The following is a 57358-nucleotide window of genomic DNA, read 5'->3' as shown; positions in this document are numbered from 1 at the left end:
CGGCGAAGGTGGTACAGGGCGTCCGAGGCTTGGTGACCTGGAGCAGGGCGGAGCCGACCTGCCACTTCTCGCCGATCACCGCGCCCGTCACGTCGACCGCGTACGTGGACAGGTTCTCACCGAAGCCACCCGGCCCGATGGCACGGCCCAGGTCGGCCGCCCACCACGCGGCGTCCTCCTCCGCGTAGGCGTAGACCGCCTGGTCGGGGCCACCGTGATGGGCCCGCTCGGCGATGAAGTCGCCGGCCACCCCGTCGACACTGATCAACACAGGCCCGTCGACCGGACGCTTGTCGATGCCGCTGCGACCGCTCGCGTCGCCGGCCCATGCCGCCTCGGTCACGATGCCGAGGTTCACCGCTGCCACCCTGCCCGTCATGGCCGCCAGCCTAGTGGCGGTCCGGCCACGGCCAGATCCGGCGGCACGGGGTCAGCCCTTGACGGCTCCGGCCACCAGACCGGAGACCATTCGCCGCTGCACCAGCAGGAAGAAGATGATGACCGGCAGGGTGAACAGGGTGGAGGCGGCCATGACCGGACCCCAGTTGGTGTCGTCGCGACCGAAGAAGAACGTCATCGCCACCGGCAGCGTGTAGCGGCTCTGGTCGTTGATGAACGTCAACGCGAAGATCAGCTCGTTCCACGCGGTGATGAACGAGAAGATGCTGGTGGCCACCAGGCCGGGCGCGACGAGCGGGAACAGCACGAGCCGGAACGTCTGTGCCCGGCTGGCCCCGTCGATGGCCGCCGCCTCCTCCAACTCCTTGGGGACCGCGGCGACGAAGCCGCGCAGCATCCAGACCGCGAACGGCAGCGAGAAGCCCAGGTACGTGAGGATCAGGCTGGGCAGCGTGTTGTAGAGCCCGAGCCGCTGGATCATCAGGAAGAGCGGGATGACGAGCGCTTCCAGCGGGATCATCTGCACCACCAGCAGCATGATCAGGAAGCTGGTCCGCAGCTTGAACCGGAAGCGGGCCACCGCGGTCGCGGCGAGCAGGGCGACCAGGCCACTGAGCAGCACCGTCGCGACCGCCACCAGCGCGCTGTTGAGGAAGAAGTCGAGGAAGCTCACGCCGGGGATGAGGTTGCCGGTCAGGATCTCCCGGTAGTGCGCGAGCGTCGGATGGGCCGGCACCGGCTGCGGGGTGGACGAGAAGATCTCGCTGCTCGGCTTGAGCGAGGTGGAGATCATCCAGTAGACCGGGAAGGCCGCGAAGAGCGCGACCAGCAGCCCGGCGCCGTTCAGGGCGATCTTTTTCACGACTCGTCCTCCTGCCTGAGCACCATCCGTACGTAGAAGCCGGTGACGACGAGCAGGATCAGCGTGAGGATCACCGCGATGGCCGCGCCGAGGCCGTACTTCGGAGGTGGTGAGAACGCCTCGGCGTACGAGTAGATGGAGAGCATGAACGTCGGCCGGTCCTGGGTGCCGCCGGCCAACACGAACTGCTGGGTGAAGACCTTGAAGTCCCAGATGGTGGAGAGCACGATCAGGATCCCGAAGACCGGGCGCAGCAGCGGGAACGTGATCTTCCAGAAGACCCGCCACGGGCTCGCGCCGTCCACCCGGGCCGCCTCGTGCAGCTCACTCGGCACGCTCTTCAGGCCGGCGAGCACGCTCACCGCGATGAACGGGAACGAGTGCCAGACCACCACAAGGGTGAGGATGGCGAAGAACAGCAGCGGCGAGTTGAACCAGCCGTAGCCGGTCCAGTCACTGCGGCCGAACAGGGCGTTGGAGAGCCCGTCCGGCAGCGCGTTGAACAGCCAGGTGACCAGGCCACTCGTATCGTCGAAGATCCACTTCCAGACGATGGTGCCGGTCAACGCCGGGGTGGCCCACGCCAGCATCACGCAACTGGCCACGAAGGTGGCCATCTTTCGGCCGAGCCGGTTGAGCAGCAGCCCGACAAGGGTGCCGAGCACCATCGTGAGCAGCACGTTTGCCGCCGCGAACAGGACGGTGTTGCGCAGCACCGTCAGGAAGAACGGATCGGTGAGGATCTCGATGTAGTTGCCGAGACCCACCCAGGGCCACTCCCGGTCGCCGCGCAACTGCCGCACGCTGTTGAGCCGGTAGAAGGACATCGTCACCACCTGGCCGAGCGGCCAGAGCAGCAACACCCCGATGATCACCAGGGCGGGCAGGAGCAGCAGGTAGGGCAGGCGGTCCACCCGGCGACGCCGCCGCGCGGGGGTCTCCCGCGCGGCGGACGTCTCCGAGGTCTTCGTCAGGAGGCTCACTTGCTGTTCAGAATGCCTTCCATCTCGGCGGCCGCGTCGGCGGTGGCCTTCTCGACCGTCTTCTGGCCCTTCATGACCGAGCTGTTCATCGCCTGGGTCACCGTCTTGGTCCGGCTGACCTCCACCCACTTCGGGGTGAGCGGCGTGAGCTTGGTGTTCTGCATTGTGGTGGCGAACGCGGCCATCACCTTGTCGTTGGCGTACGTGTCACCGGCGACCAGATCCTGGTAGACCGGGAAGAAGCCGAGGCTGCTCGCGAAGCTCTGCGCGTTCTTCTTGTTCAGCAGCACCGTCAGGTAGTCCCAGGCCAGGTCCTGACGCTCGCTGTCCTTCCAGATCGCCACGTCCGAGCCACCTGCGAAGGCGGGCGCGGCCTTGCCGTCCGGGCCGGGGATCGGGAACGTACCCCAGACCTTCTCGATCTCGGGGTTGTCCTTCTTGATGGCGGCCTGCTGCCAGCTGCCGGCGAAGGCCATCGCGGCTTTACCGGTGGCGAACTGGGTACGCGCGTCGATCTCGTTCCAACCGGCCGCGGCCGGTGGGGCCACCTTGTGGACCGTCACCAGGTCGGTCCAGAACTTCACGGCCCGCTGCGCCTCGGGAGTGGTGTAGCCGGACTTCCAGGCGCCGCCCTGGTTGCTGGCGATCTCGCCACCGGCACCCCAGAGGAACGAGTAGAAGGGCAGCTCGGAGTTGCCCGGCAGGGCGATGCCGTAGGTGCCCTTCTTCTTCGCCTGCACGGCCTTGGCCACGCTGACCAGGTCGTCCCAGGTCTTCGGCGGCTGCACGCCCGCTTCGGCGAACCAGTCGGTGCGGTAGTAGATCGCTCGCACGCCCGCGTACCAGGGCACGCCGTACTGCTTGCCGTCGAGCTGCGCGTTCTTCACGAGGTCGGGCAGCAGGTCCTTGCCCTCTGCCCAGCCGCCCATCCGGCCGCTGACGTCGGCGAGCGCTTCCTGGGCCGCCCAGCCCTGAGTCTCGGTGTTGCCCAACTCGGTGATGTCCGGTCCCTCACCGCCGGCGAGCGCCGCCTGGAACTTCTTGGGCGCTTCGAGCCAGGGGATGTACTGCACCACCACGTCGGTGTCGGGGTGCTTCTGCCGGAACTCCGCCTCGACCGAGTCGAGGAAGGCGTTCTGCGCGTCGCCGCCCTCGCCCATCATCCATACCGTGAGCTTGCTGTCGTCGGCCGCGTCCTCGCCGGAGCCTCCGCAGCCGGTCAGCACCATCGCGACCGAGGCCACCACGGCGGTGACCGGGGCCAGCCGTTTCCACCTGTTCACGCCACTTCTCCCCTCGCGCCGCCTGGAACTAACCTTCTCCGCCGCACCTTAGTACGAAGAATTCCTTTACGACAGTGGGCAGACCGGCGAAGCGTGGCGACGGTACCGCAGCACATCGACGGGGAGAGCCGTGGTGCCGGGGCGAACTCGGGCACTCCACCACGAAAGAACGCCCGGCCGGGGGCCGGGCGTTCTTTCGTAGTACGGCTGATGCGAGGTTGTTACCGGCTGGCGCGCTCGTAACCGGCTGGCACTCGCTGCCGGCTGGCGCCGCGTGGCTCGTTACCGGGTGACGCTGCGGCGGCGACCCACGCCGGCGACGAGCGCGACGGCGATGGCTGCGACGACCACCTGCACCAGCAGCTCGGCCCAGTCGATGCCGGCGGTCTCGGTCGCGATACCGATCGCCCGCGCCAGCACCGTGCCCAGCAGGGCCGCGCCGACACCGATCAGCAGGTGCAGCCAGATCGGCATGTTCTGCCGGCCCGGGACGACCAGGCGGCCGAGCGCTCCGACGATGAGACCAACAACGATGGCGGTGATGATGCCCCACACGGTGAGCTCCACGGTCGCTCTCCTTCTAAGAATGTCTGACACACAGATGTGTGTGCTTCCTGTCGTGACCGCTAAGTTCCCGACTGCCCGAAAACTCAAACCGACTTCGATGCGCGCGGGCGGCCGCCGAAGACGCTTTGATCAACACGGGATTCATGAGATCGGGGTGTCCCGGTGCCGGGGACACCCCGATTTCACGGATGCCGAGTCGATCACCGAGTGGAGTCGAGGGATTGGCCCCCGACGGGCAGCAACGCCGATGGGCGCCCGACCTGTCGGCCGGGCGCCCATCGAAGGTTGCTGTGGTACGCGGTGGTGCTTGTGTTACCGGGTGACTCGGCGGCGACCACCCACGCCGGCGACAAGCGCGACGGCAATGGCAGCCACGACGACCTGCACCAGCAGCTCAGTCCAGTCGATGCCGGCGGTCTCGGTCGCGATACCCATCGCCCGCGCCAACACCGTGCCCAGCAGGGCCGCGCCCACACCGATCAGCAGGTGCAGCCAGATCGGCATGTTCTGCCGGCCCGGGACGACCAGGCGGCCCAGGGCCCCGACGATGAGACCAACAACGATGGCGGTGATGATGCCCCACACGGTGAGCTCCACGGTCGCCCTCCTTCTAAGAATGTCCGACACACGATGTGTGTGTGCTTCCTGTCGTGACCGCTAAGTTCCCGACCGCCCGAAAAACCAAACCGACTCACCGGGAAACGAACGGCAGACGTCAATGCCGGAGGGCTGCGTCGGTTGGGCTGGGAGCGCGTCCACACAGGTCAACGGCCCTGCGACCGGGTTGCCGGCCGAGGACTGCAGGGCGAAAAATCTCCGCCGGCACGCCGCCCACACCCGGCAGCCCGCCACCGGGCGGCGTCATCGAGCGCCTGGAGGGGCCGACGACGAGGAGACGGCGGGCCCGCAGGTCCGGGTCGGCGATGCGGGCCAGGACCTCGGCGGCGTGACTACTTCTTGCCGGCGGCCTTGCCGTCGCCGGAGTCGGAGGACAGCGCGGCGATGAAGGCTTCCTGCGGCACCTCGACCCGGCCGACCATCTTCATCCGCTTCTTGCCTTCCTTCTGCTTCTCCAGCAGCTTGCGCTTGCGGCTGATGTCACCGCCGTAGCACTTGGCGAGCACGTCCTTGCGGATCGCGCGGATGGTCTCCCGGGCGATGACCCGGCTGCCGATGGCCGCCTGGATGGGCACCTCGAACTGCTGGCGCGGGATCAGAGTACGCAGCTTGGCGGCGATGGTGACGCCGTAGTTGTACGCCTTGTCCTTGTGCACGATGGCGCTGAAGGCGTCCACCGGCTCGCCGTGCAGGAGGATGTCGACCTTCACCAGGTCGGACGCCTGCTCGCCGGAGGGCTCGTAGTCGAGCGAGGCGTAGCCCTTGGTACGGCTCTTCAACTGGTCGAAGAAGTCGTAGATGATCTCGGCGAGGGGCAGCGTGTAGCGCAGTTCCACCCGGTCGGCGGAGAGGTAGTCCATGCCGAGCAGGCTGCCGCGCCGGCCCTGGCAGAGCTCCATCACCGCGCCCACGTAGTCGTTCGGGGTCAGCACTGTGGCCCGGACGACCGGCTCGTACACCTCGGCGATCTTGCCCGTGGGGTACTCGCTGGGGTTGGTGACGACGATCTCCTCGCCGTCGTCCTGGATGGCCCGGTAGACCACGTTGGGCGCGGTGGAGATCAGGTCGAGGTTGTACTCGCGCTCCAGCCGCTCCCGGATGATCTCCAGGTGGAGCAGGCCGAGGAAGCCGCAGCGGAAACCGAAGCCGAGCGCGCCGGAGGTCTCCGGCTCGTAGTCCAGCGCGGCGTCGTTGAGCTTGAGCTTGTCCAGCGCCTCACGCAGGTTGGGGTAGTCGGAGCCATCGATCGGATAGAGACCGGAGTAGACCATCGGCTTCGGGTCCTTGTAGCCACCCAGCGCCTCGGCGGCCGGGCGGCTGTTGATGGTGACCGTGTCACCGACCCGGGACTGCCGGACGTCCTTCACACCGGTGATCAGGTAGCCGACCTCGCCGACGCCGAGCGCCTCGGCCTTGACCATCTCGGGTGAGATGACGCCGATCTCCAGCAACTCGTGCACCGCGCCGGTGGACATCATCTTGATCCGGTCCCGAGCGCTGATCCGGCCGTCGATGACCCGGACGTAGGTGACCACGCCGCGGTAGACGTCGTACACCGAATCGAAGATCATCGCCCGGGCGGGCGCCTCGGCCTCGCCGACCGGCGGGATGAACTGCCGGACGATCTCGTCGAGCAGGTACGGCACGCCCTCGCCGGTCTTGCCGGAAACCCGGATGCAGTCGGCGGGGTCGCCGCCGATCAGGTGGGCAAGCTCCTCGGCGTACTTCTCCGGCTGGGCGGCCGGCAGGTCGATCTTGTTGAGCACCGGGATGATGCGCAGGTCGTTCTCGAGCGCCAGGTAGAGGTTGGCGAGGGTCTGTGCCTCGATGCCCTGCGCGGCGTCGACAAGCAGAACGGCCCCCTCGCAGGCGGCCAGCGACCGGGACACCTCGTAGGTGAAGTCGACGTGCCCCGGGGTGTCGATCATGTTGAGCACGGCCTGCTCGCCGGCGCGCTCGCCCTCACGGATGGTCCACGGCATCCGGACGGCCTGGCTCTTGATGGTGATGCCGCGCTCGCGCTCGATGTCCATCCGGTCCAGATACTGGGCGCGCATCTGCCGGGGGTCGACCACACCGGTGAGCTGCAACATCCGGTCGGCCAGGGTCGACTTCCCGTGGTCGATGTGGGCGATGATGCCGAAGTTCCGGATGCGACCAGGGTCGGTGGCACCAGGAGCGTTCGCGCCGGGATCGAGCTTCGGTGGCACAGCGGTCCGTTCTGGTCGGCTGACGTGAACAGGCCGGCGCGCCGCCGACCCCCTCTATGTTCCCACGCCGCCGGGGTACGCCCACTGTGCGGGCGATGGATCAGTCCGAGAACCCCTCACTCCAGGGGCGGCTCGACGAAGAGCGCGGCCAGCCTGGGCAGCCGTCGGCCGGCCTCCTCCTCGTCGTCGAAGTCCCAGAAGTCGTTGAGATCCGGGGTACGCACCGGGTCGCGGTCCGCCGGAAGTTCGGTGGCGGTGGCCTTGCGGTACGCGTCCCAGGGCACCGACAGCATCTGCTCGGCGGAGAACTCCTCGCCACTGAGCGAGGCGGCCCGCACCTGCGGCAGCTCCGCCAGCGAGTCCGGGTCGCTGACCGCACGGGCGAAGACCGTCCGACCCTGGGTCATCAGCCAGCCCCGGAAGTACTCGAAGCCCTCCGCCGAGGCGCCGCCGTTGATCAGGTACGCCGCACCCCACAGGTCCGCCTTGTGCGAGGCGGCAAGCACCCTCGTCTGGTGGCGCGCGTACCCGATGATGTCCTCCGGGTCGCGCTCGGCGAGCAGGGCGACGGCCCGCGCGGCGACCGGGCCGGGCTCTCCCCCGCCACCGGCGCGGGCCTCGTCGATCAGCTGCCAGAAGTCCTCGGTCCTCATGGTTTGGCAGTCTGGCAGTGTCGCCGCGCGTCGCGCACGTACCCGGGGCAGCATGGTGTGGTGTCCTCCCCGCCGACTCCGCCCCACGCGGGCGTGCCGCGCCCGCCGTGGTCGGCGCTGCCTGCGGCGCTGCGGTACGCGATAGCCGACCGTCTCGGCGCGGCGGTGGTCGCCGCCCGGGTCGCCGCCGCCGGTTTCACAGGGGGCTTCGCCGCCGTGCTCGACACCGCCGACGGGGGCAGGGTCTTCGTCAAGGCGGCGGCCAGCGCGGGGCAAGCGCACCTTGTCGACTCGTACGCCAGGGAGGCCGCGATCCTCGACCGGCTGCCGGTCGGCCTGCCCGCGCCCCGCCTCCGGTGGACGCTGTACGAGGCCGGATGGTTCGTGCTCTGCACCGACGCGGTCGACGGGCACAGCCCTCTCCGGCCCTGGACGCCTGCCGAGCTGGAGGCCACGCTCGCCGGGTACGCCGAGGTCGCCGCCGCGCTGGCCGACCCACCTGCCGCGCTCACGGCGCTCGGCCTGCCGCACCTCGCCGACCTGGCCCGCTCGGACATCCTGTGGTGGGAGGAGGTCGCCGCCGGCAGGGAGCCCGCCCCGGCGCTGCCCGTGCACGTGCGGGGTCGGCTGCCCGACCTGGTGGAGCTGGAGTCCCGACTCCCCCTGTACGCCGCCCGGTCGCCCGGGCTGATCCACGGCGACCTGCGGGGAGACAACGTGCTCGTCGACATGGACGGCCGGGCCTGGTTCTGCGACTGGACCTGGGCGTGTTCCGGGCCGGCCTGGTTCGACGTGGCCGGGCTGCTGCTCAGCGCGTACGCCGACGGGCTGGACGCCGACCGGCTCTTCGCCGCGCACCCGACCACCGCCGATGCGCCCCCGGACGCCCTCGACGCCACCCTGGCGGCGCTCGCCGGCTACTACCTCACCGGGGCGGACGCGGCACCGGCGACGGTGCCCCCGCACCTCACGGCGCACAGACGACGCAGCGGCGGGCAGGCGCTCGACTGGCTTGCCCGACGCCAGGGCTGGCGGTGACACAGCCGGCAGGACCGAGGGCGTATTGTGGTCCCCGGCGAGCCGGGGTCGGCCGCTCGGCGGTCGAGCCGTTTTGGCTCGTCCCGGGCAACCTGGTAACCTGGCTCTTCGCGCAGCGTTGACGCATGTTCGTCATCCCGCGCACTTAAGCTGACCAACCCGAGCTATCAAGACGAGGCTGTCGCGTGGCGAACATCAAGTCCCAGATCAAGCGCAACCGGCAGAACGAGAAGGCCCGGCTGCGCAACAAGTCGGTCAAGTCGTCGCTGAAGACCGCCGTCCGGAAGTTCAACGAGGCTGCTGAGGCCGGTGACGTCGAGAAGGCCACCGCGCTCATGCAGGAGGCCTCGCGCAAGCTGGACAAGGCCGTCAGCAAGGGCGTGATCCACTCCAACCAGGCCGCGAACCGCAAGTCCGCGATCGCAAAGCGCGTGGTTGCGCTCTCCGCCTGACGCTCCTGTCAGACTGAATTCGGAAAGCCCCGGACCCCGGTCCGGGGCTTCCGCATATCCAGCGTTCCACCGGGCTTCGAGATCTTGGTAAGAAAGCGCCCCTGGAGGGGCCGTTCCACTCCAAGATCTACTGAGGTTGGGACGGCGGGGGCGCTGGCGCGGCATCCACCACGACTGCTCCAGGCACGCTGTGCGGGATCCACTCGACCCGGGCCCGGCCGACGACAGGCTCCATCTGCCTGCGGAAGCGGTCCCGCTCCTGCTCAGGTACGAGTGCGGCGGACCGAACGACGGTCGCGGCCACCATGTCGTTGAGCTTGACCATCGCCGCCACCACAAGCGGCAGCACCAGCACCGCCCACCAGGTGACCAACTCCGCGAGGGCCAGCAGCACCGCCAGGGCGATGGTGCCCTCGAAGAAGAGGAAGCAGAGCACCCCGCCGGGGTTGACGAACCGCAGGCCGAGGAGCCGGGCATAGAGCGGCCGGTAACGCTCCTCGTCGGCCGGGATGGTGGCCCACGCCGTACGGTTCGGTCCCGTCACCGGCTGCTGCCCTGCCGGGCCGCCGCGACCGAGAAGACCGCGCGCTCCAGGGCGTACGCCCTGTCGTCCGAGCCACCCTTGACGGCCGCGTTGCACTCGGCGGCGACCTGCATGGCCCGGACCAGTCCCTCCGGGGTCCAGCCCCGCCCCTGCCGCTGCGCCCGCTCGATCTTCCAGGCTGGCATGCCCAGGCTGCTGGCCAACTGGTACGCGTTACCTCGCCCGGCTGACGCGACCCGGGCCACCGTACGCACACCGTCGGCGAGCGCATCCGCGATGGGCACCGGGTCGACGCCGACATGCAGGGCCCACCGCAGCGCCTCCAGAGCCCCGGGCACGTCGCCGACCATCGTGGCGTCCGCCACCGTGAAGCCGGTCACCTCGACCCGGCCCCGGTAGTAACGGGAGACCGTGTCGGCGCTGATCCGCCCATCGGTGTCGGCGATGAGCTGGGAGCAGGCGGCGGCCAGCTCGCGAAGGTCGTTGCCGACCGCAGCGATCAGCGCTTCGGCGGCGTCGTCGGTGCACTTGCCGCCGGCCCGGCGGATCTCGTCACGGACGAAGGCCACCCGCTCGCGGTGCCCCTTGAGTTTGGCCGCCGGGACCACTGTGGCACCGGCCGACCGCAGGCCGTCGGCGAACGCCTTGCCCTTGGCGCCGCCCAGGTGCAGCACCAGCAGTTGGACCTCCGGGTCGGGATTCTTCGCGTACGCCAGCAGCGCGGCGACCAGATCCTTCCGGGCGTCCTGGCCGGAACGCAGGATGAGCAGCCGCCGCCCACCGAACAGCGACGGGCTGAGCATCTCGGCGATCTCGCCGACGGTGAGCACGGCTGCCTGGTACTCGCGGACGTCCACCTGGGCGTCGACACTGCGGGCACGTTCGACGGCTTCGGTCACCGCGCGCGTGGCGAGCAGCTCCTCGTCGCCGAGGACGAGCAGAATGGGGGCGAGGCTGGCCGGGGTCACGTCGCCCATATTCGCACGCCCCACGGCGGGATCGTGCCTGCTCATTCGCCGCCCGGTCGGTGCAGCCCGCACTTAGCGCAAATCCAGACATCCATCTCCATTTACCGCCTAATGCGCAATTCACCCACCGTTTCCTCGTTGGTGCTGCAATTTCCACAGAGAGCACAGACCCGCTGGCTGTCACGGTGGCCGCCCTCACTTGTCGGCCCCGACGGCGATCACCCGCCGCCGTCCGCTCTGCGACCTACGCGACCTACGGTGGCCGCCCCGGTGGCACTCCTCGGCGGACCACCGCTACGCCCCCGCCGGCACGCACCACCGCCAGGTCGCCATCGGTGTCGGTCCGCAGCACCCGTGCGCCGCCCTTGCTCAACCGGGCCAACAGGCCAGGGTTCGGGTGCCCGTACGTGTTGCCGACCCCGACCGGCACCAGCGCGACGGCCGGCCGCACCGCGTCCAGGAAACCTTCGTCTTGGTAGGCCGACCCGTGGTGGGCAACTTTCAACACATCGGCCCACAACTGCTCCGGCGTCACCCGCGTCAGGACCGCGTGCTGCTCCTCGGTCTCGGCGTCGCCCGGCAGCAGGATGCGTACTCCGGCGACAGTGGCGCGCAATATCAACGAGTTGTTGTTCGGGTCGGATCTCGTGCCGGTCAGTGGATAGGGCGGGCCGAGCACCAGCAGGTCGACCCCGCCGATCGGATACCGCGCCCCGGCGGTGGTGCCCAGCAGCGCCGCCCGTCCGCCAGCCGCCGCCGCGTGCACCGCGTCCCGGCCGCCCGGTGGATCCGTCGACGGTGGAGTCAGGACGGCGGCCACCCGCCGGCCCCGGAACACCCCGGCCACCCCACCCACGTGATCGGCGTGAAAGTGGCTCACCACCAGCAGTGACACCTCCCGGACGCCGAGCCGCCGCAGACAGGCGTCCACCGGCCCGGGCTCCGGCCCGGCGTCGATCACCACCGCCCGGCCGGAAGCGACAGGCAGCACCAGGGCGTCGCCCTGACCGACCGCGCAGGCCACCACCACCCACCCGGGCGGCGGCCAGCCCGTGGCCAACAGCCGGACCGGGAGCGCACCGATCAGCGCGGCGACGGCGACGACCGCCACCAGCCGGCGCACCAGCGGTCGGCGTACGGCGATCAGTAGCGCAACGGTCAGCCCGGCCAGCAGCAGGGCACCGGCCGCCCCACCCGGCCAGGGGAGCGTGCCGGCAGGCAGGCGGGCACCGTGGCGGGCGATGACGACAAGCCACCAGGCCGGCCAGCTCGCCAGCCACGCGACGAACTCGGCACCGGACGGCCACACCGGCGACAGCACGGCCGCCGCCACGCCCAGCACTGTCGCCGGCGCGATGGCCGGTACCGCCAGCAGGTTGGCCGGCACCGCCACCAGGCTGACAGTGCTGGAGATCGCGGCGACGACCGGCCCGCAGGCGACCTGGGCAGCCGCCGGCACCGCCAACGCCTCGGCCAACCCGCTCGGGACGCCTCTGCGGCGCAGCCCGTCCCGCCAGCGCGGAGCGAGAAGCAGCAGGCCACCGGTGGCAAGCACGGACAGCGCGAACCCGGCGTCGCCTGCCAACTCGGGGTCGACAAACACCAGCACCGTGATCGCGGCGGCCAACGCGGGCAGCGCGGCGCGGGGTCGACCGGCGGCAAGCGCGGCGAGCCCGATCGCTCCCATCGTGGCGGCCCGTACGACGCTCGGCGACGGACGCACCAGGATGACGAAGCCCACGAGCGCCACCCCGCAGAGTCCTGCGGCGAGCCACGGGCCGGCGCGTGCCCAGCGGGCCAGCAGCAGCACCGCTCCTACGACGATCGCCACGTTGCTTCCGGAGACGGCATTGAGATGCGTCATGCCGGTGGCCTGGAAGTCCTCCTCGACGGCGGGCGGCAGGCGGCTGGTGTCGCCCACCACGAGGCCCGGCAGCAGTCCGCCGGGGTCGTCGGGCAGGGGCGCGCAGGCGCGTTGCAGGCCGGCCCGCAGCGTACCGGCGACACGTTGCGCCCAGGATGGCTCGCCCTGCCGCTCGGGCGGCCCGGTGGTGCTCAGCACCGTCGCGGTGAGGTCGCCACCGCGCGGTACGCCGAGCCGCCCTTCGGCGGCCACACGCTGGCCGGGCAGCAGCCCTCGCCACGCCGGATCCGTGGCCAGAACCAGCAGGCGCACCGATGCGTGGATCCGTTCGCCGTCCGGGCCGGTGAGCCGGACCAGCCGGGCCGGCACCAGCAGCATGCCGGGACGCCCGGCGGACCTGATCGAACGCGGGTCGTCCCGGACGACGAGGTCGGCGGTGACCGGCGCACGCGCCTCGGACAGGGCTCGGATCGGCGGCGAGTCACGGACTGCCAGTTGGGCGCTGGTCGCCGCCGCACCGCAGACCACGCCGAGGCCGACTGCGACGGCGATCCAGCCGTACCGGCGGGTCACTGCCCGAGGCTGCCCGAGGCGGCCGAGCAGGTGCACTGTGCTCAACGCCGTCAGCACCGCCACCACGCCGGCCACCAGCAGCAGCGGGCGGGCACCGACGTGCAGGCCGGCGAGCGCGGTGAGCCAGGCGGCGACGGCCAGGCCGGCCAACCGGAGGTCCGGCGGGGTCGGGTCGCCGAGGACCGGCTGGCCACTCACACCGTCACCAGGTCTTTGAGCTGCTCGTATCGCGCGTCGCCGATCCCGTCGACCTGACGCAGATCACCAACGCCCTTGAAGCCGCCATGCTGATCCCGGTAGGCGAGGATCCGCTGGGCGAGCACCGGCCCCACACCGGGCAGCGCGTCGAGCTGGGCCAGCGTGGCGGTGTTGAGGTTCAGCGGACCGCCGGCGGGCGGCGCGCCACCGGCTTCCGGGCCGACCGCGCCGGCCGGTACCGGCGGTGGCGTCACCCCGACCACTATCAGCTCGCCGTCGGTGACCTTGCGGGCGGGGTTGAGCAGCGCCACGTCGACACCGGGCAGCGGGCCACCGGCCGCCTGCACCGCGTCGGCCACCCGCGAACCGGCCGGCAGCCGCACCAGGCCGGGCTTACGGACCTTGCCCGCGACCGCCACCACCAGCTCGCCGGCGCTCGACGCGCTCGCGTCGCCCGCCGGGCTGACCGACGCGACGTCGCCGCCCGGCGGGGTGACCGCCTCCGCGTGCGGCCGGGAACGCCAGGCCCAGCCGGCGGCGGCAAGCACCACGAGCGCGGCGACGACCGCCAGCGCCCGCACACCACGCCGCCCCGGATCGAACGCTCCCGGACCGGGCAGCAACGACGCAGGCTGGGCCGCAGGGCCGTCCGCAGCCGGCTCCACGAGCGGCACCCCGGCCCGAGGCGGCACCACACCAACCGGTGGGTCGCCCCACGACATCCCAATCGGGGGTACGCCCGCCAGGGGCGACTCGCCGCGCGCCAACGGCGCACCAGGCGGGGAACCAGCGAGCGGCACCTCGCCCCACGGCGGCGGCGCACCGACCGACGGCAACGTGCCCGCCGGAGGCAGCCCGCCTGCCAAAGGCAGCGCACCCGCCAGCGGGAGAGCGCCCGCCGGCAGTCCGCCCGTCAGCGGCAGCGCGCTCGGTGGCGGGTCGGTCAGCCGGCGCAGACGCTGGCGTACCTCTGTCTCCTCGTCGTGCGACACGAGGTGACGCTAGGGCGGCGGACGGTACGACAGGTCGCGCCCGCATCGGCCTGTGGACAACGAACGCCACTGTGGACAACGCCCTGATCATGCCTCGATCTGCTATGGACGGGCCGTCGCACAAGGAGAGGCGGAACCGCGAAGTGAGCGCCTCAGCTGCGGCGATGCACGACGACGCAGGCCAGGCCCGGGCCGGCGTGCGCGGCGACGACGGCGCCCGCCTCGGAGACGTACGTGTCGTGCAGCCGGTCGCCGAACCGCTCGGTGAGCGCGGCGAGCAACGCCTCGGCTCGCTGTGGCGCGGCCAGGTGGTGCACACCGAGGTCCACGTCGTCGTCACCGGCCGCCTCGACGGCCAGGTCCACGAGCCGGGCCACTCCCCGACTGGCGGTGCGGACCTTCTCGCGCAGCACTATCGCCCCGTCCGGCATGTGCATGATCGGCTTGACCGACAGTGCGGTGCCGAACAGCGCTTCGGCCGCGTTGATCCGGCCGCCCCGGCGGAGGAACTCCAGCGTGTCGACGTAGAACCAGACGGTGGTGTGGGCGACGGCGGCGAGCGCGGCGTCGCGTACACCATTGAGGTCGGCTCCGGCCTCGGCGGCGGTGGCTGCCGCGATGGCCGGGAAGCCGAGACCCATGCCGGTGGAGCGACTGTCGACGACCTCGACCCGGCCGTCGAAGTCGGCGGCGGCCAGTTGGGCGGCCTCGACGGTGCCGGACAGGCCGGCGGAGATGTGCACGGAGACGACCCCGTCGGCCCCGGCGTCGAGCAGTTGGCGGTACGTCCGGGCGAACTGCTCGGGCGCCGGTCGGGAGGTGGTCGCGGAGACCCGCCGGCCGCTGAGCGCCCGCGTGGCATCGGCCGGCTGGGTGTCCACCCCCTCCAGCCCTTCCGCGCCGTTGAGCACGACGGTCAACGGGACGACGGTCAGGTGGTGGCGCTGCACCAGCTCGGGCGAGAGGTAGGCGGTGGAGTCGGTGACGACCGCGACGGGCATGCCCGGCACCGTAGCCGATCGGGACGGCGAACGACGAGGCGGAAGCGCCTAGATCGCGTCGACGACCACCGGGGCGGTGACCAGGCCGACGTTGTGCGCCCGCAACTGCCAGCCACTGACGTCATGGGCGCGCCCGACAGCCGGCGCGCGGTCGTCGTGCCGCAGCTCGCTCCAGTGGCAGTTGGCCAGGGAGCCGATCGTGCGCAGCACGACCCTGTCCCAACCGAGCAGGTGACCGATGCCCTGCCGGGAGGCGCCACCATGGGTGGCGACCACCACGGTGCCGCCGGTCGCGGCGTCGGCCGCCTCCCGCAGCGCGGCGCTGACCCGCTCGCCGAGGTCGTGAAGGGGCTCCAGATCCGCGCCCGGGGCGGGGTCACCGGCCCGCCAGCGGGCGTACTCCTCGGGGAACTGCTCGGCGACCTCGGTGAGGTGCAGGCCCTGCCACTTGCCGAAGTAGCGCTCGCGCAGCCGGGCGTCGGTGCGGACCGGCAGCCCCGTCAGCGCGGCCAGCGCCGCGGCGGTGTCCGCGGCGCGGCTCAGGTCGCTGGACACGATGGCGTCGGGCCGCAGCGCCGCGAGCAGCGGCGCGGCGGTGCGGGCCTGGTCGCGGCCCAGATCATTGAGGGGTACGTCGGTCTGCCCCTGGACGCGGTTGGCGGCGTTCCAGTCGGTGTTGCCGTGCCGCCAGACGATCAGTCGGGTCATTCGGCTGCGGCGGACCCGCTGGCGTCGGCCTCGACCAGATCGCGGTCGACGAACGGGATGGTGGGGCAGTCCTTCCAGAGGCGGTCGAGCCCGTAGAACTCGCGCTCCTCGGTGTGCTGGACGTGCACCACGATGTCGACGTAGTCGAGCAGCACCCACCGGCCGCCACGCTCACCCTCGCGCCGCACCGGCTTGGCCTTCTCCGGCAGCTCCAGCAGGCGCTCCTCGATGGCGTCGACGATGGCAAGCACCTGACGCTCGTTGGGGGCGGCGGCGAGCAGGAACGCGTCGGTGATGGCGAGCTGGTCGCCGACGTCGATGATCGCGATGTCCTGCGCCTTCTTGTCGGCGGCGGCCTGGGCGGCAGCGATAGCCAGCTCGTGAGCGCGTTCGGAAACTGTCACCGTTCTCCTTCGATCAACCGTGCGATCCTCCAAGCGTCTCACACCCGGGGACGCCCCGAGCCGTCAGTTCTGGTCGGTTAAGGGCATGAAAGCACCCATATCGGGCAGAATCAGCGCTGGTAGAGGCGGCGCTTCGCGATGTACTGCACCACACCGTCGGGTACGAGGTACCAGACCGGCTCACCCCGGGCGACCCGGGCGCGACAGTCGGTCGACGAGATGGACATAGCGGGCACCTGGATCAGGCTGACCGTGTCCGCCGGCAGGTGCTTGTCGGTCAGCGGGAAGCCCGGCCGGGTCACCCCCACGAAGTGGGCCAGCTCGAATATCTCGTCCAGGTCCTTCCAGGACAGGATGCGTTGCAGGGCGTCCGCGCCGGTGATGAAGAACAACTGCACCTTGGGGCCGTACTCGGCCTGAAGGTCGCGCAGGGTGTCAACCGTGTAGGTCGGCCCGTTGCGGTCGATGTCGACCCGACTGACCTGGAAGCGCGGGTTCGAGGCTGTGGCGATGACGGTCATGAGGTAGCGGTCCTCGGCCGGGCTGACCATCTCGTCGGCCTTCTGCCACGGCTGCCCGGTGGGGACGAATACCACCTCGTCCAGGCCGAACCGGTCCGCCACCTCGCTGGCCGCCACGAGGTGCCCGTGGTGGATCGGGTCGAAGGTGCCACCCATGATCCCGATCCGCCGGATGTCTTCCTCCACCCGATGATCGTAGGCGGAGTCCGATGGCTGGCCACCCTGGCCCGGAGGTGTGCTCGGCTGCGACGGGCCCCCACGCGGCTACTCGCGTGCATATACTCGTAAGCAAGTAATCGAGGGCGAGGGCGGGAGGCCTGTCATGCCGAAGCGGCGCAAGGTCGGCAACCTGCTCGCGCTGGCCGTGCTGTCCGCGCTGGCCCAGCGGCCCATGCACCCGTACGAGATCGCCACCACTCTGCGTGCCTGGGGCAAGGACCAGGACATGGAGTTCAAGTGGGGATCGTTCTACACAGTGGTTCGCAACCTGGACAAACATCAGCTGATCGCGGCCGTGGAGAGCGTCCGCGACAGCCGGCGTCCGGAACGCACCGTCTACCGCATAACCGACGCGGGGCGCGCGGAACTTGTCGACTGGGCCCGCGAACTGGTCTCCACCCCGGAGCCGGAGCACCCCCGGTTCCGCGCCGGCCTCTCCGTGCTCGCCGCCCTGCACCCCAACGAGGCCACGGACCTGCTGCGCCGGCGACTCGACCTGCTGGAAGGCGCGATCCATCGGGACCGCGACGCGCTCGACACCCACCTGCGGGAGATCCCGCGACTGTTCCTGATCGAGTCGGAATACGACCTCGCCATGCGCGCCGCGGAGGCGGCCTGGCTGCGCGGGCTGCTGGACGAGCTGACCTCGGGCACCTACCCGGGCCTGGACGTCTGGCGGACCTTCCACGAGACCGGCGAGATGCCGGCCGAGCTGACCCAGCTGGCGGAGAGGACCAGCTACGACCCCGACACCACCGACTGAAAAACGGCTCCGGCGAGGTGCGCCAACACCCCGCCGGAGCCCTACCTCGAACCGACACCCTGTGCAGGACACCCGGCCCGAATGCGGCAACCACGAGGATAACCGGGTTCCTCCCCAGGTCGGTTCGCACGCGCACGCACCGACGAACCCCAGGGAGAGAACATGACCACGGTACGAACCGCGATCGTCATCGGCGGCGGCATCGCCGGACCGGTGACGGCACTCGCGCTACGCCGCGCCGGCATCACCGCAACCGTCTACGAGGCGTACCCGGAGACCGCCAGCGAGGCCGGCGGCATCGGCGGCACCATCGCGCTCGCGCCCAACGGCGTGGCGGCGCTGCGCGCGGTCGGCGCGGACGAGGCGGTGACGGCGATCGCCACCCCGATCGAGCGCACCGCGATGGCCGTCGGCCGTCGACGCGTCGACCTGCCCACACTGGCCGGGGCGCCGCCGCTGCGCGTGGTGCACCGGGCAGCGCTGTACCGCGTCCTGCACGACCGGGCGGTCACCGAGGGCGTCCCGTTCGCGTACGGCAGGCGGCTGGTCCACGCCGACCAGACCGACAGCTGTGTGACAGCCCGCTTCGAGGACGGCAGCACCGCCACCGCCGACATCCTCGTCGGCGCCGACGGCATCCGGTCCACGGTCCGGAGCCTCATCGACCCGGCCGCTCCCGGCCCCCGCTTCACCGGCTTGCTCGGCTTCGAGGCCGTCGCGCGGCACGAGGTGGACGTCGAGCCCGGCACCATGACGTTCGCGTTCGGCAGGCGCGGCTACTACCTGTACTGGCCGGAGCCCGGCGGCGGCACCCGGTGGGGGGCCAACCTGCCGTACCAGCGGGCACTGAGCCTCGTCGAGGCCCGCGCCCTGCCGGCCGCGCAGTGGCTGGACACACTGCGCGCCAGCTACGGCGACGACGACCCAGGCCGGCAGCTGACGGCGACCAGCGACGCCGACGAACTCCAGGTGGTCGGGGCGTTGCAGATCATGCCGCCCGTGCCGCACTGGTATCGAGGGCGAATGGTGCTTGTCGGCGACGCGGCGCACGCGCCGTCGAACAGCTCCGGGCAGGGAGCGTCGCTGGCCATCGAGAGCGGTGTGCAACTCGCCCGCTGCCTGCGCGACCTACCGGACGTGGAGTCGGCCCTTGCCGCGTTCGTGCGGCTGCGCCGCGCCCGGGTCGAGAAGGTCGCCGCCCGCGCGGCCCGCATCAACCACGCCAAAGCGCCAGGGCCGGTAGCCCGCACGGTCATGCCGCTGCTGATGCCGCTGCTCGTTCGCACCGCAATGGACCCGGAGAAGACAGTCGCCCACGAGCAGCGCTACGTCATCGACTGGGACGCCCCGGTCACTGCGGACCCGGCGCTGCGCTGACGTCCCGCTGCGCGGGGGTGGCCCACCGGCCACCCCGCGCGGGCTCGCTGCCTGCGCCGACTCGGCTCAGGCCGCCGCTGCGGCCACCGCCGTGCGGGCGACAAGCGCGCGACGCAGGTCGTCGTCGGCGTCGGTGATCACCCGACGCAGACCCGGGGTCAGGTCGTCGCGGGCCAGCAGCGCCGCAGCGGCCTCCCGGGTCGGCTGCGCCACGGCGTAGCGCGGGAACGCCAGCTTCGCCACCCGGTCGGCCGTCCACGGGGTACGTCCACGGGCGGCGTCCGGCATCTCGGCGAAGTACCGCTCGACGTACGCCGCGGTCAGCTCGGCCTGCTCGGGCTGCCAGAACCCCTCGGCGGTCGCCTCCAGTAGCCGGTTGGACAGCTCGGTGCCCCGCACGATGATCTCCCAGGCCGCCTGCTTGGCGGCCGCGTCCGGCAGGGCGGCCCGGCAGAGGGCGGCCCGCTCGGCACCCGCGGAGCTGGGATCGGCGGCCACCTCGGCGGCGATCTCCGCTGCACCGGCAGCGCCCAGCACGACGAGCCGGCACAGGACCGACCAGCGCAGCTCGGCGTCGACCTTCAGCCCGGCCGGCACCTCGCGACCGGCCAGCCAGCCGGTGAGCAGATCGGCGTCGGTGGTTGCGGCGACCCATGCTCGCGCGGCGGCGAGTTGGAGGGACTCCCCCGCCGGTGCGCCGTCGAGCAGTTGCCTGCACGCCCCGGCGATCCGGGCCAGCGCCGCCGACCGGGCCAGCGGGTCGAGGTAGCGGTCGACAAGCGACCGGCTGAGCGTCAGCACGTCCTCCGCGATGATCACCTCGGTCTCGGCGGGCAGCGCGGCGACCATCAGGTCGACCAGGCCGGTGACCGGCCGTTCCCCGTCGGTCGCCGCGTCCAACGCCTCGCCCCAGAGCACCGCCCGGGTGAGAGGGTCGGCGAGACCGGGCAGCACCAGCCGCACGGCGGCGGCCGAAGCCGGGTCGAGACGCACCTTGGCGAAGGTGAGGTCGCCGTCGTTGAGCAGCAGCAGCCGGGCCGCTGGCGCCCCGGTCAGCGCGCCGAGCACGGTACGGCCACCGTCGGCGGCGGGGTCGAGATCGACCTCGTCACGCTCCACAGTGCCGTCCATCGAGTAGCGGCCCACCCCGATGCGGTGCGGGCGCAGCACCGCTGCCGACTCGGGCGCGGTCTGCACGACGGCCACCTCGCTGTAGCGGCCGTCGGCGTCGACGGCGACCTCGGCGCGCAGCGTGTTGACCTGCGGGCTGCGCAGCCACCGCTGCGCCCAGTCGACCAGGTCCCGGCCGCTGGCGGCGGTGCCGTCGTTGCTCGCGACTGCGGGGCTCGCAAGCTCAGTCCTCGCGCTCGCGGTGGAGAGGCTGGCCAGCAGGTCGGCGAGGGTGGCGTTGCCGAAGCGATGTGCGGCGAAGTGCGCGTTCAGGCCGGCGAGGAACGCCTCGTCACCGAGCCACGCGACCAACTGCCGCAGCACGCTGGCGCCCTTGGCGTACGAGATGCCGTCGAAGTTAAGCAGCCCTTCCTCGGCGTCGGCCACCTCCTCCGGGGCGACCGGGTGGGTGGAGGGGCGCTGGTCGGCGGCGTACCCCCAGGCCTTGCGGCGCATGGCGAACGTCGTCCACGCCTGGTCGAAGCGCGTCGCCTCGGCGGTGACCCGGGTGCCCAGGTATTCCGCGAAGGACTCGTTGAGCCACAGGTCGTCCCACCAGCGCATGGTGACCAGGTCACCGAACCACATGTGCGCCATCTCGTGGGCGATGGTGGTGGCCCGCAGCTCGCGCTGCGTGTCGGTGACCGCCGAGCGGAACACGTAGTCGTCGCGGAAGGTCACGATGCCCGGGTTCTCCATCGCGCCGGCGTTGAACTCGGGCACGAACGCCTGGTCGTACTTGCCGAACGGGTAGCGCTCGGTGAACAGCTCGTGGAACCGGTCCAGGCACTGCCGGGTGACTGTGAAGATCTCCTCGGCGTCGGCGTCCAGGTGCTCGGCCAGCGACCGGCGACAGTAGATGCCCAGCGGCACACCGTCGTGCTCGGCCCGCCGCACGTGGTACGGCCCGGCGATCAGCGAGAAGAAGTACGTGGCCAGCGGCGCCGTCGGGGCGAACTCCCAGCGCCCCGGAGCGGGGTTGGCGGCCAGCTCGGCGTTGCCGACGACAGTCCATTCCGGCGGGGCGGTCACCGTGAGCACGAACGACGCCTTCAGATCGGGCTGGTCGAACGCGGCGAAGATGCGTTGCACGTTGTCGAGGAACGTCACGGCGTAGAGATAGGTCTCGCCGTCGGCCGGGTCGACGAAGCGGTGCATCCCCTCCCCGGTGTTGGAGTAGGCCATCTCCGCCTCGACGACGAGCGTGTTGTCCGCCTCCAGGTCGCTGAGCGGCAGCCGGTTGTCGGCCAGCACGCCCGGGTCCAGGTCGCGGTCGTTGAGGCGTACACCCAGCAGGGTGTGGGGTTTGATCTCGGCGAAGGTCGCGGCGCCGGGGGTCGCCCGGAACCGGATCTCGACGCGGGAGCGGAACAGATCACCGCCGCCGGTCAGGTCGAGGTCCACCTGGTAGGACTCGACGGTAATCGTCGCGCCACGCGCGGTCGCCTCTACACGGGTCAGGCTCGGCATCCGCTTATCCTGCCCGATGGGGATCGGCAATCGGTCACCACACGGCCCTCGGCACTGGAGGAAAGAACCATGGCGGAGCACCCCAAGGGCGATTTCGACCTCTCCCGGGCGGTCTGGCAGCGGGCCGAGGGGGACACCTCCGACAGCGCCGTCGAGGTGGCCTTCGTCGACGACCTGATCGGGATGCGCAACTCCGCCGAACCGGAAGGGCCGGTGCTCGTCTTCACACAGGCCGAGTGGGACGCGTTCGTGGCCGGCGCGCAGGACGGCGAGTTCGACCTGGACTGACTGCGACCGGGTGCCGAAGGGCGGTGCCGCCGCCCGTCGTCAGCCATCGTGGTCCCCAGCGCCGTCGCCGTCGCCCCAGCCGAGGCCACCGGGCCCGGGGGCGTGGTGGAAACCGGGATGGCCGGCGACGTCGGCGCAGCGCTCCCCGTCCGGGCCGACCGCCCCGCAGAACAGTCGTTCGGCCCGGTGCCAGGCGTCGGCCGGCGACAGGGCCGCCGCGCCCAGAGCCAGCTCCGGGCGGAGCAGGCCCAGCGCCTCGGCGTACGCCACGGCAAGCTCGCGGGCGTCGGTCGTGCCCGGCGCGGTGAAGCCCAGGTGCACTGTGAAGAACCGGTGCGGTCGGGTGGGCCGCCTGGGCGGCCCGATCAGCGGCCGGTCGTCGCGGCCCCCGCCCGGTGTTCCGGCCGCCCGTCGCTGCCGCCAGTGTGGCGATCTGTTCTCCCGCATCGCGCCCTCCCCGTGGCCGTGGCCTTTGAGGCCCGCCGGCAGGCGGCGGCCTCACCAGCAAGCCAACCAGGTTCCGCCGTTCCTGGGAGGGGCCAGCGGGCACACCGGTCGGCGTGATTCAGCGGCGGTGACCGGGGTAGTCACGACGCGAAGGCGGCCGGTGGTCGACGGCCGTCACCTGCGCGTGAGGAGACACCGATGGCGGCCCTGCCGGTCGACCGCAGCCCGGACAGCACCCTCGCGTTCCTCCGCGCCGGGTACCGGTTCATCGGTGAGCGCTGCGACAGGTATGGCAGCGACGCCTTCCAGACCAGGATCCTGCTGGCACCGACCGTCTGCCTGCGCGGCAGGTCGGCGGCGGCGCTGTTCTACGACCCCGAGCGCTTCCAGCGGCGTAACGCGATGCCGTTACGGGTGCAGCGCACGCTCACCGGCCGGGGCGGGGTGCAGGGGTTGGACGGCCCGGAGCACTCCGACCGCAAGGCGATGTTCATGTCGATCATGACGCCGGACAACATCCGGCGGCTCGGGCAACTCTTCGACGACGAGTGGCGGACCAGGATCGCCGCCTGGGAGGCCGCCGGGCCGGTGCGGCTCTACGACGAGATGGGTCGCCTGCTGACCCAGGTGGTCTGTGCCTGGGCCGGGGTGCCGCTGGCCACCTCGCAGGTCGACCGCCGGACCGTCGAGCTGCACGCCATGATCGAAGGCCCGGCGGTGGTCGGCCCCCGGCACTGGCGAGGGCTGCTCGCCCGGCGCCGTGCCGAACGCTGGATCGGCGACCTCATCGAGCGGGCCCGGGTGGGCACCCATCAGGCGCAGCCCGGCAGCGCGCTACAGGTGATCGCCGAGCACCGCGACGCCCAGGGCTCGCTGCTCCCCCGCCGGATCGCCGCTGTCGAGCTGCTCAACGTGCTGCGACCAGTGGTCGCCGTGGACCGGTACGTCACCTTCGCGGCACTCGCCCTGCACGACCATCCCGCCTGGCGGCAGCGGGTCCGCGACAGCGACGAGGCCACCGGGCAGTTCGTCCAGGAGGTACGCCGCTACTACCCGTTCTTCCCCTCGGCTGCCGCGCGGGTCCGGCGCTCCTTCGACTGGGAGGGTCACCACTTCCCCCGGGGGCGGCGGGTGCTCCTCGACCTCTACGGCACCAACCACCACCCGACACTCTGGCCCGAGCCGGAGCTGTTCCGCCCGGAGCGGTTCGCCGGCCGTCGGGTGGACCCGTTCGAGCTGATCCCTCAGGGCGGCGGGGACTTCTTCACCGGGCACCGCTGCGCCGGCGAGTGGATCACCATCGACCTGATGAAGCGGGCGGTCACCAACCTGACGAGCGCCATGGCCTACGACGTGCCGCCGCAGGACCTGACCCTGGACCTGCGGCAGATGCCCTGCCTGCCACCGAGCGGCATGACCCTCACAGCCGTCCGTCGGACCAACTGACCTGCCCCGCCGGTCAGGAACCAGACCGGCGGGGCGAGGGTACGGGCAAAGGTCAGGGGTGCAGGACGCTCCGGAGGCAGCCGTCCTCTTTCTTCTCGAACATCTCGTAGCCCCGGGCACCCTGCTCCAGGGGGATCGGGTGGGTGGCGAGGTAGCCGGGGTCGATCTCGCCGGCGGCCAGCCGGTCGAGCAGCATGGGGATGTAGCGCTGCGCGTGCATCTGCCCCATCCGCAACACCAGCGCCTTGTTCATGGCCGCGCCAAGCGGGAACTTGTCGATCAGACCGGCGTAGACGCCGACGATGCTCACCGTGCCGCCCTTACGGCAGGCCATGATCGCCTGGCGTACGGAGGTCGGCCGGTCGGTCTGCAACCGGGCCGACTGCTTCACCCGGTCGTACGTGTAGGCCGGCCCGACGTCGTGCGACTCCATGCCGACGGCCTCGATGCAGGCGTCCGGCCCACGTCCACCTGTCAGCTCGCGCAGCGCCTCCAGTACGTCGGTCTCGGCGTAGTTGATGGTCTCCACACCGACCCGGTCGGCGGCCGTGGCCAGCCGATCCGGAAAGCGGTCGATCATGATGACCCGCTCGGCGCCGAGGAGTTGCGCCGACCGGGCCGCCATCTGACCGACGCCACCGGCACCCCAGACGGCGACCACCTCACCGCCGGTGAGCCCGCAGAAGTCCGCAGCCATCCACCCGGTGGGCATCGCGTCGGAGGCGAACACCACCGAGTCGTCCGGCAGCCCGTCGGGCACCGCGAACGCGCCGACGTCACCGAACGGCACCCGGATGTACTCGGCGTGCGAGCCGGCGTAACCACCCGCCGCGTGCGAGTAGCCCAGAATGCCAGCCGGCGAGTGCCCCCACAGCTTCTCCGTGAACACCGGCTGCGGATTGGAGTTGTCGCACAGCGAGTACTGCTCGGTCCGGCAGTACCAGCAGCCACCGCAGGCCACCACCGACCCGACCACCACCCGGTCGCCGACCTTGTGCTGCCGTACGCCCGGCCCGACCTCCACCACCTCGCCCATGAACTCGTGGCCGAGGATGTCGCCCTCCCGCATCGCCGGCAGGTACCCGTTGATCAGGTGCAGGTCGGAGCCGCAGACGCTGCTGGCCCGGACCCGGACGATGATGTCCCCCTCGGCGCGGATCTTCGGCTCCGGTACGTCCCGGACGGCAAGCTTGCCGACACCTTCCCAGCAGAGCGCCCTCACGCCCGTCCTCCCGTCATCAGCTTCTCCCGCATCCGGTCTGTCGCCCTTTCCTGGGCAGCACTCCGACCGGACGGGTCGCGTCGGGTGTCGATCACCTGGCCGCACTCGACGAGCGCCTTCACCCGGCGCAGGGTGTCGCGCAGCGCCAGGTCCGGTTCGTGGCCGCTGGCCAGGCCGAACATCCGCCGCAGCGGCCCGGAGCGGTAGCGCAGCTCGGCCCGGATCTCCGTGCCCCGGCCCTGCGGGGCCTCGGTCAGCTCGACCCGCCCGTGCTGCGGCACCGGCCCGTCCTCGACCTGCCAGCGCAGCGCGCCCGGCCCGTCGACGGTGATCTCCGCCCGCCACTCGGCGTCGCCGCCGTTCCTGTCGCGGGCCACGCACCGCCAGCGCCGCTCGTCGAGCTGTTCCAAGGTGGCCCACTCGGCCAGCGCGTGGTCCAGCCGTTCCCTGTCGGTCCAGAACCCGATCACCGCGTCCCGGGGCCGGTCCACTGTCACCGCGCGGCGCACGACGTACCAGCCGTCCTGCCGGTCGGGCTGGTGCCGACGCCGACGGCGGGCGACCGCCCGACCGACACCGACGGCGGTCACCGCGGTGACACCGAGCAGCGTCCACCTCGTTCCGTTGTTGGTCATGTCGTCTCCTCCACCCGGACGTCCGGGGAATGGACAGCCCTTCCCGGGCAGCGCTACCCCGAGCCGACCCGTCGAAACGACACGCCGGTTTGATCGCCCGCTGAGCGGGCAGATGCTGCGGGCGGCCGTCAACCACTACCTCGACCAGGAGACACCGTTGTCCGTCGACGCCAGCGAGCACCGCCGGCCCGACCTCCGACGCCAGGGCGCCGGCACGTCGCCGGTCCGACTACCGATGGCGTACGTCCTGCCGCTGCGCTGGCATTCCGACACCGGCCTGACCGAGCTGACGGGCTACCTGCGCTGGCTGGCCGCGCGGGTCGAGGTGCTCGTGGTCGACGGCTCCGCACCGGCCCTCTTCGCCCGCCACGCCGAGGCGTGGCGGGGACTGGTCCGGCACCTCCCGCCCGATCCCGCCCTGCGCGGGGCGAACGGCAAGGTGCTCGGGGTCCTCACCGGCGTCGCCGCGGCTCGCCGCGAGCACGTGGTGATCGCCGACGACGACATCCGGTACGACGAGGCCGGGCTGCTCGCGGCGCACCGACTGCTCGACCGGGTCGACCTGGTACGCCCGCAGAACTACTTCGCCCCGCTGCCCTGGCACGCCTGGTGGGACACCGGCCGGACGCTGCTCAACCGGGCGCTCGGCACGGACTACCCGGGCACCCTGGCGGTGCGCCGCAGCACCTTCCTCGGCATGGGCGGGTACGACCCCGACGTGCTCTTCGAGAACCTGGAGCTGATCCGCACCGTGCGCGCGTACGGCGGAACGGAGGCCGCGCCGGCCTGGCTGTACGTACGCCGGCTGCCGCCGGACGCCGCGCACTTCCGCGGCCAGCGGGTCCGCCAGGCGTACGACGACCTGGCCCAGCCGGCCCGCCTGCTGACCGCGCTCGCGGTCCTGCCGGCGCTGGCCGCGGCTGTCGCGGCTCGCAGGCCGGGGCCGCTGCTCGGCGCGGCGGCCGGCGTCGTCGCCCTGGCCGAGGTGGGTCGTCGGCGTGCCGGCGGCGGTGCGGTCTTCCCGGCCGCCACCGCGTTGGCGGCGCCGATCTGGCTGCTGGAGCGCGGGGTGTGCGGCTGGCTGGCGGTAGGCCAGCGACTCCTGTTCGGGGGCGTCCCCTACGCCGGCACCCGCATCCGGCACGCCGCCCACACCGTCCGAGCCCTACAAAAACACCTCCGCTAACCGCTCCCCACCGGCCCTCGCGCGCGCTCCCCCTCCCCCGCGATCTTGCACTTCCTGCCCGGATAAATCGGCCTCAAGCGCGCAAAAGCCAGACCGAAACTGCAAGATCGCGGGGGTACGCGGCGCGGTGCGCGCGAAAAGCTCGCGGTCACCGAGGTGCCGCGAGCTTTTCGGGGGTTGCGATGGTGTGGGTGAGGTCAAGGGCTTACCTGCTGGCGGCCTGCTGGGCGTGGTCCTTGACGTCGTGCGCGGCGGACCTGCCGTCGTCCTTGACCGTGTGCACGGCGTCCTGTGCGGTGGACCGCACCGAGTCCGCGGCGTGCTGGGCGGGCTCGCGCAGCTCGTTCTTGAGGTCGCTGGCCACCTCGCCCAGCTTCTCCTTCACCGCTCCGCTGTGCTCGCTGACCTTCTCCTTGACCTGCGTCGCGGCCTGCTGCTCGCGACGGGAGGCCGGGATCAGCGAGGAGGCCAGCCAGCCGACGCCGAACGCGATGAGGCCGGCGGCCAGCGGGTTGCCCTGGGACTTCTGCCGGATCACCCGGGGCGCGCTGTGCGCGGCGTCGCTGACCGAGGAGGCCGCCGAGTGCGCGGCGTCGCTGACGCTGGAGGCCGCCGACGAGGCGCGGTCGCCCACCGAGTGGGCGGCGTGGCCGGTGCCGTGGCCGAGGTCGGAAGCGGTTCCCATGACCTTGTCCCTCACATTCTGCAGAGCGGAGCGGGCCCGCTGCTTGCGGTCGTCGACGATGCGGCTGGGGCTGACCTTGTACGCGAGCGCGTCCACATCGGAGCTGAGGCTGTTGCGGGTGGCTCTGATCTCCCGGCGGATCTGGTCGGGGTCGGTGCTCATCGGGTGACTCCCTCCGGGTGGGGCTTGAGCGCGTCGGGAATCCGCTGCACGCTGTCGTTTGTCTGCTTGAGCCCGCGTACGTGCTGGGCGTTCTGCTTGGCCTTGGAGTACAGGACGGCGGCGACAACGGCCCAGATCACGGCCACGATCAGCGCGGCCAGTCCGGAGTCCATGACGTTGTCCAGGAACTGCCACACGGCGATGGACACGAAGAGCGCCACCATGTAGCCGCCGAAGCCCGCGCCACCGAAGAGCCCGGCGGCCTTGCCTGCCTTCTTGCCCTCCTGGCGGATCTCGGCCTTGGCCAGCTCGACCTCCTGGCGCATGAGGGTCGACAGGTCGGTGGTGACCTGACGCATCAGGTCACCGAGCGAGCTGCCCTTCACCTCCGCCGCTGTGTGCGGGGCACCCGCGTCGGGGCGGTAACCGGAGTCCAGTCCGGACCCCTGCGTCGGCATGGTCATGCCGTCGCCTCCCTTCGGAGATCTCGGTGGGTCACGGGCGAGGGCTGCCGCTCGACGGCACGCCCGGCAGCGGGTCGGTCTCGGTCACCGGCGGCAGCGGCTGCCCGGTGCTGGTCGGCTCCGAGTAGCTGCCGGCCCGGCCCGGGGCGGGGTCGGTGTAGCCGCCCGGCGTCGGGTCGCTGTAGCCGCCCGGCGTGGGGTCGCTGTAGCCGCCGGATGTCGGCTCGCTGTACGTGCCCGGGGTCGGGTCGAGGTAGCCACCCGCCGGGGCGGCGTTCGGGGCGGGGCGAGGTGCCGGCGGCGGCGTCGGGATCACAGCGGTCTGCTCCGGGTCGTACGCCCCGGCGCCCCGGTAGGAGGCGGAGCCGTTGCCGGTGTCGTCATTACCCGCCGAGATGCCACGGGTCAGACGGCCGGCCAGCACACCGAGGACGGCCGCGCCGACCAGGAAGGTGCCCGGGTTGCGCCGCGCGTAGTCGCGTACCTCGTTGATCAGGTCGCCGGGCTCGCGCTCCTCGAGCCACCCGGCCACGCCGTGCACCCGGTCGGCGGCCTGGCGGGTCAGCTCGCTGACCGGGCCGGCCTGGCCACCCTGCTCGGCCATCGACCGCATCTCGTCGGCGATCGAGCGCAGCCCACCGGCGGCGCGCCGCTGCTGCTCGGCGGTCTGGCCGGCGAGCTGGGTACGCGCCTCGCCGTACAGGTTGCGGGCCTGCCGGGCCGCCTCGCGGCCGACCTCGGTGCCCTGCTCCTTGGCGGTCTGGGCGACCGCGCCACCGGCGTGCGCCGCCTCGGACCCGACCTGGCGGGCCTGCTCGCGAACGCCTCCGCCGTTGCTGGACTCCTGCGGGTACGTCGAAGAAGTGGTAGGTGAAAGATCGTAAGTCATGATTTCCCTTCCGCTCGGAAAGTCGTCGCGGTGTGCTGGGGGATGCGGCCGTCTCGCCGTGGCCGCCGACAATTGACCTACCCTGCGATTCCGCTTCCATACCTCTTCGCGCATTTCTCTGCGGAGAGGCCCCTGTCGACTTCAAAATGGAGGATCGTCGGGCTGCGTAACGTCGCCGACACGGACAGCGACATTCGCGGGGCCGGCGGATCCACGGAGGGGGCAGGGATGGCACGAGACGCGCGAGGTGGTCGACCTGCCGCGCCACGGCCCCGGGTACAGCAGGCTGCGCTTGTCGCGGCCGTGCTCTTCCTGCTGATCGGCGTCCTCGGCTTCATCCCCGGCATCACCACCGACTACGGCCAGTTGCGGTTCGCCGGCCACCACTCGGGGGCCAAGCTGCTCGGGCTGTTCCAGGTGTCGATCCTGCACAACGCAGTGCACCTGCTGTTCGGGCTGGTCGGCCTCGTGCTGGCCCGCAGCATCGCCGGCGCCCGGCTCTTCCTGGCCGGCGGCGGCGCCATCTACCTCGCCCTCTGGCTGTACGGGCTGGTGGTCGAAGGGCTCGACGAGGCCGGCGGCGCGAACTTCCTGCCTGTCAACAACGCCGACAACTGGCTGCACCTCGCGCTCGGCTTCGGCATGATCGCGCTCGGGCTGCTGCTGTCCAACCAGGTCGGCACGGGCGGGCGGCTGGACACCCCCTTCGATCGACCCTGACCTGCCCATTCGGGGTTTCGCGGGCATACCGTCGCGGGTACCAGCGCGGTGATGATCCGTGAAGGAGGTCGATGGTGCCTCGCTGGATACGTGACAACGCGCTGGCCGTCGCCATGCTGGGGGCGTTCCTGGTCTTCCTGCTGTTGCAGAGCATCTTCGGGTGGCAGACCCACAACGAGGAGTTGACCGAGTTCGGCGCCGCGCCGCTGAGCTGGCCGGCATACCTGACCACCGGGCACTTCGTCGAGGCGGTCTTCGAGAACTGGGAGTCGGAGTTCCTCCAGATGGGCGGGTACGTGCTGCTCACCGCGTACCTCGTGCAGCGCGGCTCGGCCGAGTCGAAGCCTGTGGACCAGACCGACCGGCCCGAGGACGACGAGCGCCGGGCCACCCCGCAGTCGCCCTGGCCGGCGCGCACCGGCGGCCTTCCGCTGGTGATCTACCGCAACAGCCTCTCCATCGCCCTGCTGCTGATCTTCGCCGGTTCGTTCGTCGGCCACCTCCTCGGCGGCACCGCCGCCTACAACAAGGAGCAGGCGTTGCAGAGCGGGGCGCCACCCATCGGGGTGTGGGACTTCCTCGGCACCAGCGACTTCTGGTTCCAGTCGATGCAGAACTGGCAGAGCGAGTTCCTGGCGGTCGGCGCCCTCATCCTGCTGAGCATCGTCCTGCGCCAGCACGCCTCGCCCGAGTCGAAGCCGGTCACAGTGGCGCACGCCGAGACCGGGGCGTGAACCCCGTCCCTCGTCAGGCCGCGACCGGCAACCGCTTGGAGAAGCAGACGCTGTACGGGTTGCCCACGTACTCCCCGTACACGGGGATGCGGTCGTATCCGCACGAGGCGTACAACCCGAGCGCCGCAGGCAGGTAGGTGCCGGTCTCCAGGCAGATCACCGAGTGCCCCTGCCGGAACGCCAACTCCTCCAGCGCGGCGAGCAACTGGCGGGCGATCCCCCGCCCCCGGTGCGCCGGCCGGACGTACATCCTCTTGATCTCACCCGTGGTGGCGTCGAGCGACTGGAGGCCGCCGCAGGCGACGGCCCGGCCGTTCGCCACCACCGCAAGGTAACGGATGTCGTCGTGGGTGACGGTGACCTGCCCGTCCAGCCCGCCGTCGGCCGCCCGCAGCTCACGCTGCTGGGCGAGGACCAGGGTGGCGATCTCGGGATCGGTGCAGGGCCGGGACTCGATCAGCATCACCCAACGTTAGGCGGGGCGGATTTCGCGGAGGTTTCCGGAAGTCAACCCCGTCACGGAGGGCAACGGACTACTCGGCGTCGTCCTCGAAGTCCTCGTCGTCGGACGCGTCCGCGCCCACCTCGTCGGCCGAGCGCACCCGGCGGGCCTTGCGCGCGGCGAGCCGCTCCGCCGCCGAGGCCCGGTTCGACTTCTCCTCAAGCCGGACGTCGGTGCCCCGGTTGCCGGGCACGAAGTCCACGCCGGCGTAGAGCGTCGGCTGCCAGTCGAACTCGCGCTCGCCGATCCGCACCAGGTCACCGGGCTGGGCGCCGGCCTTGGCCAGCTTGTCCTCGACGCCGAGCCGGGCCAGCCGGTCCGCCAGGTATCCGACGGCCTCGTCGTTGTCGAAGTTCGTCTGCTTGACCCACCGCTCCGGCCGGACGCCACGGACGGTGAACGAACCGTCGGTTTCGGCCGTGATGGTGAAGCCGTCGTCGTCAACGGCCATCGGCCGGATCACGATCCGCGTCGGCTCGGCCGGCGGAGCGGCCTTACGCTCCGCGTCAACCAGGTCGGCCATCGCGTACGTCAGCTCCTTGAGCCCCTCACGGGTGGCCGCGGAGACCTCGAACACCCGGTAGCCGCGCTCCTCCAGATCGGGGCGCACGATCTCGGCGAGGTCCCGGCCGTCGGGCACGTCGACCTTGTTGACGGCCACCAGCCTCGGCCGGTCGGCCAGGCCGCCGTACTGGCTCAGCTCGGCCTCGATGGCGTCGATGTCGGCGACCGGGTCACGGCCCGGCTCCAGGGTCGCCGAGTCGATGACGTGCACAAGCACCGCGCAACGCTCGATGTGCCGGAGGAACTCCAGGCCCAGCCCCTTGCCGGTGGCCGCGCCCGGGATCAGACCCGGCACGTCGGCGACGGTGAAGGTGTGGTTGTCCACCCGGACCACGCCGAGGTTCGGCACCAGCGTGGTGAACGGGTAGTCGGCGATCTTCGGCTTCGCGGCGGAGATCACCGAGATCAGCGACGACTTACCGGCCGACGGGAAGCCCACGAGGCCCACGTCGGCCACGCTCTTGAGCTCCAGCACGATGTCCAGCTGGTCACCGGGCTCACCCAACTCGGCGAAGCCCGGCGCCTTGCGCTTGGCGTTGGCCAGCGAGGCGTTGCCCCGCCCGCCACGCCCGCCGCGGGCCACCTCGAAGGTCGTGCCCGCACCGACCATGTCGGCAAGCACGGTGCCGTCGGTGGTCTGCACCACAGTGCCGTTTGGCACCTTGAGCACCAGGTTGCGGCCGTTGGCCCCGTCCCGGTTCGACCCCGCGCCGCCCTTGCCGTTGTCGGCCTTGACGTGCGGGTGGAAGTGGAAGTCGAGAAGCGTTGTCACCTGCGGGTCGACCACCAGCGACACGCTGCCGCCGTGCCCACCGTTGCCGCCGTCCGGGCCTCCGAACGGCTTGAACTTCTCACGGTGGATCGAGACACAACCGTGCCCCCCGTCACCGGCCTGCAGATGCAGAACGACCCGGTCAACGAACGTCGCCACGGCGTCAATCCTTCCAGCGAGGTCGACCCCGCACTTCGGAAAAGCGAAGCGGGCCGGGACCCGGAGGTCCGCGGCCCGCAAAGCCTGAAAGCTACTGCTGAGGAACGATGCTGACGGTCTTACGACCGCGCTTGGTGCCGAACAGGACCGAACCGGCGGCGAGCGCGAACAGCGTGTCGTCGCCGCCACGGCCGACCAGGTCACCGGGGTGGAACTTGGTGCCACGCTGCCGGATGAGGATCTCACCGGCGCTGACAACCTGACCACCGAAGCGCTTCACGCCGAGTCGCTGGGCCGCGGAATCGCGACCGTTACGCGAGCTGGACGCACCCTTTTTGTGAGCCATTGGAGGACGACCTACTTCCCGCTGGAGATGCCGGTCACCTTGACCTGGGTCAACGGCTGGCGGTGACCCTGGCGCTTGTGGTAGCCGGTCTTGTTCTTGAACTTGTGGATCCGGATCTTCGGGCCCTTGGTGTGCGCGGCGATCTCGCCGGACACCGCGACCTCGGCAAGCTTCGCCGCGTCGGTCACCAGGTCGTCACCGTCGACGAGGAGCACCGCGGTGAGCTTCACCGCGTCACCGGGGGCACCGGTGAGCTTCTCGACCTCGATCACGTCGCCCTCGGCGACCTTGTACTGCTTGCCGCCGGTCTTGACGATCGCGTACATCGGAGGCGGACTCCCTGTCGTTGAGGCTGCTGGCGGTCGTCCCCGCGGCGGCTCGCCGGGTAGCAGTGCACGGCGGCGCGGGCACACGGGAACTCAGCACACCAAAGGTGCGCCGCAGGCAAGAGTACGCCATGGCAGCCCCGGACCCCAAACCGGCCCGCCCTGGTCAGCGTACGCAGAGCTGGTCGAGGCGCTGCTGAAGCCTGTCGAGTTCGGTCTCGTCGATCGACTCACCGTCGACGCCGAGCGCGGCGACCTCGGTGCCCATGTCGTTGAGCAGGGTCCTGAGCTGCGGATCGGCTGCCCGGGCGGACTGCTCCCGCAGCGTGGTACGCCACTGCGCCAGCGCCGCCTCGGCCCGTACGCGGGCAGCCTCGGCAGTGGCGCTGTCGCCGGCACCCACCGCCGCCACCATCCGACCCAACTCCTCCACGTACACACGTACGGCTGTCGTACCGGCCCGCTGCGACTCGGCACACACCTGCGCGTCGCCGGCCGAGGGCGTACCGGTCGACCCGGCGGACGTGGCTCCGGGCCCGGCCGCCGTCGGAACTGCCGTGCCCTCGCCGGCCGGCCGGTCGGCGGAACAGGCCGATACGGCGAGCGCGGTCACCAGCACGGCTACGGCGAGCAGGCGGCGCATCTTCTCCTCCTGACCGGGAGCGGCCCGGGTGGCCCACGACGACGAGGTCCCTCCCCCGTCAGATTGCCGGGGAAGGGACCTCCTCAAACACTTCGCGGGTCAGGCGTCAGGGGCGGGTCCGCCGACGCGCGCCGCCCCGGCGGGAGCGGCGACGCCCAGCGCCGCCCTCGGTGCTCTCCTCGTCGGTGTCGCCGTCGGTGAGCGCGTCCGGGTCGTCCGCCGCGGCCAACCGGGCCGACTCGCCCTGCTGGGCGTCGGCGACCGCCGGCCCGGCAGCGGTGTCCGACTCGTAGCGGGACAGGTCGTAGCCCATGGTGTCCTGGTAGTCGACGTCCGACTCGGTGCTGGCGTCGGTGTCGACGACCTCGACCACTGCCCGCTCGGCCGAGGCGCCCTTGCGCCCCCGTCGGCGGGAGGATGCCGTGCCCTGCTCGGTGGCCGGAGCCGCCGAGACCGCCGCGGCCGCCGGAGCCGCCGGGGCCGACGGGGCCGACGAGGCGACAGCCTTGACCTTCTCCCCCGCCCCAGCGGTACGGGGCTTCTCCGGCACCGGCTCGGTGTGGATGATGACGCCCCGACCCTTGCAGCACTCGCAGGTCTCGCTGAACGCCTCCAGCAGGCCCGCGCCGATCCGCTTACGGGTCATCTGCACCAGGCCGAGCGAGGTGATCTCGGTGACCTGGTGCTTGGTGCGGTCCCGGCCCAGGCACTCGGTGAGCCGGCGCAGCACCAGCTCACGGTTCGACTCCAACACCATGTCGATGAAGTCGATCACCACGATGCCGCCGATGTCCCGCAGCCGGAGCTGACGGACGATCTCCTCGGCCGCTTCCAGGTTGTTGCGGGTGACCGTCTCCTCAAGGTTGCCCCCGGAGCCGGTGTACTTGCCGGTGTTGACGTCGACGACCGTCATGGCCTCGGTCTTGTCGATCACCAGCGAGCCGCCGGAGGGCAGGAACACCTTGCGGTCCAGGCCCTTGATGATCTGCTCGTCGATCCGGTACTCGGCGAAGATGTCGGTGGTGCCGACGTGCCGGCGTACCCGGTCGACCAGGTCCGGGGAGACGTGCGACAGGTACGACTCGACCATGCCGTACGACTGCTCGCCCTCGATCACCAGCTCGCGGAAGTCCTCGTTGAACAGGTCCCGGACCACGCGGATGACCAGGTCGGGCTCCTCGTAGAGCAGCACCGGCGCACCGCCCTCGGCGGCCTTGGCCTGGATGTCCTCCCACTGCGCCTGGAGCCGCTTGACGTCACGGGCAAGCTCGTCCTCGCTGGCGCCCTCGGCGGCCGTACGGACGATCACGCCTGCGCCGTCCGGCACGAGCTTCTTGAGGACGTCGCGCAGCCGCTTGCGCTCGGTGTCCGGCAGCTTGCGGCTGATCCCGGAGGCGTTGCCGTTGGGCACGTACACCAGGTGCCGGCCGGAGAGCGCGATGTGGCTGGTGAGCCGGGCGCCCTTGTGCCCGATCGGGTCCTTGGTGACCTGCACGAGCACCGAGTCACCGGAGCGCAGCGCCTGCTCGATCGAGCGGGCGCGCCCCTCCAGCCCGGAGGTGTCCCAGTTGACCTCGCCGGCGTACAGCACCGCGTTGCGGCCCCGACCGACGTCGACGAACGCCGCCTCCATGCTGGGCAGCACGTTCTGCACCTTGCCCAGGTAGACGTTGCCGGCCATCGTGCCCGAGGAGTTGCGGGTGACGTAGTGCTCGACAAGCACCCCGTCCTCCAGGACGGCGATCTGGGTGCGGTCACCGCGCTGCCGGACCGCCATCACCCGGTCGACCGCCTCCCGGCGGGCCAGGAACTCCGACTCGCTGAGGATCGGCGGCCGAGTACGCCGCTGCTCCCGGCCGTCGCGGCGGCGCTGGCGCTTGGCCTCCAGCCGGGTCGAGCCGGACACGCCCTGGACCTCGTCGACGGTACGACGCGGCTCACGGATCTTGACCACGGTCGGTACGCCGTCGTCGGCGGCACCCTCGGTGTCACCAGCGCCCCGGCGACGGCGACGCCTGCGGCGACGGGTCAGCCCGTCCCCACCCTCGGACTCCTCGTCCTCGTCGCCCTCGGCTTCGGCGGTCTCTTCCTCGTCGGCCTGCGCGGCTTCCTCGGAGTCCTCGTCCTCGGCGTCGTCGGCCCCGCCCTTGCCACGGCCACGGCCACGGCGACCACGCCGGCGGCGGCGACGCGCGGCGGCGCTGTCCTCGTCGTCCTCGTCCGCCTCGGCGGCCCCGTCGGCCTCTTCGGTCGGCTCTTCCTCGGCCTCGAACGCCTCGACGGGCTCCACCGGCTCGACGTCGCGGCGACCGCGCCGCCGCCGACGGGACGGCTCGACCTCGGCGGCCGGCTCCTCGGCGATTGGGGCGGGTTCCGCCGGGCGGGTCACCGGCACGGCGTCGGGCTGCGGCGCCATGAACAGCACTGTGGGCGCGGAGAGCGCCGCCCGGCGACGACGGGTACGCGGCGGCTCCGGCTCGATGACGTCGACGGGCTCGATCGGCTCTTCCGCCACGTTGGCAACGGCCACTCCGGGCGGCACGTCCCCGGCGCTCTCTTCGGCGCCGCTGGACCGGGCCGGCTCGATCTCCGCCTCGTTCAGTTCGGCTTCCGCCTCGCGCAGGTCCGACTCCGCCGGCGGCTCGACGGGCTCCGCCTCGACGACGGGCTCCTCCACAGCCGGCGGCTCCTCGACGGCTGCGGGCTCCACGACGGCGGGCGGCGCGGCCTTCTTGCGGCGCGTACGCGTCACCTTGACCGGCGGCACCACCTCGGCGGACGCCTCCTCGGCGGAGGCAGCGACGAGCGGCTCCTCGGCGGGGGCCTCGACAGGGGTGGCCTTGCGGCGGCGACGGGTGGTCTTCGGGGCGACGTCCTGGTCACCGGAGATCGGGGCGAAGACCTCCGCCTGCGGCGACTCGGCGCTGCCCGGCCCGCCGGTGGACGCCTCGACCGGCGCGTCGGTCTGCTCCGGCTGGGTGAGTGGTGCGGCCCGACGGCGGGTCGTCCGGGTGCGCCGCACCGGAGCCGCAGGCTCGGCGCTCTGCGCGCTGGTCGGCTCGGCGCTCTGCGCACCATCTGGCTCCAGCGGAGCCGAGCCGGACCGCTCCAGCGGAGCCGAACCGGCGGGCGTGGCGGAAGCGCCGTCGGTGGTGCTCTGGTCAGCGGTGTCACCGGCCGGCTGTGAGCCGGTCCGTTCGCCGCCCTCGGGCTCGTTCTCGAGCATGGACGTTCTCCAGTTCTGGCTGCCCCGGGCGCGGGTGAGCGCTGCCACGCAGGGTTGCCGCAAAAGTGTTTCCGCCGGGCGCGCGTGGTGCGCGACCGCCGAAGTCTGCCTGCCAGAGCACTGACCGTCGGTCAGTGCCCAACGATGGCTGCCCCGCCGCGGTCCGCATCCAACGGATCCACGATCGCACCCTGCGCGGTCAACGTGCCCTGAGCCAGCCGGGTCACCCTCGGCGAAACCGGCGGCTCCAGGTCGGCCACCACGCGGAGGCCGGAAAGGACGTCATCGGGCCGTACGGACGGGGTGACCTGCCGCACGACCAGTTCGAGTATCGCACACGGTACGGCCGGCACCCCGGAAGGCGTCGGCGTCGGCGTCGGGACATCGATCGATATCACGGCGGCGCGGGCGTCGAACGTCCGTCGACCCTGCTTGGTCATCCGCTCGACCAGCACCTCGTCGGCGGCGCTGAAGGCGTCCACGGCGGCTCGGAGCACTGCGGGGTCGACCTCGGGCAGCTCGATGTGCCAGTGCGACGCCTCGATCCGGTCCGGCAGGCTGCCGCCGTCGGCGATCACCGCTTCCAGCACGTCCAGCCCTGGCGAGAGCGCGGCGTCCAGCGCGGCGCGCAGTGCCTCCGGGTCGACAGGCGCCTGAAGGCCGATCTCCAGGTACTCCGCCTCACTGGCCACCCCGGTGGGTGCCGCGCTGGCGTAGGAGATCTTCGGGTGCGGGGTGAAGCCCTGCGAGAAGGCGATCGGTACGGCGGCTCGACGCAGGGCGCGTTCGAAGGCCCGGGCGAAGTCCCGATGTGAGGTGAACCGGAGCGGCCCGCGCTTGGCGTACCGGATACGGACACGCTGAACGATCGGCGCCTGCCCGCCTTCCGGCTGTGGTTTCTTACTGATCGTCTCGCTCCTCGGAACTCAGTAACCATTGATCATGAAGTCATTGTCGGCGACACGCGGTGCCACAGGCAACAACTTCATGATCAACGCTGGCTGGGGCGGCGCCGGTCGGAGGTTCAGGCGGTGGGGGCCTGCAAGGCCTTCACCGGGGTCAGGGGCAGGAGCTTCTTGCCGGTGGGGCCGATCTGGATCTCGGTGTCCATCGACGGGCAGACCCCGCAGTCGAAGCACGGCGTCCAGCGGCAGTCGTCCTGCTCGAAGCCGCTCACCGAGTCCTGCCAGTCCTGCCAGAGCCAGTCCTTGTCCAGCCCGGAGTCGAGGTGGTCCCACGGAAGGACCTCCAACTCCTCACGCTCACGGGTGGTGTACCAGTCGAGATCCACCCCGAACGTCGGCAGCGTCTCGGCCGCGGCGTCCACCCAGCGCTGGTACGAGAAGTGCTCGCTCCACCCGTCGAACCGGCCGCCGTTCTCCCACACCTTGCGGATCACCGAGCCGACCCGGCGGTCACCTCGGGACAGCAGGCCCTCGATCAGCGAAGGCTCGCCATCGTGGTAGCGGTAGCCGATGGCCCGGCCCAACGAGCGGTCCGAGTTGATCGCCTGCTTGAGGATCTTGAGCCGGTGGTCGATGACCTCCGGACGCACCATTGACGCCCACTGGAAGGGGGTGTGCGGCTTCGGCACGAAACCGCCGATGGAAACGGTGCAGCGGATGTCCTTGGAACCGGTGGCGGCCCGACCCGCCCTGATCACCTCGTGGGCCATGTCCGCGATCTCGAGGACGTCCTCGTCGGTCTCGGTGGGCAGGCCGCACATGAAGTAGAGCTTCACCTGCCGCCAGCCGTTGGTGTACGCGGTGACGACGGTGCGGATGAGGTCTTCCTTCGACACCATCTTGTTGATGACCTTGCGGATGCGCTCGGACCCGCCCTCCGGCGCGAAGGTCAGACCCGTACGCCGACCGTTGCGGGACAACTCCTGGGCAAGGTCGATGTTGAAGGCGTCCACGCGGGTCGACGGCAGCGACAGCGAGACGTTGGTGCCCGAGTACTGCTCGGCCAGGCCGGAGCACATGTCGCCGATCTCGGAGTGGTCGGCCGACGACAGCGACAGCAGGCCCACCTCGGAGAAGCCGGAGAACTCCAGCCCCTGCTGGACCATCTGCCCCACCGTGGTGATCGAGCGTTCCCGCACCGGGCGGGTGATCATGCCGGCCTGGCAGAACCGGCAACCCCGTGTGCAACCCCGGAAGATCTCCACCGCGTACCGCTCGTGGACCGTCTCGGCCAACGGCACGAGGGGCTTCTTCGGGTACGGCCACGCGTCCAGGTCCATCGTCGTGCGCTTGTGCACCCGGAACGGCACATCTGCCCGGTTCGGCACGACACGCTGGATCCGCCCGTCCGGGAGGTAGTCCACGTCGTAGAAGCGCGGCACGTACACGCTCTCGGTGCGTGCCAGCCGCAGCAGCAGCTCGTCGCGGCCACCCGGGGAGCCCTCGGCCTTCCACTCCCGGACGATCGCGGTGATCTCCAGGACCGCCTCCTCGCCGTCACCGAGCACTGCGGCGTCGATGAAGTCGGCGATCGGCTCCGGGTTGAACGCCGCGTGCCCGCCGGCCACGATCACCGGGTCGGCGTCGGTACGGTCGGCCGCCAGCATCGGGATGCCGGCCAGGTCGATCGCGGTGAGCAGGTTCGTGTAGCCCAGCTCTGTGGAGAACGAGATGCCGAACACGTCGAAGTCGCGCACCGGCCGGTGCGCGTCGACAGTGAACTGCGGCACGCCGTGGACGCGCATCAGGTTCTCCAGGTCCGGCCAGACCGCGTACGTCCGCTCGGCGAGGGTGTCGGGCAGCTCGTTGAGCACCTCGTAGAGGATCTGCACGCCCTGGTTGGGCAGGCCCACCTCGTACGCGTCGGGATACATCAGCGCCCAGCGCACAGTCGCCGCGTCCCAGTCCTTGACCACCGCGCCCAGCTCACCGCCGACGTACTGGATGGGCTTGGAAACCTGAGGAAGCAGCGGCTCCAGCCGGGGCCAGACGGAATTGGTCGCGGCCGCACGCGGCGTCGTGGACGGGGCACTCATGATGCCCAAGGGTACGCGCCCGCCCGGCGGCGACCGCACGGACGCCGCCACGACGCACCACACACCGCGCCTTCACCTTTCTGCCTGGCGTATCGACCCGTGCCGCCGCTCTCGCCCAGCCGCCCGCTGAGCGGCGGTGGCGACGCGGTACTAACCTCGGACCGGCGCGAGAGGAGATAGCCGCGATGCCGGAGCCCCAGCCGGGAGCACGGCCGGCCGACGGGAGCACCCCGGGCGCGGAGCCGGACCAGGACCCGGCGGTCGCCGACGAGCCGACCTCCCCACCCGTACCGTCGAAGCAGCCGGAACCCTCGGACCAGCCCACACCCACGGACGAGCCCCAAGCCACTGACCAGCCGGGTCCCACCGACCAACCTCGATCCACCGATCAGCCGGGAACCCCGGAATCCGCCGCCGAGACCGAGGACGTTCCCGCGCCCCGGTGGAGCGGGTCCGCGCCGGTGCCTCCTCCGCTGCCGCGTCGGGCTGCCTGGGGCGCGTCGGTCGAGCCGACCCCGCCGCCGCCCGTGCCCCACGAGGCGCCCGAGCACCGGACGCCAGTCGACCCGTGGGCCGGCGTGGACACCGGCGGCTGGCACCTGCCGTCCGCCGAACTGCCCCCGCTCACTCCGACATTGGACTACCCGGTGCCGCCGGCGACCCGGCAGTGGCCCGAGCCGCCCGCACACCCGGTGTCGCCGCCGCCGGCTGCTCCCCTGCCGCGTCCCGCGCACCCCGCCGGCCCGGCCCGGCCCTCTGCCGCCCGGCCCACCACGCCGGTCCGGCCCGCGCCGCCGGTCCAGCCTCCGCCTCCGCCGCCGGTCCAGCCGGCCCCAGCGGTACCCAAGCAGCGCCGGGGCCGACGGACGGCACCACCGGCGCCACCGCCGGGCTGGGAGCCACCCAAGGGGTACGCGCGTCGGCGTCGCCGCCGACGTTGGCCCTGGTTGCTGCTGCTCACGCTTGCCTGCTGCTGCGGCTGCCCGGCCTACTACGGGTTTCCGATCTCGGCCCAGTACCCGGCTCGCGCGGCGTTGCCCGACCGGGTGGCCGACCTCAACCTGCGTCAGGACAACGGCAGCACCCAGACCGCCCGGCAGTTGGAGAACGAGGTACGCCAGGAACACTGGATGGCCGAGGACACCTTCGCTGGCGTCTACGCCACATCAGACGGCAAGCGGGTCACGGTCTTCGGGGGCACCGGCTTCCGGCTGACCCCGGAGGCGGACGCGGACGCGGAGATCACCCGGCTCACGAAGCGCTACGCGCTTGACGCCCCCGAGACGGTGAAGAGCGGCGTACGGGGACGGCACGAGCGCTGCGCGGTCGGCCGGTCCGCCGACACCGACGTGGTGGTCTGTACGTCGGTGGACCACGGCAGCATCGCCACCGGGGTGTTCACCCGGCTGTCCGTCTCCGACAGCGCCGACCTGCTGCACACCCTGCGCCGCGAGATCGTCCGACCCGAGCAGGGCTGAGCCGCAGCCGGCCTGAGCCCTCGCCGACGCGGGCCAGCAGGCGCGGCAAGCCGGAAGGCGCGGATCGTCAGGCGCGGCAGGCCGTCAGGCACCGCAGGCGTCGGGCGTGGGCCGTCGGGCGTGGGCCGGTGGGCGCGGCAAGCCGCCGGGCGCTGTGGGCCGTCAGGCGTCGCGGGTCGGGTCCGGGTGGGCGCGCGGCGGGGCGTAGCGCGGCACGTACTCCTGGCCCGTGAGCTTCTGGATCTCGCTCATCAGCTCGTCGGTCATCTGCCGCAGCGAGGCGCGGTCGTCCGGGCGGCCAGTGAAGTCCAGCGGCTTGCCAAACCGGACAGTGATCTTGGCGGTGCCGGGGCGGGGCACCCGGGCGCCGATCGGTTGCGCCTTGTCCGTACCGATCATGCCGACCGGGATGATCGGCACTCCGGCGGAGAGCGCCAGGCGGGCCGCGCCGGTCCGCCCCCGGTAGAGCCTGCCGTCCGGCGATCGGGTGCCCTCCGGGTAGACCACCACCAGGTCACCGCCCCTGAGCGCCGGGATGGCGGCGTCGAACGCGGACAGTGCCGCCCGGCCGCCGGCCCGCTCGACCGGGATGGCACCCAGGCCGGTGAGGACGAACTTGGAGATCGCGCCCTTCACGCCGGCGCCCTTGAAATACTCCGACTTCGCCCAGAACGCCAGGTGGCGGGGCACCACAGTGCCGAGGAACAGCTCGTCGGCCACCGAGAGATGGTTGCCGGCGAAGACCGCGCCGCCGGTCTCCGGCACGTGCTCCAGCCCCTCCACGGTCGGGCGGAACGCCAACCGCAGCGTGGGCGCCACGGTGAGCTTGCCGATGGTGTAGAGCAGGGGCACTGGTCCTCCGGCAGATGAGGTGCGGACAGGCGGTGTCACGGTAGCGGACGCCTCCACACCTCCCGGACGGAGGTGGTGAGGCGCCCGCACCCTGACGATATTCCGTTAGGAAGGGTCCCTTCCTATACACCAGGCGTTAGAAAGGGGCCCTTCCTTACACCCGGCGGACGACCACCGTCACCCGATCGCCCTCGCCGACCTCGCCCGCGAAGCCGTCGAGGCCCTCGGCGAAGTCGACCGAGTCGGCCAGCACCTCGCGGGCCACGAAGTCGCCGTACGCGGCCACCGCCGCGCGCACCTCCTCCGACGCCGACACCGACACCGCGATCCGGTCCGAGACGTTCAGGTCGGCGTCGCGGCGGGCCTGCTGCACCACCCGCACCACGTCGCGGGCCAGCCCTTCGGCGGCCAGCTCCGGGGTGACCTCGGTGTCCAGCACCACCACTCCCTCACCGGCGGGCAGCGGCGCGGAGTGCTCGGCGTCGGCTGCGACGAGACGCAGCTCGTACTCGCCCTCGGCCAGGGTGATGCCGGCGGCCACCGGGGCGCCGTCGACAAGCTCCCAGTCGCCGGCCTTGACCGCCTTGATCACCTGCTGGACCTGCTTGCCGACGCGCGGGCCGAGCGCCCGGGGCACCACTGTCAGCACCTGCTGGCAGTACTCGGCCAGGTCCGCGCTGAACTCCACGACCTTGACGTTGACCTCGTCGGTGACCAGGTCGGCGAAGGGACGCAGCTGCTCTGCCGCGGGCGTGGCCACTGTCAGCTTCGCCAGCGGCAGGCGCACCCGCAGACCCTTTGCCTTGCGCAGCGACAGCGCCGCCGAGGCGACAGCCCGGGTGGAGTCCATCGCGGCGACCAGTTCGTGGTCGGCCGGGAAGTCCTCCGCCGAGGGCCAGTCGGTCAGGTGCACCGACCGTTCCCCGGTCAGGCCACGCCAGATCTCCTCCGCGGTCAACGGCGCCAGCGGCGCCACCACCCGGCAGAGCGTCTCGAGCACGGTCCACAGCGTGTCGAACGCCTCCGCGTCGCCGGACCAGAAACGGTCCCGGGAGCGGCGCACGTACCAGTTGGTGAGCGCGTCCAGGTAGGACCGGACGGTCGCGCACGCACCGGAGATGTCGTACGCGTCCATCTGCGCGCCGACCGTCGACACCAGCTCGTTGGTCTTGGCCAGCACGTACCTGTCGAGCAGGTGCGTCGAGTCGGTGCGACGGCGGGCGGTGTGCCCGTCGGCGTTGGCGTAGAGCGAGAAGAAGTACCAGACGTTCCACAACGGCAGCAGCACCTGCCGCACGGCGTCGCGGATGCCCGCCTCGGTGACCGCCATGTCCCCGCCGCGCAGCACCGGCGACGACATCAGCATCCAGCGCATCGCGTCCGAGCCGTACGCGTCGAAGATGTGGTAGACGTCCGGGTAGTTGCGCAGGCTCTTGGACATCTTGCGCCCGTCCGAGCCGAGCAGGATGCCGTGGCTCAGGCAGTTGCGGAACGCCGGCCTGTCGAACAGCGCGGTGGCAAGCACGTGCATCGTGTAGAACCAGCCCCGGGTCTGCCCGATGTACTCGACGATGAAGTCACCCGGGTAGTGGTGCTCGAACCAGTCCGCGTTCTCGAACGGGTAGTGCACCTGCGCGAACGGCATCGACCCGGACTCGAACCAGCAGTCCAGCACCTCCGGCACCCGGCGCATCATCGACTTGCCCGTCGGGTCGTCCGGGTTGGGGCGGACCAGGTCGTCCACCGCCGGCCGGTGCAGGTCGGTCAGGCGTACGCCGAAGTCCCGCTCGATGTCGGCGAGCGAGCCGTAGACGTCCAGGCGCGGGTAGTTCGGGTCGTCGGACTTCCACACCGGGATGGGTGAGCCCCAGAACCGGTTGCGGCTGATCGACCAGTCCCGGGCGTTGGCCAGCCACTTGCCGAACGAGCCGTCCTTGATGTGGCCGGGCGTCCAGTTGATCTCCTGGTTCAGCTCGACCATCCGGTCCCGGAACTGGGTCACCGCGACGAACCACGACGACACCGCCTTGTAGACGAGCGGGGTGTCGCAGCGCCAGCAGTGCGGGTACGAGTGGGTGTAGGTGTCCTGCTTGAGCACCACCCCCCGCTCCTTCAGCTCCCGGATCACCGGCTTGTTGACGTCGAAGACCTGCTCACCCTGGTACGGCGGGACCAGCGCGGTGAACCGCGTGTGGTCGTCGACCGTGACGATTGTGGGGATGCCCGCGGCGTTGCAGACGTTCTGGTCGTCCTCACCGAACGCCGGCGCGAGGTGCACGATCCCGGTGCCGTCCTCGGTGGTGACGAACTCCGCGCCGAGCACCTGGTAGGCGTTCTCGCCGGCCTGCTCGACGAGGAAGTCGAACAGCGGCGTGTAGCGGCGTCCGGCCAGGTCCCGGCCGTACACAGTGCCGACCTGCTCGTAGCCCTCCAATTCCTTGGCGTACGCGGCCACCCGCGCCGCGCCCACGACGTAGCGCTCGCCGTCGCGCTCCAGCACCGCGTACTCGATGTCGGGGCCCACGGCGAGCGCCAGGTTCGACGGCAGGGTCCACGGCGTGGTGGTCCAGACGCCCAGCTTGACCGGCCCGCGCACCAGCTCCGGCGCGGACTCGTCGGCGGTCAGCCCGAACCACACGGTAAGCGTCGGGTCGTGCCGGTCCCGGTAGACGTCGTCCATCCGCGTCTCGGTGTTGGACAGCGGCGTCTCGCAGCGCCAGCAGTACGCGAGCACCCGGAAACCCTCGTAGATCAGACCCTTCTCGTGCAGGGTCTTGAAGGCCCACATGACGCTTTCCATGTAGTCCAGGTCGAGGGTCTTGTAGTCGTTGGCGAAGTCGACCCAGCGGGCCTGCCGGTTGATGTACCGCTCCCAGTCCTGGGTGAACTCCAGCACCGACGTGCGGCACGCCTCGTTGAACCGGGCCACCCCCAGGTCGAGGATCTCCGCCTTGCTGGTGATGCCGAGCTGCTTCTCGGCCACCACCTCGGCGGGCAGGCCGTGACAGTCCCAGCCGAAGCGCCGCTCGACGTGCCGCCCGCGCATGGTCTGGTAGCGCGGCACCACGTCCTTGACGTACCCGGTGAACAGGTGGCCGTAGTGCGGCAGGCCGTTGGCGAACGGCGGGCCGTCGTAGAAGACGTACTCGTTCTTGCCGTCGTCGCCGGCCGGGCGGGCTTCGACGGACGCCTCGAAGGTCTTGTCGGCCGTCCAGTGCTCCAGCACCCGGCGCTCGACCGCGGGCAGGTCCGGGCTCGCCGGGACACCGGCGGCGGTCGGGTCGTGCAACGGATACGCCATCGGGGGTCGCTCTCCTCGTGCAGCTCACTCAACGTGGTCTGCGAGGACGAACCTTCCGGGGTACGCCTGAGGCGGCGCTCCCGGGTGGTCCGCGGTACCACCCCGCTTGGCGGTCAGAATCGACCGCCCGCTCATTGTCGGCTGTGACGGGCCGCACCCGTCCGGTTCTACTGGGCCGGTCACCCGGCTGTTCTTCCGGAGGCTCACCGGTGATGGCCGGGTCATCGCCTTACGGTGCACAACGATACTCGACCCTCCCCCCGGTCCGCCTCCGAGTAATCCCCCACGCGCCTCACCCACCCCGTCGATCATGAGGTTGACGGGCGAGTGGATCACGGGATCGCCCGCCAACCTCATGATCATCGGGTTCAGGGGGTCAGCGGCTGCAGGAGGTCAGGGGCGGCGGGTGGGGGCTGGGAGGGTTTTGGTCCAGAGGGTCGCTCCGTCTCGGTCCTTTAGGTGGACTGTCAGGGCCTCGGACTCGCCGTTGATGGTTACCTCGCCGAAGTGCTGGAAGTCCTCCGCCGGGGACGTGTTGGCTCGCGGCGGGGCGTGCACGAAGACCGCCTGCGGGCCGAACGTGCCGTCCAGGGCGTTCGGGCCGAACGCGCCGGCGTGCGCCGGGCCGGAGACGAACTCCCAGAACGGGGTGAAGTCGCCGACCGCCGCGCGGGACGGGTCGTAGTGGTGCGCGGCCGTGTAGTGCACGTCGGCCGTGAGGAACACCATCCCGGTCACGCCGGCCCGGTGGGTGGCCCGCAGCACCTCGGCGAACTCCAGTTCACGCCCGGCCGGCGCGCCCGGGTCACCCTGCGCGACGCCCTCCTGCGCGTTCGGCCCGTCCGGCACCACCACGCCGATCGGCAGGTCGTTGGCGATCACCTTCCAGGTCGCCTTCGACCGCTTCAGCTCCCGGATCAGCCACTCCCGCTGCTCGCGGCCGAGCAGACCGCGCTTCGGGTCGGCGTACGTGTTGCCGTCGTTCGGGTCCTTGTGGGTCCGCATGTCGAGCACGAACACGTCAAGCGTCGGCCCGTACGGGATCCGCCGGTAGAGCGGCCCGTCGTCGGGCACGGGCAGCCACTCGTGGAACGCCTGCCGAGCGCGGACGGCGAGCACGTCCACCCGCTGCTCGGTGTAGCGCGGGTCGTCCAGGATCTCGCCCGGGTACCAGTTGTTGGTGACCTCGTGGTCGTCCCACTGGTTGATCTGCGGCACGTCCGCGGCGAACTCGCGCAGGTGCCTGTCGAGCAGGTTGTAGGCGAACTGTCCCCGGTACTCGGCAAGCGTCTCGGCGACCTTGCTCTTCTCGGCGGTCACCAGGTTGCGCCAGATCCGCCCGTCGGGAAGCGTCACCGACTCGACGAGCGGCCCGTCGGCGTAGACGGTGTCGCCGCTGCACAGGAAGAAGTCCGGCCGGGTCTCCCGCATCGCCCGGAAGATCGACATGCCGCCGAAGTCCGGCGCGATGCCCCAGCCCTGCCCGACGATGTCCCCGGTCCACACGAACTTCACGTCGCGCCGCCGGTGCCGGCCCGGCGCGGTGGTCAGCGTCCCGGTCAACGGCTCGCTGGCCAGTCCGTGCCGCTCCAGGCTCTCCACCCGGACCCGGTAGTGCAGCCGTTCGCCGTCCGGCAGGCCCCGCAGCCGGACCTTGCCGGTGAAGTCACCGTCGGCGCCGAGCACCGGGCCGCGCAGGTGCCGCGCGCCCCGGAAGTCGGGCCGCCGGCTCACCTCGACAAGCATCCGTCCCGGCCGGTCGGCGCGCGTCCAGACCAGCGCCGAGTCCGCGGTCACGTCACCGCTCTGCACGCCGTGGGTGAGCGTCGGGCGGCCCGCGGGGCGCCACGCTGGTGCGGCGTTCGCGCCGGCACCGCCCAGCAGCGCGCCGCCGGCGACTCCGGCTCCGGCCACCAGGCCGGCCCGCAGCAGGGTACGTCGATCAAGCTCGGTCATTCTTCCTCCCGGTCATGGGTTGACCCCGTCGGTCTACCGGGCGGAGGTGACCACGAGCGGCGGCTCGGGTGACGCAGGCCGGAACGTCGGTTGTCCGCTCGGCATGACCGGAGTCACAGCCCGGACTGTCACGCGGCACCCTCGCTCCTCCGTCATGTCGGTGTCGGAACCGATCAGGGAGGTAGTCATGCAACGGATGAACGCACCCGAGGTGGTGCCGCAGGGATACCGGGCCGTGCTGGGCCTGGAGCAGTACGTCAAGTCGAACGTCGACCACACGGTCCTGGAGCTGGTCAAGCTGCGGGCGTCGATGTTGAACGGCTGCGCCTTCTGCGTGGACATGCACAGCCGCGACGCGCTCGGCGCCGGCGAGTCGAGCCGGCGGCTGTTCGCGGTGGCCACCTGGCGCGAGGCGCCGTTCTTCGACGAGCGGGAACGCACGGCGCTGGCCCTCACCGACGCGGTGACCCGGCTCGGCGACCACGGGGTGCCGGACGACGTCTGGGACGCGGCCGCGAAGGTGTGGTCGGAGAAGGAGCTCGCGGACCTGGTCCTCGCGATTGCCACAATCAACGTGTGGAACCGACTGGCGGTCACCATGCGCACGGAGCCTCCGGCGCAGGTGTGACGACCGAGGCTGCGCAGGCGGCCGGTGCGCTGCAGGCGCACCGGCCGATGCTGCTCGGCCTGGCCTACCGATTGCTCGGCAGCCGGCACGACGCCGAGGACGTGCTCCAGGAGGCGTACCTGCGCTGGCTCGGCGTGGACCGCTCGACGGTGGCCGAGCCTCGCCGCTACCTGTCCCGGGTCGTGACCCGGCTCGCCCTGGACCGGCTGCGGACTCGGCAGGCGAGCCGCGAGACGTACGTGGGGCCGTGGCTGCCCGAGCCGGTGCCGACCGAGCCCTCCCCGTTCGGTCCGTTGGACACCGCCGAGCTGCGCGACTCGCTGTCCGCCGCCCTGCTGCACGTGCTGGAACGGCTCACCCCGCCGGAGCGCGCGGTGTACGTCCTGCACACCGCCTTCGAGCTGCCGTACGCGGAGATCGCCGAGATCCTGGGCCGTACTCCCGAGGACTGCCGGCAGCTGCACCACCGCGCTACCGCACGCGTACGCCAGGAACGGCGTCGTTTCACCGCCAGCCGGGCGGAGCGCGAGCGGCTGCTGGAGGCTTTCCTGGCTGCAGCCCGGGACGGGGACCTGCCCACGCTAACCGGCCTGGTCGCTGCGGACGCCACGGCGTGGAACGACGGCGGCGGCCGGGTGCAGGCCGCCCGCAACCCCATCGCGGGCGCCGACCGGATCGCCCGGTTCTTCGCCGGGATCTACGGGCCGGGCCGGATCTGGGCGGTGCGGCGGCTGGAGTTGAACGGCGAACCGGCAGCCCTGCTGACCGGCGCGAACGGCAACCGTTACTCGATGACGGTCGCCGCGGCGGACGGCCGTATCACCGGGATCTACGTGGTGGGCAACCCGGCGAAGCTACCGCCGCTCTGATCCCGCGCCGCGAGCCTTCGTCGGCCGCTCGGGATCAGCCCCGTTCGCGGCCGACGGCCGGATTCGGCTTTGTCCGGCCAGGCCCGTTCGCGGCCGACGGCCGGCCGACGGCCGGATTCGGCTTTGTCCGGCCAGGCCCGTTCGCGGCCGACGGCCGGATTCGGCTTTGTCCGGCCAGGCCCGTTCGCGGCCGACGGCCGGGTTCGGCGGGCTCTGGTCAGCCCAGCTCGGGGAACCAGAGCGCGATCTCGCGCTTGGCGCTGTCCGGCGAGTCGGAGGCGTGCACCAGGTTCTCCCGGTTGGACAGCGACAGGTCACCCCGGATCGTGCCGGCGGCGGCCTTACGACCGTCGGTCGCGCCGACCAGCCCACGGACCACGTCGATGACCTGGTCGCCGGAGAGCACCAGCGCCACGAGCGGGCCGCCGGTCATGAAGTCCTTCAGCGGCGGGTAGAACGGCTTGTCGACGTGCTCGGCGTAGTGCTCGTCGGCGAGCGCCGCGTCCATCGTCCGGTGTGTCATCGCGTCGATCCGCAGCCCCTTGCGCTCGAAGCGGGAGAGGACCTCGCCGACCAGGCCCCGGCGGACCGCGTCGGGCTTGATCAGAACGAGGCTGCGCTCATCCGGGCTGTTGCTGGACACGCTGGGTTCCTCCTGTACGCGCAGAACGCTCGGGCTCGGTACGGTCAGCCTAGCGACCCGGTCCCGGCGCCGGCGCGGCGGCCGGTCTTTCCCCCGGCGGCCGATCCGGCCTAGCCTGGCCCTGACCCCCGGGAGGTCCACTGTGGCGAATGGCGGGAACCGGCCCATCGCGCCGGTACGCAAGTTGATCGGCGCGGTGCTCGGCACCGTGGCCACGTTCGTCGTCCTCTTCGGGCTGGGCATGACCAGTTGGGCCATCGTGGCGCTCGGGGTCGCCCTGCTGGTGCTGGCGATCGCGCTGGCCACCGTACGTGGCGGCGGGCGTACCTGGGTGGTCGGCGTCGGTCACGTGCACAGCGCCTCCGAACCACCCACCCAGTACGCGTTCGGCCGCTGCGAGCTGCAACTGGTCCTCGACGCGCCGGGCCTGCCGCCGCGATCCAAGAAGATCATCGAGCCGCGGGTGCCGGTCTCCAAGTGGCCGTCGCTGGGTCAGACCCTGCCGGTCCGGGTCGCGCTGGACGACCAGCGGCACGTCAAGGTCCTGTGGGACGAGGTGCCGACCCACGCCGAGATGGCGACAGCCGTAGCCGACCTCCCGCCGGAGTTCGCCAACGTCGACGCCGTGGACGAGATGCTGATCCAGCAGGACTCCCCGCCGTGGGCCGACCGCGCGGCGGACGACGACTTCCGGGACGACTTCCGCGACCCGCGCGGTGACGACCCCTTCCGCGACCCGCGCGGTGACGACCCCTTCCGCGACCCGCGCGGTGACGATCCATTCCGCGACCCGCGTAGCGACGACCCGTTCCGCGCCCCGCGTGACCCCGACCCGCTGCTCGACGACGCCATCGTCCCAGCGGGTGAGCACGAGCCGGTGGTCATGAGCCACAGCCCGAGCGGCCGGGTGGTGCTGGAGGGCGTCGTGGTCGAGCAGCAGGCCGGCGGCCTGCCCCGGCGGGCCACCACGCCCGCGCCGCGCCCGCCGGAGGACGACCGGCCCGCGGCGGAGGAGGAACGCCTCGACCCCGCGCAGCGCCTCGACTCGCCCACAGTGCAACGCTTTGATCCGCCGCCCGGACAGCGCACCGGCCCGGGCATCGCGGATCCGCTGGACCCCTTGGACCTGCCGCTTGACGACCCGGGCCCGGCCGCAGCGGCGCCCGAGACCGTCACCGCCGAGGAACTTGACGAAGCGATCTTCGGGTACGACGACGCGGCCGTCGCCGATCCGGCCGGCCCGATCAGCGGGGTCGGCCTCACGCTGCTGGTCACCGACCTGTCCCGGTCGCTCACCTTCTACCGCGACCGGCTCGGCTTCACCGAGGTCGACAGGGGCACGGGCAACGCGGTGCTCGCCTCCGGCACGACCCGGCTGGTGCTGCGTGAGCTGACCGAGGCCGCGCCGATCAGCCGCCGGCTGGTGCACGTCAACCTCGAGGTGGACGACATCGAGGGCGCGTACGAGCGGATGCGCGACTCCGGCGTCCGTTTCACCTACGCGCCCCGGGTGGTCAGCCGGGGCAGCAAGCTGGAAGTGTGGGCAGCGGCCTTCCGGGACCCGGACGGCCACGGCATCGCCCTCACCCAGTGGCGCGAACGCGCCGACGCCTGACCCCGGCCTGCTCCCCCGCCGTGTGGACCATCCCAGGGCCGTCCCCCACCGCGGTCACCGCGCCGTCGCCCTGCGCCGGGCGCTGCGGGGAGGCGCTCGTCGGGGCAGCCGGCCCGAAGCCGCTGGCCCTGCGGTAGGCCCGAAGGGCGGCGCGTATCAGCCGAGAATGACCCGGCGGACGTGCAGCGCGTACGCCCAGACCAGGGCGAAGATGATGCCCAGCGCGAGCAGCGACCAGTGCAGCAGACCGGCAAGCATCAGCAGACCCTGGAAGACGGTGCCGGCGTGCCAGGCCCAGGGACGGCGCATGCTGCCTGCGAGCAGCACGGCGACCACAGCGAGGGCCACCACCACGCCGATCGCGGTGCCGCTGAGATCACCACCGACGACCCGGATCGGCTGGATCGCCAGCAACAGGACCAGCGCCTCCAGGCCGAGGGTCCCAGCGCCCAGGCCACGTACCGCCCCTTCCGGATTGCGCAACCCGGAACGGCGCGGCTGCCCGGCGGCCGGCTGGTCCGCCGTTGGCTGGTTCGCTGATGACTGGTCCGTCCGTGGACGCTCCCCCAGCGGCTGGTCTGCCTGTGGTCGCTCCGCCGTCGGCTGCTCTGCGGTCCGGGGGTCCCGCTCCGGGCCGGTCATCGCTTCAGCAGCCGACGGGCGTCCGCCACCGTGACCACGGAACCAGTGATCAGGACCCCGACCCCGCTCAGCTCACCGGGGACGTCCTCTTCGGTGAGCGCCACCGCCAGCTCGATCGCGTCCGGCATCTCCTCGGCCACCTCGACCCGGTCCTCGCCGAACACCTCGGCGGCCAGCGCGGCGAGTTCATTGGTCGGCATCGCACGGGGAGAGCTGTTCCGAGTCACGACGACAACGTCGGCCACCGGTTCCAGCAGCTCCAGCAGACTGGCGGCGTCCTTGTCGGCGAGCACCCCGACCACCGCCACCAGCTTGCTGAACGCGAACTCCTCCTGCAGTGCGGTGACTGTCGCGGCCATGCCGTGCGGGTTGTGCGCGCCGTCCAGCAGCACCGTGGGCGCGCTGCGGACCCGCTCCAGCCGACCGGGCGAGCTGGCCGTGGCGAAGCCCTCCCGTACGGCCTCGACGTCCAGCTGACGCCGCGCCCCGGCACCCAGGAACGCCTCGACGGCGGCGAGCGCCACCGCCGCGTTCTGCGCCTGGTGTGCCCCGTGGAGCGGAATGAACACGTCGTCGTAGACGCCGCCCAGACCCTGGAGGGTGAGCACCTGCCCGCCGACCGCGACCGCGCGGCTCAGCACACCGAACTCGGCACCCTCCCGGGCGATGGTGGCGCCCACCTCGGAGCAGCGTTCGAGGAGGGGACGCGCGGCCTCCTCCTCCTGCGCAGCCGCGATAACTGTGGCGCCTGGGTGGATGATGCCGGCCTTGGCCAGCGCGATGTCCTGGAGCGTGTCGCCGAGCCACTCGGTGTGGTCCAGGCCGATCGGGGTGATCACGCAGACGCCGGCCTGGATGACGTTTGTGGCGTCCTCGGCACCGCCGAGCCCGACCTCGACCACAGCGATGTCGACAGGCGCGTCGGCGAACGTCGCGAACGCCAGCGCGGTGGTCATGTCGAAGTACGTGAGCGGTTCGTCCGAGCGGGCGTCGACAAGCTCGGCCAGCGGCTTGACCTCCCCGTACACCGCCGCGAACCGTTCCTCGCTCACCGGCTCGCCGTCCAGGCTGATCCGCTCCCGGACGGTCTCCAGGTGCGGGCTGGTGTACCTGCCGGTGTGCAGCCCGAACGCCCGGAGCAGCGCGTCGATCATGCGCGCGGTGGAGGTCTTGCCGTTGGTGCCGGTCAGGTGGATCGCCGGGTACGCCCGCTGCGGGCTGCCGAGCAGGTCGAGCAGGGACTCGATCCGGTCCAGCTCGAAGACCATGCGGGTGAAACCGCGGGCGGCCAGCTCGGCTTCGGCAGTGGCGAATTCGGTACGGTCGGTCACGAGGGAAGCGTCTCCAGGGCAGCGTCGATCCGGATCAGGTCGGCCTCGGCGGTGGCCAGCCGGTCGCGGATCTTCGCGACGACCGGTTCGGGGGCCTTGCCGATGAAGGCCGGGTTGTCGAGCTTCGCCCGCGCCTGCGCGACCTCCTTCTGGGCGGCCGCGCGGTCCTTTGTCAGCCGGGCGCGCTCGGCGGCCACGTCGATAGTCCCCCGGGTGTCCAACGCGACTCCGACCGCGCCGGGCATGGCCAGCGTGGCGCTGGCCTGGAAGTCGTCGCCGGCCGGGTCCAGCCGGACCAGCGAGCGGATCAGCGGCTCGTGGGCAGCGATGCCGGCCCCGGTCAGCCCGTCGAGGCGGGCAGCCACCCGCTGCGTCGGGCGCAGCCCCTGGTCGGAGCGGAACCGGCGGATCTCGGTGACCACCCGCTGCACGCTCGCCAGCTCGGCCTCGGCGGCGTCGTCGATGCGCGCCCGGTCGGCCACCGGCCAGGCCGCGTACTGCACCGTGTCGCCGCCGGTCAGCGCGAGCCACAGCTCCTCGGTGACGAACGGGATGATCGGGTGCAGCAGCCGCAGCAGCTGGTCCAGCACGTGCCCGAGCACCCGGCGGCTGGCGTCGGCCCGCTCGCCACCCTCGGCGAGCACCGGCTTGCTCAACTCGACGTACCAGTCGCAGACGTCGTCCCAGGCGAAGTGGTACAGCAGGTCGCACACCTTCGCGAACTCGTACGCCTCGAACTGCTCGTCGACCTCGGCGGTGACGTGCGCCAGCCGGGACAGGACCCACCTGTCGACGGTGGAGAGCTGCTCAGCGGGCGGCAGGTCACCGACGGTGTGCGCCCCGTTCATCAGCGCGAACCGGGTGGCGTTCCACAGCTTGTTGCAGAAGTTGCGCGAGCCCTGGCACCACTCCTCGCTGACCGGCACGTCCTGACCGGGGTTGCCGCCCCGGGCGAGCGTGAAGCGGGTGGCGTCGGCGCCGTACCGGTCGATCCAGTCCAGCGGATCGACCACGTTGCCGAACGACTTCGACATCTTCTTGCCGAACTGGTCGCGCACCATGCCGTGCAGGGCGACGACATCGAACGGCGGCCGGCCGTCCATCGCGTACAGGCCGAACATCATCATCCGGGCGACCCAGAAGAAGAGGATGTCGTAGCCGGTGACCAGGACGCTCGTCGGGTAGAACTTCGCAAGCTCCGGGGTCTGCTCGGGCCAGCCGAGCGTGGAGAACGGCCACAGGCCGCTGGAGAACCAGGTGTCGAGAACGTCCTCGTCCTGGTGCCAGCCCTCGCCGGTCGGCGGCTGCTCGTCCGGGCCCACGCACACGATCTCGCCCTGGGGGCCGTACCAGACCGGGATCCGATGCCCCCACCACAGCTGGCGCGAGATGCACCAGTCGTGCATGTTGTCGACCCAGGCGAAGTAGCGCTTGGACAGTTCGGCGGGCTCGATGCGGACCCGGCCGTCGCGGACCGCGTCCCCGGCGGCCTCGGCCAGCGGGGCGGTGTTGACGAACCACTGCAGCGACAGCCGCGGCTCGACAGTCGTCTTGCACCGCGAGCAGTGCCCGACCGCGTGGACGTACGGCCGCTTCTCGGCCACGATCCGGCCCTGCTCGCGCAGCGCCGCCACGATCGCGGGCCGCGCCTCGAACCGGTCCAGCCCTTCGAACGGGCCGGGCACGGTGATCACGCCGCGCTCGTCCATCACGGTCAGCGAGGGCAGGTCGTGGCGCTGGCCGATCTCGAAGTCGTTGGGGTCGTGTGCCGGGGTCACCTTCACCATGCCGGTGCCGAACGACGGGTCGACGTGCGCGTCCGCGACGATCGGGATCCGGCGACCGGTCAGCGGCAGCTCGACCTCGGTGCCGATCAGATGCTGGTACCGCTCGTCGTCCGGGTGCACGGCCACAGCGGTGTCACCGAGCATCGTCTCGGCCCGGGTGGTAGCGACCACCACCTCGTCGCTGTACCGGATGGAGATCAGCTCGCCGTCGTCGTCGGTGTGCTCCACCTCGATGTCGGAGAGCGCGGTCAAGCAGCGCGGACACCAGTTGATGATCCGGTTCGCCCGGTAGATGAGGCCGTCGTCGTACAACTTCTTGAAGATCGTCTGGACGGCCCGGGACAGGCCCTCGTCCATGGTGAAGCGCTCGCGGTCCCAGTCGACCGAGTCACCGAGGCGGCGCATCTGGCCGAGGATGGCCCCGCCGGACTCGGCCTTCCACTGCCAGACCCGCTCGACGAACTTCTCCCGACCCAGGTCATGGCGGGAGAGCCCCTGAGCGGCCAACTGTCGCTCGACGACGTTCTGGGTGGCGATGCCGGCGTGGTCCATGCCCGGCAGCCAGAGCGTCTCGAAGCCCTGCATCCGCTTACGCCGCACCAGCGCGTCCTGGACCGTGTGGTCCAGGGCGTGGCCCATGTGCAGGGAGCCGGTGACGTTCGGCGGCGGGATGACGATCGTGAAGGGCGGCTTGTCGCTGGCCGCCGAAGCCCGGAAGTGCCCAGCGGCTACCCACTGCTCGTACCGTCGCTGCTCTACCTCGCCAGGCAGGTACTGGCCGGCAAGGGTCGGGGCGTCGGGGCGTCGGGCATCCAGTCTCTCGGTCACCTGACAAGTCTACGGAGGGCTTTCACAGACCCGACGTGCGCCACCTGCCATTCGCGTACGGTGTCGGCTATGTCCGACGCACATCTCACTGAGCGCCCGCTCGACGGCGGTCGCGACCCTGTCGAGCTGACCGAGGAGCCGATCCAGCTGAGCACCCGGGACACCGGAGGTGCCCCCGAGGAGCGATCCGGTGGCTGGTCCCGGCGTCGCCGGATCGTCTGGGCGGCCGCGCTGGCGGTGGGCCTCGCTGGCGCGGGCGCGCTGGCCCTCGGTGGGTGGCGGGTAATGCAGCAGAAGGACACCCGGTTGGCTTCCCCCGACCAGGTGGCGGGGTTGACGCGGGACGACAGCGAGCGGGCGAAGAGCACAGCGGACTACCTGCGCAGCGGCCTGGCCGCCGACATCGAGTTGGACCGTAGCTTCGGCACTGTCTACCGCGATCCGGCGGACGACAAGCGCTCGGTGCTCATCTTCGGCGGCACCACACTGCTGTGGCAGCCGGAGCGCGACCTCACCAGCCTGTTCAGGCTGATGTCCGACGAGACTGGTGCGGTGACCGGCCTACGCGATGTCCCCGCGGGCGGGCTGGGCGGCGTGATGAAGTGCGGCAGCACCACGGGCGAGGGGGGCGACTTCGCGGTGTGCGGCTGGGCCGACCACGGCAGCGTGGTCATGGCCATGTTCCCCGGCCGGTCGGTCGACGACGCCGGCGCCCTGCTGCGCGATCTCCGCGCCGACATGCAGACCCGCAACTGATCCGGCCGCGGGGTCGGCGGTCGCCCTCTGCACGCAAGAGGTACGTCGAAAGCGACGACAGATCGGGGAGCCGGCCTCGGGACCACCCGTCTCTCAGGTCCACCTCAGCGTCGACCTCGCCGGGCCTCTCGTCGGATGGTTGATCGGCTCGGTTTCACGGAAACCGCGGTATCCCGGCCGTTCGACACCCCGCTTTCCGTGAAAGCGAGCCGATCAACGAATACGCCGGTGAACGCAGACAGGGCCACCCCCTGTGGGATGGCCCTGTCATGGTGCCGCGAAACGCAGGAAGGGCCACCCGTTACGGGTGACCCTTCCTGGAAAGATTGTCCGGCGGTGTCCTACTCTCCCACACCCTCACGAGTGCAGTACCATCGGCGCTGGAGGGCTTAGCTTCCGGGTTCGGAATGTAACCGGG

The 57358-nt window shown here is 71.4% G+C and carries 52 protein-coding genes and 1 rRNA gene (1 of these 53 cut by a window edge); 14 read left to right on the top strand and 39 right to left on the bottom strand.

Annotated features, from left to right (window positions below; genetic code table 11):
- The 8 genes from ADK66_RS16195 to ADK66_RS16160 form a co-directional block, all read right to left on the bottom strand.
- A protein-coding gene (locus tag ADK66_RS16195; RefSeq protein WP_053656091.1) for an MOSC domain-containing protein crosses the window boundary here: on the bottom strand, positions 1–379 show its 5' portion. It extends 263 nt beyond the left edge of the window; 379 of the gene's 642 nt are visible here — the first part of the coding sequence; the start codon lies at positions 377–379; the stop codon falls past the left edge of the window.
- A gap of 51 nt (positions 380–430) precedes the next feature.
- A complete protein-coding gene (locus ADK66_RS16190; RefSeq protein WP_053656089.1) occupies positions 431–1261 on the bottom strand; it encodes a carbohydrate ABC transporter permease in 831 nt (276 codons plus the stop codon).
- Positions 1258–2244: a carbohydrate ABC transporter permease gene (locus tag ADK66_RS16185; protein ID WP_053656087.1), complete on the bottom strand. Its 987-nt coding sequence runs from the start codon at positions 2242–2244 to the stop codon at positions 1258–1260. The genes ADK66_RS16190 and ADK66_RS16185 overlap by 4 nt, the downstream gene beginning before the upstream one ends.
- Positions 2241–3527 carry a sugar ABC transporter substrate-binding protein gene (locus tag ADK66_RS16180; protein ID WP_053656085.1) on the bottom strand — a complete coding sequence of 429 codons (1287 nt, stop codon included), beginning with the start codon at positions 3525–3527 and terminating at the stop codon, positions 2241–2243. The genes ADK66_RS16185 and ADK66_RS16180 overlap by 4 nt, the downstream gene beginning before the upstream one ends.
- 282 nt (positions 3528–3809) lie before the next feature.
- Positions 3810–4094, bottom strand: a complete 285-nt coding sequence (locus tag ADK66_RS16175) for a GlsB/YeaQ/YmgE family stress response membrane protein (protein WP_053656083.1) — start codon at positions 4092–4094, stop codon at positions 3810–3812.
- A 312-nt stretch (positions 4095–4406) separates the two neighbouring features.
- The gene (locus tag ADK66_RS16170) at positions 4407–4691 is read right to left on the bottom strand and encodes a GlsB/YeaQ/YmgE family stress response membrane protein (protein WP_053656080.1); all 285 of its coding nucleotides are present in this window, start codon (positions 4689–4691) and stop codon (positions 4407–4409) included.
- A gap of 353 nt (positions 4692–5044) precedes the next feature.
- Positions 5045–6922, bottom strand: a complete 1878-nt coding sequence (gene lepA / locus ADK66_RS16165) for a translation elongation factor 4 (RefSeq protein ID WP_053656078.1) — start codon at positions 6920–6922, stop codon at positions 5045–5047.
- 116 nt (positions 6923–7038) lie between these two features.
- Positions 7039–7575, bottom strand: coding sequence for a DUF4240 domain-containing protein (locus ADK66_RS16160; protein ID WP_053656076.1), 537 nt, complete (start codon positions 7573–7575; stop codon positions 7039–7041).
- 60 nt (positions 7576–7635) lie between these two features.
- On the opposite strand from ADK66_RS16160, the gene ADK66_RS16155 reads away from it, so the two are divergent.
- Together ADK66_RS16155 and rpsT are read left to right on the top strand one after the other, a co-directional pair.
- On the top strand, positions 7636–8613 hold the full coding sequence (locus ADK66_RS16155; RefSeq protein ID WP_053656151.1) for an aminoglycoside phosphotransferase family protein: 978 nt from the start codon (positions 7636–7638) through the stop codon (positions 8611–8613).
- A 185-nt stretch (positions 8614–8798) separates the two neighbouring features.
- Entirely contained in the window at positions 8799–9065 is a 267-nt protein-coding gene (gene rpsT / locus ADK66_RS16150) for a 30S ribosomal protein S20 (RefSeq protein WP_053656074.1), read from the top strand.
- A 127-nt stretch (positions 9066–9192) separates the two neighbouring features.
- Here the strand turns inward: rpsT and ADK66_RS16145 are convergent, their stop codons facing one another.
- The 8 genes from ADK66_RS16145 to nadD form a co-directional block, all read right to left on the bottom strand.
- A complete protein-coding gene (locus tag ADK66_RS16145) occupies positions 9193–9609 on the bottom strand; it encodes a hypothetical protein (protein ID WP_053656072.1) in 417 nt (138 codons plus the stop codon).
- The gene (gene holA, locus ADK66_RS16140) at positions 9606–10586 is read right to left on the bottom strand and encodes a DNA polymerase III subunit delta (protein WP_053656070.1); all 981 of its coding nucleotides are present in this window, start codon (positions 10584–10586) and stop codon (positions 9606–9608) included. The genes ADK66_RS16145 and holA overlap by 4 nt, the downstream gene beginning before the upstream one ends.
- A gap of 244 nt (positions 10587–10830) precedes the next feature.
- The gene (locus tag ADK66_RS16135) at positions 10831–13212 is read right to left on the bottom strand and encodes a ComEC/Rec2 family competence protein (protein WP_053656068.1); all 2382 of its coding nucleotides are present in this window, start codon (positions 13210–13212) and stop codon (positions 10831–10833) included.
- Positions 13209–14204, bottom strand: a complete 996-nt coding sequence (locus ADK66_RS16130) for a ComEA family DNA-binding protein (RefSeq protein WP_231640060.1) — start codon at positions 14202–14204, stop codon at positions 13209–13211. Before ADK66_RS16130 ends, ADK66_RS16135 begins: the two co-directional genes overlap by 4 nt.
- Positions 14205–14356: 152 nt before the next feature.
- The gene (locus ADK66_RS16125) at positions 14357–15205 is read right to left on the bottom strand and encodes a DegV family protein (protein ID WP_053656066.1); all 849 of its coding nucleotides are present in this window, start codon (positions 15203–15205) and stop codon (positions 14357–14359) included.
- A gap of 48 nt (positions 15206–15253) precedes the next feature.
- Positions 15254–15913 carry a histidine phosphatase family protein gene (locus ADK66_RS16120; protein ID WP_053656064.1) on the bottom strand — a complete coding sequence of 220 codons (660 nt, stop codon included), beginning with the start codon at positions 15911–15913 and terminating at the stop codon, positions 15254–15256.
- Complete coding sequence (gene rsfS, locus ADK66_RS16115; protein WP_053656062.1) at positions 15910–16317, bottom strand: ribosome silencing factor; 408 nt, start codon at positions 16315–16317, stop codon at positions 15910–15912. Before rsfS ends, ADK66_RS16120 begins: the two co-directional genes overlap by 4 nt.
- A gap of 110 nt (positions 16318–16427) precedes the next feature.
- The gene (nadD, locus tag ADK66_RS16110; protein WP_053656060.1) at positions 16428–17024 is read right to left on the bottom strand and encodes a nicotinate-nucleotide adenylyltransferase; all 597 of its coding nucleotides are present in this window, start codon (positions 17022–17024) and stop codon (positions 16428–16430) included.
- A gap of 136 nt (positions 17025–17160) precedes the next feature.
- Here nadD and ADK66_RS16105 point away from each other — a divergent pair, with 136 nt between their 5' ends.
- The gene (locus ADK66_RS16105) at positions 17161–17820 is read left to right on the top strand and encodes a PadR family transcriptional regulator (protein ID WP_053656058.1); all 660 of its coding nucleotides are present in this window, start codon (positions 17161–17163) and stop codon (positions 17818–17820) included.
- A gap of 162 nt (positions 17821–17982) precedes the next feature.
- Entirely contained in the window at positions 17983–19197 is a 1215-nt protein-coding gene (locus ADK66_RS16100) for an FAD-dependent monooxygenase (RefSeq protein ID WP_053656056.1), read from the top strand.
- 66 nt (positions 19198–19263) lie between these two features.
- On the opposite strand, the gene pepN is transcribed toward ADK66_RS16100, so the two are convergent.
- Positions 19264–21837, bottom strand: coding sequence for an aminopeptidase N (gene pepN / locus ADK66_RS16095; RefSeq protein WP_053656054.1), 2574 nt, complete (start codon positions 21835–21837; stop codon positions 19264–19266).
- A gap of 69 nt (positions 21838–21906) precedes the next feature.
- On the opposite strand from pepN, the gene ADK66_RS16090 reads away from it, so the two are divergent.
- On the top strand, positions 21907–22125 hold the full coding sequence (locus ADK66_RS16090) for a DUF397 domain-containing protein (protein ID WP_053656052.1): 219 nt from the start codon (positions 21907–21909) through the stop codon (positions 22123–22125).
- Between the two features lie 39 nt (positions 22126–22164).
- On the opposite strand, the gene ADK66_RS16085 is transcribed toward ADK66_RS16090, so the two are convergent.
- Positions 22165–22572, bottom strand: coding sequence for a hypothetical protein (locus tag ADK66_RS16085; RefSeq protein ID WP_053656050.1), 408 nt, complete (start codon positions 22570–22572; stop codon positions 22165–22167).
- Between the two features lie 198 nt (positions 22573–22770).
- Between ADK66_RS16085 and ADK66_RS16080 the strand changes: the two genes are divergently transcribed.
- Positions 22771–24018 (top strand): cytochrome P450, encoded by a 1248-nt coding sequence (locus tag ADK66_RS16080; RefSeq protein WP_053656048.1) that lies wholly within the window; start codon positions 22771–22773, stop codon positions 24016–24018.
- 52 nt (positions 24019–24070) lie between these two features.
- Here ADK66_RS16080 and ADK66_RS16075 read toward each other — a convergent pair whose 3' ends face one another.
- Both ADK66_RS16075 and ADK66_RS16070 read right to left on the bottom strand, forming a co-directional pair.
- Positions 24071–25240 carry a zinc-dependent alcohol dehydrogenase gene (locus tag ADK66_RS16075; RefSeq protein ID WP_053656046.1) on the bottom strand — a complete coding sequence of 390 codons (1170 nt, stop codon included), beginning with the start codon at positions 25238–25240 and terminating at the stop codon, positions 24071–24073.
- Positions 25237–25875 carry a cyclase gene (locus ADK66_RS16070; RefSeq protein ID WP_053656044.1) on the bottom strand — a complete coding sequence of 213 codons (639 nt, stop codon included), beginning with the start codon at positions 25873–25875 and terminating at the stop codon, positions 25237–25239. The genes ADK66_RS16075 and ADK66_RS16070 overlap by 4 nt, the downstream gene beginning before the upstream one ends.
- Before the next feature lie 112 nt (positions 25876–25987).
- On the opposite strand from ADK66_RS16070, the gene ADK66_RS16065 reads away from it, so the two are divergent.
- Entirely contained in the window at positions 25988–27061 is a 1074-nt protein-coding gene (locus ADK66_RS16065; RefSeq protein ID WP_231640059.1) for a glycosyltransferase family 2 protein, read from the top strand.
- 205 nt (positions 27062–27266) lie between these two features.
- Here the strand turns inward: ADK66_RS16065 and ADK66_RS16060 are convergent, their stop codons facing one another.
- Genes ADK66_RS16060 through ADK66_RS16050 form a run of 3 tightly spaced genes read right to left on the bottom strand, consistent with a single transcriptional unit; the run spans position 27267 to position 29261 of the window.
- A complete protein-coding gene (locus ADK66_RS16060; RefSeq protein WP_053656042.1) occupies positions 27267–27908 on the bottom strand; it encodes a DUF3618 domain-containing protein in 642 nt (213 codons plus the stop codon).
- The gene (locus tag ADK66_RS16055; RefSeq protein WP_053656040.1) at positions 27905–28372 is read right to left on the bottom strand and encodes a phage holin family protein; all 468 of its coding nucleotides are present in this window, start codon (positions 28370–28372) and stop codon (positions 27905–27907) included. The genes ADK66_RS16060 and ADK66_RS16055 overlap by 4 nt, the downstream gene beginning before the upstream one ends.
- A 31-nt stretch (positions 28373–28403) precedes the next feature.
- The gene (locus tag ADK66_RS16050; RefSeq protein ID WP_053656038.1) at positions 28404–29261 is read right to left on the bottom strand and encodes a hypothetical protein; all 858 of its coding nucleotides are present in this window, start codon (positions 29259–29261) and stop codon (positions 28404–28406) included.
- Positions 29262–29489: 228 nt separating this feature from the next.
- Here ADK66_RS16050 and ADK66_RS16045 point away from each other — a divergent pair, with 228 nt between their 5' ends.
- Positions 29490–29981, top strand: a complete 492-nt coding sequence (locus tag ADK66_RS16045; RefSeq protein WP_053656036.1) for a DUF4383 domain-containing protein — start codon at positions 29490–29492, stop codon at positions 29979–29981.
- Between the two features lie 71 nt (positions 29982–30052).
- On the top strand, positions 30053–30715 hold the full coding sequence (locus tag ADK66_RS16040) for a DUF6766 family protein (protein ID WP_231640058.1): 663 nt from the start codon (positions 30053–30055) through the stop codon (positions 30713–30715).
- Between the two features lie 13 nt (positions 30716–30728).
- Here the strand turns inward: ADK66_RS16040 and ADK66_RS16035 are convergent, their stop codons facing one another.
- The 8 genes from ADK66_RS16035 to ADK66_RS16000 all read right to left on the bottom strand — a co-directional run bounded on the left by ADK66_RS16035 (position 30729) and on the right by ADK66_RS16000 (position 40254).
- Entirely contained in the window at positions 30729–31178 is a 450-nt protein-coding gene (locus ADK66_RS16035) for a GNAT family N-acetyltransferase (protein ID WP_053656034.1), read from the bottom strand.
- A gap of 70 nt (positions 31179–31248) precedes the next feature.
- Positions 31249–32712 (bottom strand): GTPase ObgE, encoded by a 1464-nt coding sequence (gene obgE / locus ADK66_RS16030; protein WP_053656033.1) that lies wholly within the window; start codon positions 32710–32712, stop codon positions 31249–31251.
- A gap of 91 nt (positions 32713–32803) precedes the next feature.
- Positions 32804–33058: a 50S ribosomal protein L27 gene (rpmA, locus tag ADK66_RS16025; RefSeq protein WP_043966727.1), complete on the bottom strand. Its 255-nt coding sequence runs from the start codon at positions 33056–33058 to the stop codon at positions 32804–32806.
- An 11-nt stretch (positions 33059–33069) separates the two neighbouring features.
- The gene (gene rplU / locus ADK66_RS16020; RefSeq protein ID WP_007464063.1) at positions 33070–33384 is read right to left on the bottom strand and encodes a 50S ribosomal protein L21; all 315 of its coding nucleotides are present in this window, start codon (positions 33382–33384) and stop codon (positions 33070–33072) included.
- A gap of 166 nt (positions 33385–33550) precedes the next feature.
- Positions 33551–34027, bottom strand: coding sequence for a hypothetical protein (locus ADK66_RS16015; RefSeq protein WP_053656031.1), 477 nt, complete (start codon positions 34025–34027; stop codon positions 33551–33553).
- A 106-nt stretch (positions 34028–34133) separates the two neighbouring features.
- Positions 34134–37253, bottom strand: coding sequence for an Rne/Rng family ribonuclease (locus tag ADK66_RS16010; RefSeq protein WP_053656029.1), 3120 nt, complete (start codon positions 37251–37253; stop codon positions 34134–34136).
- A gap of 131 nt (positions 37254–37384) precedes the next feature.
- Complete coding sequence (locus ADK66_RS16005; protein ID WP_082377475.1) at positions 37385–38104, bottom strand: TIGR03936 family radical SAM-associated protein; 720 nt, start codon at positions 38102–38104, stop codon at positions 37385–37387.
- Between the two features lie 173 nt (positions 38105–38277).
- Positions 38278–40254, bottom strand: a complete 1977-nt coding sequence (locus ADK66_RS16000) for a TIGR03960 family B12-binding radical SAM protein (RefSeq protein WP_053656143.1) — start codon at positions 40252–40254, stop codon at positions 38278–38280.
- Positions 40255–40439: 185 nt separating this feature from the next.
- On the opposite strand from ADK66_RS16000, the gene ADK66_RS32305 reads away from it, so the two are divergent.
- Positions 40440–41732, top strand: coding sequence for a hypothetical protein (locus ADK66_RS32305; RefSeq protein ID WP_231640057.1), 1293 nt, complete (start codon positions 40440–40442; stop codon positions 41730–41732).
- A gap of 162 nt (positions 41733–41894) precedes the next feature.
- Here ADK66_RS32305 and ADK66_RS15990 read toward each other — a convergent pair whose 3' ends face one another.
- The 3 genes from ADK66_RS15990 to ADK66_RS15980 all read right to left on the bottom strand — a co-directional run bounded on the left by ADK66_RS15990 (position 41895) and on the right by ADK66_RS15980 (position 47841).
- On the bottom strand, positions 41895–42584 hold the full coding sequence (locus ADK66_RS15990; RefSeq protein ID WP_053656023.1) for a 1-acyl-sn-glycerol-3-phosphate acyltransferase: 690 nt from the start codon (positions 42582–42584) through the stop codon (positions 41895–41897).
- Positions 42585–42738: 154 nt separating this feature from the next.
- Positions 42739–45885, bottom strand: coding sequence for an isoleucine--tRNA ligase (gene ileS, locus ADK66_RS15985; RefSeq protein WP_053656021.1), 3147 nt, complete (start codon positions 45883–45885; stop codon positions 42739–42741).
- Between the two features lie 393 nt (positions 45886–46278).
- Complete coding sequence (locus ADK66_RS15980; protein ID WP_053656019.1) at positions 46279–47841, bottom strand: alkaline phosphatase; 1563 nt, start codon at positions 47839–47841, stop codon at positions 46279–46281.
- A gap of 187 nt (positions 47842–48028) precedes the next feature.
- Between ADK66_RS15980 and ADK66_RS15975 the strand changes: the two genes are divergently transcribed.
- Both ADK66_RS15975 and sigJ read left to right on the top strand, forming a co-directional pair.
- On the top strand, positions 48029–48469 hold the full coding sequence (locus ADK66_RS15975; RefSeq protein ID WP_053656141.1) for a carboxymuconolactone decarboxylase family protein: 441 nt from the start codon (positions 48029–48031) through the stop codon (positions 48467–48469).
- On the top strand, positions 48466–49338 hold the full coding sequence (sigJ, locus tag ADK66_RS15970) for an RNA polymerase sigma factor SigJ (RefSeq protein WP_082377473.1): 873 nt from the start codon (positions 48466–48468) through the stop codon (positions 49336–49338). Before ADK66_RS15975 ends, sigJ begins: the two co-directional genes overlap by 4 nt.
- A gap of 217 nt (positions 49339–49555) precedes the next feature.
- Here the strand turns inward: sigJ and ndk are convergent, their stop codons facing one another.
- A complete protein-coding gene (gene ndk, locus ADK66_RS15965; RefSeq protein WP_053656016.1) occupies positions 49556–49981 on the bottom strand; it encodes a nucleoside-diphosphate kinase in 426 nt (141 codons plus the stop codon).
- A 142-nt stretch (positions 49982–50123) separates the two neighbouring features.
- On the opposite strand from ndk, the gene ADK66_RS15960 reads away from it, so the two are divergent.
- Positions 50124–51596 carry a VOC family protein gene (locus ADK66_RS15960; RefSeq protein WP_053656015.1) on the top strand — a complete coding sequence of 491 codons (1473 nt, stop codon included), beginning with the start codon at positions 50124–50126 and terminating at the stop codon, positions 51594–51596.
- Positions 51597–51752: 156 nt separating this feature from the next.
- Here the strand turns inward: ADK66_RS15960 and ADK66_RS15955 are convergent, their stop codons facing one another.
- Genes ADK66_RS15955 through ADK66_RS15945 form a run of 3 tightly spaced genes read right to left on the bottom strand, consistent with a single transcriptional unit; the run spans position 51753 to position 56184 of the window.
- A complete protein-coding gene (locus ADK66_RS15955) occupies positions 51753–52238 on the bottom strand; it encodes a DUF4233 domain-containing protein (protein ID WP_082377472.1) in 486 nt (161 codons plus the stop codon).
- On the bottom strand, positions 52235–53569 hold the full coding sequence (locus ADK66_RS15950) for a folylpolyglutamate synthase/dihydrofolate synthase family protein (RefSeq protein WP_053656013.1): 1335 nt from the start codon (positions 53567–53569) through the stop codon (positions 52235–52237). Before ADK66_RS15950 ends, ADK66_RS15955 begins: the two co-directional genes overlap by 4 nt.
- Entirely contained in the window at positions 53566–56184 is a 2619-nt protein-coding gene (locus ADK66_RS15945; RefSeq protein ID WP_053656011.1) for a valine--tRNA ligase, read from the bottom strand. Before ADK66_RS15945 ends, ADK66_RS15950 begins: the two co-directional genes overlap by 4 nt.
- A 69-nt stretch (positions 56185–56253) precedes the next feature.
- Here ADK66_RS15945 and ADK66_RS15940 point away from each other — a divergent pair, with 69 nt between their 5' ends.
- Positions 56254–56940, top strand: coding sequence for a hypothetical protein (locus tag ADK66_RS15940; protein WP_053656009.1), 687 nt, complete (start codon positions 56254–56256; stop codon positions 56938–56940).
- 328 nt (positions 56941–57268) lie between these two features.
- On the opposite strand, the gene rrf is transcribed toward ADK66_RS15940, so the two are convergent.
- Positions 57269–57358: ribosomal RNA gene (rrf, locus tag ADK66_RS15935) — 5S ribosomal RNA — on the bottom strand; the annotation flags it as partial.

Origin of the sequence: Micromonospora sp. NRRL B-16802 (assembly GCF_001279555.1) — a bacterium.
Classification (GTDB): domain Bacteria; phylum Actinomycetota; class Actinomycetes; order Mycobacteriales; family Micromonosporaceae; genus Micromonospora; species Micromonospora profundi.
Note: the sequence above shows the minus strand (reverse complement) of the source record. Positions and strands in the feature narration are given on the sequence as shown.

What these genes read in the sequence shown, in the direction of transcription:
- rpmA (WP_043966727.1), bottom strand. Translation starts at nt 33,058, where the DNA reads ATGGCTCACAAAAAGGGTGCGTCCAGCTCGCGTAACGGTCGCGATTCC.
- ADK66_RS15980 (WP_053656019.1), bottom strand. Translation starts at nt 47,841, where the DNA reads ATGACCGAGCTTGATCGACGTACCCTGCTGCGGGCCGGCCTGGTGGCC.
- ADK66_RS16100 (WP_053656056.1), top strand. Translation starts at nt 17,983, where the DNA reads ATGACCACGGTACGAACCGCGATCGTCATCGGCGGCGGCATCGCCGGA.
- ADK66_RS16055 (WP_053656040.1), bottom strand. Translation starts at nt 28,372, where the DNA reads ATGACCATGCCGACGCAGGGGTCCGGACTGGACTCCGGTTACCGCCCC.
- ADK66_RS16045 (WP_053656036.1), top strand. Translation starts at nt 29,490, where the DNA reads ATGGCACGAGACGCGCGAGGTGGTCGACCTGCCGCGCCACGGCCCCGG.
- ADK66_RS16085 (WP_053656050.1), bottom strand. Translation starts at nt 22,572, where the DNA reads ATGCGGGAGAACAGATCGCCACACTGGCGGCAGCGACGGGCGGCCGGA.
- ADK66_RS16050 (WP_053656038.1), bottom strand. Translation starts at nt 29,261, where the DNA reads ATGACTTACGATCTTTCACCTACCACTTCTTCGACGTACCCGCAGGAG.
- ADK66_RS16015 (WP_053656031.1), bottom strand. Translation starts at nt 34,027, where the DNA reads ATGCGCCGCCTGCTCGCCGTAGCCGTGCTGGTGACCGCGCTCGCCGTA.
- ADK66_RS15940 (WP_053656009.1), top strand. Translation starts at nt 56,254, where the DNA reads ATGTCCGACGCACATCTCACTGAGCGCCCGCTCGACGGCGGTCGCGAC.
- ADK66_RS16035 (WP_053656034.1), bottom strand. Translation starts at nt 31,178, where the DNA reads ATGCTGATCGAGTCCCGGCCCTGCACCGATCCCGAGATCGCCACCCTG.
- ADK66_RS15955 (WP_082377472.1), bottom strand. Translation starts at nt 52,238, where the DNA reads ATGACCGGCCCGGAGCGGGACCCCCGGACCGCAGAGCAGCCGACGGCG.
- ADK66_RS16060 (WP_053656042.1), bottom strand. Translation starts at nt 27,908, where the DNA reads ATGAGCACCGACCCCGACCAGATCCGCCGGGAGATCAGAGCCACCCGC.
- ADK66_RS16125 (WP_053656066.1), bottom strand. Translation starts at nt 15,205, where the DNA reads ATGCCCGTCGCGGTCGTCACCGACTCCACCGCCTACCTCTCGCCCGAG.
- holA (WP_053656070.1), bottom strand. Translation starts at nt 10,586, where the DNA reads ATGGGCGACGTGACCCCGGCCAGCCTCGCCCCCATTCTGCTCGTCCTC.
- ADK66_RS16080 (WP_053656048.1), top strand. Translation starts at nt 22,771, where the DNA reads ATGGCGGCCCTGCCGGTCGACCGCAGCCCGGACAGCACCCTCGCGTTC.
- ADK66_RS16120 (WP_053656064.1), bottom strand. Translation starts at nt 15,913, where the DNA reads ATGACCCGACTGATCGTCTGGCGGCACGGCAACACCGACTGGAACGCC.
- ADK66_RS16070 (WP_053656044.1), bottom strand. Translation starts at nt 25,875, where the DNA reads ATGACCAACAACGGAACGAGGTGGACGCTGCTCGGTGTCACCGCGGTG.
- ADK66_RS16000 (WP_053656143.1), bottom strand. Translation starts at nt 40,254, where the DNA reads ATGAGTGCCCCGTCCACGACGCCGCGTGCGGCCGCGACCAATTCCGTC.
- ADK66_RS32305 (WP_231640057.1), top strand. Translation starts at nt 40,440, where the DNA reads ATGCCGGAGCCCCAGCCGGGAGCACGGCCGGCCGACGGGAGCACCCCG.
- ADK66_RS16065 (WP_231640059.1), top strand. Translation starts at nt 25,988, where the DNA reads ATGCTGCGGGCGGCCGTCAACCACTACCTCGACCAGGAGACACCGTTG.
- ileS (WP_053656021.1), bottom strand. Translation starts at nt 45,885, where the DNA reads ATGGCGTATCCGTTGCACGACCCGACCGCCGCCGGTGTCCCGGCGAGC.
- ADK66_RS16010 (WP_053656029.1), bottom strand. Translation starts at nt 37,253, where the DNA reads ATGCTCGAGAACGAGCCCGAGGGCGGCGAACGGACCGGCTCACAGCCG.
- ADK66_RS16105 (WP_053656058.1), top strand. Translation starts at nt 17,161, where the DNA reads ATGCCGAAGCGGCGCAAGGTCGGCAACCTGCTCGCGCTGGCCGTGCTG.
- ADK66_RS16040 (WP_231640058.1), top strand. Translation starts at nt 30,053, where the DNA reads ATGGTGCCTCGCTGGATACGTGACAACGCGCTGGCCGTCGCCATGCTG.
- ADK66_RS16090 (WP_053656052.1), top strand. Translation starts at nt 21,907, where the DNA reads ATGGCGGAGCACCCCAAGGGCGATTTCGACCTCTCCCGGGCGGTCTGG.
- ADK66_RS16160 (WP_053656076.1), bottom strand. Translation starts at nt 7,575, where the DNA reads ATGAGGACCGAGGACTTCTGGCAGCTGATCGACGAGGCCCGCGCCGGT.
- pepN (WP_053656054.1), bottom strand. Translation starts at nt 21,837, where the DNA reads ATGCCGAGCCTGACCCGTGTAGAGGCGACCGCGCGTGGCGCGACGATT.
- ADK66_RS15975 (WP_053656141.1), top strand. Translation starts at nt 48,029, where the DNA reads ATGCAACGGATGAACGCACCCGAGGTGGTGCCGCAGGGATACCGGGCC.
- rplU (WP_007464063.1), bottom strand. Translation starts at nt 33,384, where the DNA reads ATGTACGCGATCGTCAAGACCGGCGGCAAGCAGTACAAGGTCGCCGAG.